This is a genomic window from Paenibacillus sp. MMS18-CY102 (genome assembly GCF_009789195.1).
Taxonomy (GTDB): Bacteria; Bacillota; Bacilli; order Paenibacillales; family Paenibacillaceae; genus Paenibacillus_T.
Genome location: NZ_WSTC01000016.1, coordinates 1 through 57,671, shown reverse-complemented (window position 1 = coordinate 57,671; position 57,671 = coordinate 1). Strand labels below are relative to the sequence as shown.

Sequence of the window (57,671 nt, the reverse complement as noted above, 5' to 3'; positions counted from 1 at the left end):
AATTTAAATCCAAACGAACACCGATTATAAAAAGCCTTTCTCGGCTTTGTGGCACTCCGAAATCTGCCGAGTTTAGAACTTTAACTGGCGTTATAATCGAATAATATTCCGACATTCTATCAATAAAAGATTGTAAAACTTCTCCTGATTTATACGAAATCAAGCCTCTTACATTCTCCATAACAAAAAATTTAGGCATAATTTCCAATACAATACGCGAATATTGATTTAACAACTCGTTTCTCTCATCGTCTAATGACCTCCTGCCTGCCAATGAAAATCCTTGACACGGGGGACCACCGATTACTACATCTACTTCACCTTTACTAACTTTTATTATTTTTAGTAGCTCATCGCCACTTACTTGATTGATATCTTTGGCAACAACTTGACAATTCGGAAAGTTTTTTAAATGCGCCCTTGTGGCAAATTCGTCCATTTCAACTGCGACCCCTACTAAGAAACCTGCCATTTCAAAACCTAAAGTCAAACCACCTGCTCCAGAAAAAAGATCAATCGCAATTGGTTTTTTTAATTTATTAATTATAACGCACCTCATCAACAAATTATGTTTTTAATTCATATTTTGTACATTCGACAACTTTATTATCTTTCCTTTTATTCATGATTTGTATCTATTATCCATTCACCCCCGTCACTTATGATAAGGCTCCCCCCGATTAATCTTCACCGCCCGATAAACCTGCTCAATCAACACCAGCCGCATCAGCTGATGCGGCAAGGTCATCCGCCCGAAGCTCAGCTTCTGCTGGGCGCGGCGCAGCACGGCCGGGGACAGGCCGGTGCTGCCGCCTATAACAAAAGCCACGTGGCTCTTGCCGTACGTGGCTAACTTGTCCATCTGCATCGCGAGGTCCTCACTGGACCACAGCTCGCCATCCAACGCCAACGCGATGACATGCGCATCGGGCTTAATCTGTGTGAGCAAGCGCTCGCCCTCGCGGTCGCGCACCTGTGCTTCCTCTGCCGGGCTCATCGTCTCCGGCGCTTTCTCGTCGGGCACCTCGGTGAGCACGAGCTTCACATAAGGGCCCAGGCGCTTCGCGTATTCGGCGATGCCCATAACGAGGTACTTTTCCTTTAGCTTCCCTATCGTTGCAATCTGTATAAGCATCGCTTTATACGACCAAGAACTCGGCTGGCGCTTCGCATAGATCACATTTGCGCGGCGGGTCCCAATCCGAGAATTCCGTGTCTTTCAAATTCACCATATCCGGTGCATCTTCATATTCATCTACGAATTTATCAAGTGCGAGTTCGACATGCTGTTTGCATACACAATACATAAGGTCCATTACTCCGTTCTCTGCTGTAATTTCTACGTACTATTATACCAAAACTTCGCGGTCCGCAACCGCTTTTCCCCTGCGAAAATCGTCATTCCCGGCACAAAAAAGGAACGAAACGCCCCCACAATGGGAAGCATCTCGCTCCTTTATCACGCAATTGCACCGAACCAGCCGATTATTCGTCATCCGGCTCCTTCTCCGCAAGCTCCAGCTTCGCTGTCCGCTTCTCGCCATCGCGATAGAACGTAACCTCGATGCTGTCGCCAATTTCTTTTTTCCCATAAAGGTACTTCCGCAGCTCCATCGTGCTACGGACCGGCGTATCATCAAGCTTCACGATCAAGTCGTTGAACTGCAGGCCCGCTTCCTTCGACGGCCCTACCGCCTCAAGCACGATAACCCCGTCTTTGAGTTCCTCCGGCACGATCAGGCCCGTATCTCCAGCCGCGATCCCATCCATCGGATTGCCTTCTTCCGAGCCCTCCGTTGCATCATCGCTGCTGTCATCCTTGCCGCCCTTATCGTCCGTGCCCGGGTCCAAATTATCCTGCGGCGCTTGATTGCTAAGCGCTTGCTGTGCCAAATACTGATCCAGATCCAGCGTATACACGCCCAGATACGGACGTTTCACTTTGCCATATTCAATCAAGGTATCAACAATCGGCTTAGCAACATCAATCGGAATCGCAAAACCAATGCCTTCAACACCTACATCAGCAATTTTCATGCTGTTAATGCCGACAACTTTGCCATTAAGATCGATCAGCGGCCCGCCGCTATTGCCTTGGTTGATCGCTGCATTAACCTGAATGACTTCCTCTTCCCAATCATAGTTGCCGTCTTGGTTAAGCGAGACCGGAATGATCCGCTTCGTCTTGCTGACAATGCCCATCGCGAGCGAGTCGTCGAGGCCAAGCGGGCTGCCGATGGCCATGACCCACTCGCCGTTGCGCAGCTTGCTCGAATCGCCAAGCTCTGCTACAGCATCGATGCCTTTATCATCAATAGCGAGCACCGCAAGATCCGTAATCTGGTCGCTGCCGACAATCGTTGCGTCACGCAACGTGCCGTCCACCATCCCGACCTTGACCTCCACAGCTCCCGCAATCACATGATAGTTCGTGATGATGAGCGCTTTGCCATCCTTTTTGTCGAAAATAACGCCCGAACCAACGCCCGCCTCCTGCAGCTTCGGCTCTTCCTTGCCCTCTGCATCATCGCCACCCGCGGCAGATACAGCATACTGCTCATTCAGAACGCTCACGACCGTAGGGCGCACAGCGGCCGCTGCATGAATCGTCTTCTCATAAGGGTCTGACGTACTCGTAGGCGTTACGGCCACCGTTTTCACGCCAGCACTCTCATTGCGGTCAAATTGGAATACAGCGCCGAACAACAGCACTGCAGCAGCTACGCTGACTGTTGAGGACAGCAGCGCAATGCGCATTTTGGACCAATTGGAACGGCTCCGCAGCACGAGTGGCTTCTTGCTGTCTTCCTGTACCCAGCGGCTCTTGCGCCGGGAAATCCGACTCGAGTAGAAATCGTCGTCGAATAAGCTCATATCTATCTCTCCTCTCAATGCCCCCACCGAACATCAAGATTAATTTCGTTTATAGGAATGTTTTCGGCAATCACGTCTACAATAATAATAGATTACAAGACCAAATGATAGAAAAAGAAGGAGCGATTACCGACATGAGCAAAAAAACGTCAACTTCCTGGGATATGGTTCAACTAGCCGGTGCCGTAGCCGATCTAAAACGGGATCATTATCGCATTTTGCTTACGATGAGCGTCCTCGTCGACCTGCTCGTAGACCGCGGCTTCGTCACCCGTGAAGAGCTTGAACGCAAGACTGCATCCGTTGATGACGAGCTAGAAACGCTTATCGACGCTTCACTTCGTCCCATGGGGTAGCGCGATCGTAATACGTCTCCCGCAGCGGGTCCTCATCCCTTTTAAAGAATATGCCGTTGTTCTCCAAAATACCATTAATCGTTAGCTTGGCCAGCTCCATCACATTATGGTCCAGACTAAGATGCGCCAGATAGACGCGTTTCGTCCGGTCCGTCATTAGCTCGCATAACGCCTCGCCCGCCGCAACGTTGGACAAGTGCCCAACATCGCTTAGAATGCGGCGCTTAATGTTCCACGGATAACGCCCCATGCGAAGCATCTCCGTATCGTGGTTCGACTCCAACACAAGCACGTCCGAATCGATAATATGCTGCCTTACCTTATCGCTCACATAGCCGAGGTCGGTCGCCAAGCTCAGCTTGTACCCGTCCTCGGTGAAGCAGTAACCAACCGGCTCCTCCGCATCATGCGAGATCGGATACGACTGTACCTTCATCGAGCCGAACTCGAACGTTTCGCCGGTCTGCATAATGTTCCGCTTCTCCGGCGCGATCGTGCCGACATGCTTCTCCATCGCCCCCCATGTCGCCTCATTGGCGAACACGGGAATATTGAATTTGCGGGCAATGGCGCCCAGCCCTTTGATATGGTCGGAATGCTCGTGCGTAACGAACAGGGCATCAATATCGTGGCCGGATACCCCGCGTTCTGTGAGCAACTGGTCGATGCGCTTCGCGCTCAGGCCCGCGTCCACGAGCACCGTGTGCTCGTCATTCGTCACAACCGTCGCATTCCCCGTCGACCCGCTAGACAACACTGTAAATCGAAATCCCATACCGCCTTACGTCCCTTCTCTTCTCCCTACTGCTCCTCTTGCTTCGCAAACCACCGCACAACGCCGCTACACACTAATCTCTTGCTGCCTATCTATCTGCGAACCCTATCATTTCCCCATTAATTGCTTCTAGCCTAGCAAAACGCACGCGCCACATTCATCCTTACATTCATTGCATAATCTATGGCTTAGTAGGCTTCTCCGCCTCATCAGCCTTATCCTGCACGATTTCCCCGCTGATCGCATGCACATAATACGTCTTGCCATTCTCCAGCAGCACACGCCATGACGGCGCAGCGTACTGCGTCTCCGAGTTAAATAATTGCCCGTGATAGCCAAGCGCAATCTCTTTAATGACGGAGCCGTCCTCAAGGTACTTGTCCACGAGCGGCGTTACCGCCTTGGAAGCCGGCAGCACCGTCCGCGCTTCCGTATCGTCTGTCTCAACCAACTCAACGCGCGTCTGCCGATAAGCCGTGATCTTCTGGTTCTGGTTGCTGTAGAACAGCTCCAGCTTCACGTCATACATCGGCTTGCCGCCCGTCATCCGGTACAAGACGAACTCACCCTCCGGGCTCGCTAGCTGATCATATTGATACAATGAAAGCTCTGGAATAACGTTTCCTAACTGAGCCAATAGCTCTTTCTGGTCGAAAACGATCCGGCTATCGACCGGCTTATCCAGCGCCACTCGTTTCATAGAGGCGGATGCGTCCTTGAATCGGTAGGTTAAGTCGCGCAGGTCCGGCGTGTCCGACGGAATGCTTGCTGTTGTAGCCAGGCCGATGCCACGTTCCTTCATAATCCGCAGCGTGTCTGCGCCGAGATCGCCGAAGTTCTGGTTCTGGTTCAGCCGCTCGCTGACATTTTGCCACAGCTGGTAACCCAGCACGACGTTCAGCATGAGAAAAGCCAATATGAGCACGCTCTTCGCGCGGCTCCAATCCATGCGTACCCACCCCCGTGCGAGCACATCCGCCCGCTTCGTTACGTTGCGTTACTGTGCGTTTACGTTCACGTCCGCGACATTGGCGGCATGGCCGATCGCTTGCGACAATGTATGAATTGGCGAATCCGAGCTTACGCTCTCAATCGCTCCGCCATGATTGTTCGTTGCCGTATTGCCCGTTCCATTGCTTCCATTGTTAGCACTGGTTCCATTCTGCTTCGTCTGCGCAGCCTGGTAATCGCGACGCTCTGCCGCCCCATCATAGCCGACAGGCAGCGCAGCTGTTACCGCCTGCTGCGTCCCATCCGCATAACGGACAGCCCAGACTGGTTCCAGCGTGAGCACGTTCGCGCCAACTTTCGGCGAGACTTGCATTGCTGGGAACAGTGCCACGATTTCATTGCGCCGGTCAAGGCGCTCCAGCTCCTTACGGAGCGTTTCCCCGCCAGGCAGCCAACGCGTCGTCTTCGAATCTGCAATCTCATTCAATGTCATCATAGACCGTTCATACTCCGTAACGAGGCCTTGCTGGAGTGACAACCGCATGTAGCCGAACTTGAACAGCGGGTCCGACAGCAGCGGATACGAGCCGTAGTACTGCTGGAATTGTACTGTGCGGCCGAGATCGCTTGGCGATTCGCTGCCTTGCAGCTTCACCGGCACATACCGATGCAGCCCGTTCCAGCCGCCGTGCTCATTCACGAATTGAACGGAAGCCAGCACATTTTCAGTCGTATCATTATCCGTTGTCTGTGGCGCCGCAGGGTTTGTATAGCTGATCCACTTGCCATTTTGCTCAAACTGCAGCCCACGCTTGCCATCCGTATAGATGAGCGCGCCATTCAAATTCTCTAGCGTACGCGTCGTTCCCGTATCCGAGAACAAGCTGCTTCGCATCTGCTCGGGCGTAAACGTCTCATAGCTAACTTGCGCTTGCACCGCTTCAATCGAGACAGCCGGCGCATACACGCGGCCGACTTGCTTGTACGGAGTCCCGTACTCGCCGAAATTCACATACTCCTGTACATCCTTTGCTGTCAGGTCGGTACGGGCGGCTTCATAGACCGATCTGCCATCCGCACTAAACAAGAACGCATGAACCATCTCCGTATCCTCATCCATGTAAATCCAGATCCGTTCGATCCGGTCCGCCAAGAAGAGGAGATCGCCTTCGAGCTTCATCATCTTGCTGAGCAAGCTGATCGGAATGCCGCCGCCGAACCGCAGCTCGACGCCTTGCTTCTTCTCGCTTATCTGATCCCAGTCATAGCTAATGGCCGGGTTTCGCGTGAATCCTTTGAACCCTACCGCCTCAATCTTGCGGAATACAAGATCATAGAAGTTGGTTGGCGGGAACAGCACACTATGCGCCCCTTGGCCGAGATGCAGCACGATTGAATCAGGAAAAATCACGCTGTCAATCTGCTGTGTCGGCCCCATCTTCTCTGCGTTCATATAATCCAGCTCAGTCCGCACCGTCTGCGTAAATCCTGGCATGCTATATGCTAGCCAATAGCTTTGCAACAGGCTAAGGACAACCAACAAAACAAGGATAGCCGACTTAAACCGTTCGATCATGCCGGCTCGCCCCCTTCCCGAATGTCGGGTGCCGGCAACGTGAACATCACCGTCGTGCCTTCATTCAGCTCGGATTCTAGCGTAATTGTCCCACTATGCGCACGGACAATTTCCCGGGCAATGGACAAGCCAAGGCCGGTTCCTCCCATGTTGCGGGACCGTGCTTTATCAACACGATAGAAGCGATCAAAGATCCGTCCCAGATCCTTCTTCGGAATGCCAATGCCGCTATCCCTCACGCTTATCGCGATTGCATTCATCTCCGGCTTGCGCGCCGTCAACACAATGGTGCCGCCATCCAGCGTGTATTTAATCGCATTAGAAATCAGATTGTCCAGCACCTGGTCGATGCCATCACGGTCCAGCCACACCGTACCTACGCCCTCCGCAATATGGACCTCTGTACGAATGCCTTTCTGGCTCGTTTGGAAAGCAAACCGGTCGGCCGCCTCCTCCAGCAGCTCCGGCACGCTCGTCGCACGGCGCCGCAGCGGCACCTGATTGGAATCGAACCGGGACAGATGCAGCAAATCCGTTACAAGCCGGATCATCCGCTCTGTCTCGTTGCGAATAACGCTGACGAACCGGTCCGCAAGCTGCCGCTCATCCAGCGCCCCATCATCCAACGCCTCCGCATAGCTTCGAATCGTCGTTAGCGGCGTACGCAATTCATGGGACACATTCGCGACAAACTCACGCCGCGATTGCTCCAATTTCTCTTGCTCCGTTACATCCTCGAGCACGGCAATCGTGCCAGTCGTGCCCTTGTCCCGCCGATGAACCGGCGTGAACGTAACGCGAAGCAGCCATTCGCCGTCGTCATTGGTCTTGCGAAGCAGCCTCGAGCCTCCGCTCTGCAGCAGTTCCACTGCTTCATCGCCTTCCATGCCGAGCAGCATCGCCAGCTCGCAGCCTTCACAAGCGTTAACGTCGAGCAGCTCCAGCGCGCGCCGGTTAGAGACGATGACCATGCCGCTCTCGTCCGAGGCAACCACGCCGTCACTCATATTCGCGAGGACGGAAGCGAGCTTCTCCCGCTCCTCCTCATTTACTGATAGCGCTTCCCGAAGCCGTTTCGTCATATCGTTGAACGCCTCGCTCAGCCGGCCAATTTCATCATCGCCGAGCACCTTCACCTGCTGGTCGAAGCGCCCTTCCGCGACAGCCGCTGCCGAACGCGTCAGCACCTTAATCGGATTCGTAATCGTATGGGCAAGCAAGATGCCTAGCACACCCGTTAGCCCAAGTGCGATTAGCGTACCCGACACGAAGATCCGGTTTACCCGGTCCATCGTATCGTACAGGTCGTTCATCGAAGCGACGATATATACCGCCCCGACGACGCGGCCGCCCTCGTAGGTAACGGGCTGCGCGATTATTTTCTTCTTCACATTGTCCTCGTCGACGATCTCTTCCTCATTGTCCCGAATCGACTGGAGCGCCCGCGTCACCGCAAGCGATGTATTCTTCTTGCCGATATAGGACTGATGCGACGCATCAGAGGTTGCCAATACTTTGCCGCTGCTGTCGAGCACCTGAATCTCAGCTTCGCTGATGCTAAACAGGTTGCGGACGACATAGCTCAGCCCTTCAGCCGAATCCGGCTGTTGGCTGTCTGGGTCAACCGTCTTGCCCGCCAGCGTCGGCGCCGCCATCTCGGACAGCAGGTTCGCCTGATCCTTCAGATTGCTCGTGAAGCTCTCCGTCAGCGAATTCTTAACCGTGCTAATAAAATATACGCCAATAAGCTGCATAGCGATTAGAATCAGCAGCACATAAATAATAATCAGCTTAACCTGAACGGTCCGGAACAGCCGAATGCCGCTCATCAGAAGCCGAAGCCGCCAGATTTGGGATTGCGCATCAGATAACCAAGGCCACGCCTGGTCATAATATACTCGGGACGGCTCGGGTCATCCTCGATCTTCTCCCGCAACCGCCGCACCGTTACATCAACGGTCCGCACGTCACCGAAATATTCGAAGCCCCATACCGCCTGCAGCAAATGCTCCCGCGTCATTACCTTGCCGCTGTTGCGCGCGAGATAATAAACCAGCTCGTACTCCCGATGGGTCAGGTCGAGCGGCTCGTTGTTCTTATAGACGACATACATGTCGGTATCGATGAATAAGTTAAAAATCGTCAATCCGTTCTTCTCTGGCTCAGCCGCCGTAGAACCTGAAGCTCCTCCTGCAATTGCATCGGCAGCTGCAGATTGCGCCTCTTGGACCGCTTCGCTTACTTTCTTCTGCCGCCGCAATTGCGCCTTCACCCGCGCCAGCAGCTCACGCGTGCTGAACGGCTTTGTCACGTAATCATCAGCGCCAAGCTCGAGGCCCAGCACCTTGTCCAGCTCCGTATCTTTTGCTGTAAGCATAATAATCGGCAGCTGCAAGCCAGCGCGCACCTCGCGGCACACGTCCGTACCGTCTTTCACCGGAAGCATGAGATCAAGTAGCATCAAATCCGGCCGCTCTTCATATGCTAATCGCACTGCCTCGCCGCCATCGAACGCACAGATAACCTCGTATCCCTCTTTTTCCAAGTTAAACTTGAGAATATCCGCAATTGGTTGTTCGTCGTCAACGACTAATATTTTGCCGTGCATGGCTCCACCGCCCGCCCGTTATAATTTTTCGTATCGATCATCACTAGTTTAACATATGGAAGTTGCCTGTCCCAATGAAAGTTCCTTCATGTTGTGAGAAACATTGTCCATTGCGCGCTAATCTAATTTTAACATTCCATTCATACTCTGTTTAACTTTGGCCGCTATAATGAACCTATTAGAATTCGAGGTGAAACCATTGAGCAAAAAGACTCGCCGCAAAATGAACCGATTAACCCAAACCGCAAGCACAGCCCTGTTCTTAGCCTTAGCTTTAAGCCAGAGCAACGTTGCTGTAGCCTCCGTAACGGCATCCCCTGTACATCAGCCGCTGCCCCTTCCTGCTGCCCAATAACATCGGCGTCCGCCTCCCCCACATTTCGCCGCCCGCCTTATCCGATCATAATAAAAAAGCACCGTATGCCGTCGGGTCCGACCGGCCATACGATGCTTTCTGCGATAAGAGCTGCCTTACAAGCCATTTCGTTTACAAATATTTCAGCGGATTTTGAACAACGCCGTTCTTCTCAATCTCAAAATGCAAGTGCGTTCCGGTCGAATGCCCCGTGTTGCCCATTACGCCAACCTTATCGCCCTTCTCGACGACTTGGCCTTCTGTCACTGCAATCGAGCTCATATGCCCGTACAACGTCTTATATCCGTTTTTATGATTAATAATGACGCAATTGCCGTAACCGTTCTTAACGCCAGCAAATTCGACTACACCATCATCTGCCGCCATAATCGTGCTTTTGCCGACGAGGTCGATGCCTTCATGCATTTTGCCCCAGCGCCTGCCGAAGCTGCTCGTCATCGAGTGGCCGGATACCGGCCATGCGAACATGCCAGACCCTTCGCCAAGAATAACTTTCGTCCCCTTCACGACGATCTTCGGCGTGCCCTTCTTCATAATCTCGTAGCCGATCAATTCCTCGCTGGTGAGGTAGCCGTTATCTTTCGTCAGGCGATAAGTCAGCTTCTTCATGCCGCCGCTGCCCTCTTGCAGCACCTTCGATTCGCCCTTCTTCATGTTGGCGCTCGCCTGAATGACCACCTGCGGGTCCGTCATGACGATCTCAGCTACGCTCTCCACCGTACGCACCGTTACTTCCGGCTTCAACACAGTAAGGTCAAGCACATCGCCCACTTTAATCAAATCGTCATTAATCCAAGGATTGTTCTGATAAATAATTTGCTTTGGAATATCAAACTTGTCCGCAATACAGCCGACGCAATCGCCGTCTTTAACGGTATACTTCGTGTTGCTCGTGCTGCCTACAACAAGCTTTTTGTAAAGTGCCGTCTCGTCTAAAACTTTCGAAGGGTCAACTTTAACCGCTGCTGTGTCAACCTTCTCAACGATGTTGATCTGCTTCAGCTTTGGTTTCGTATCGGTAGCGCTGTTATCCGCTGCATCGGCATTGAAAGCAAGCGCCGTTACTTCCTTCGCCTTTGCCGCATCCGGCGTATACTTGTCCTTCACGCGCTGCATGATCCGGTCTGCCGTTTCACGGTCCTTCACGACGCCGACAACTTTGCCATCCACCTTCACTTCAACGCCTGTCGCATAGGCAGTCAGCATGCCTTCCAGCTTCGTAAGCGTCGCGGCCGTCTCCGGCTCCGCCTTATAACCGCTGTCTGCGGTGTAGGATACTTTGCCCGTATCGAGCACCATGTTAATGTTCGGATGATCCTTCTTCACTTGATCTGCCTTTTGCAACAGCATCGCCTCTACGGTCTCGGGCTTGTCCACTGTGCCAACCGGCTTGCCGTTCATCAACACATTATAATAATCAACTGTATTTGCTTTAATATACTGTTTGCCGCTGATTGCTCCGATTACGCCAACGACGACGATAGCTGCAATTAGAATCGCGATTTTTCGAAATCGATTTACGGCCGTTACGCCTTGCGGCTGAGACTTAGGGTCCTTGCTCACGGTCATGACAATCTCCTTCTTGTTCCTTCTTGCTCGGTTATAGAGTAGAAACGGATTTTTATGATATTTATAACTATAAACACATACAAAAAAAGCGTAACACTCATTCTGAATGTTTCCGCTCTATACTTTAACATAGTAAAAAAGTTTCAAGCAAACAAATCGATTCGACAATCGGATTAATATTTTTTCAGAATGCTCATAAAGGTTTTATATTCCTCTTCACTCAAGTGCTGCGCCACGATTTGTTGAATATTCGTCAGTTCTTCTTCCGTTAATCCATCTTCTGCATAGGCTGAGATTGTCTGCCAAGCATTCTGCGGAAGCTTCGTCGCCAGCATCGTGAACAGTTGGTTCTTATCCGCATCTGTAAGCTGCTGTTTCGCCGCGTTGATTTCCTCCGCCGTCATGGCAGTCGCTCCCGCTTCCACCTTCGGTCCCGTGCCGCCGCCCATCCCCGTGATCGGTCCCTCTTCCTCATCGCCAAATGCATCGACCGCTACCGGGTCCTTGTCCGTTCCGTCCTTGCCGTCAGCGCCGCTCGCCCCCGTCTTATTCGATCCGTTCGCATCAGTCGGGCCGTCCCCGCTGTTCGTGCCTGTCGCTCCCGTTCCTTGGCCGCCGCTTTCCGCCGCGCCTGTCTCCGCTTCGCCTGTGCCCGTGCCATTGTTGCTGCCGCCATCGCTCCCATCGCCGATCTCACTGCCGCCTTCTCCTGCATCGCTAGGGGTGTTCGCCCCCGCCGACGCATCCCCATCCGTCCCCGTAGCGGACTGACCGCCGTTATCGCTATCTGCTAGCGCTTTGCCGTCTCCACTTGGTGTATCCGCCCCCCACAGCTTGCCCCACACGCCAGACAGTGCAAAAGGCTCCACTTCCAGCGGCAGCTTATACTGCTTCAGCAGCGATTCCACATAACTATTCACGATATAGCCCGTCGTCCAAATCGACAGAAAGCTGGCAATCAGCCCTACCGCAATAGCGCGGCCAACCCAGCTGAACATTTTCCACATATGATTGTCCCTCCGTTCCCGCACAGCCCTACACAATGCGGAATCTCCTTTTCTCGTCTATGACCAGTATGGGCAGCGCGAACAGAAGGTATAACCACTTTGCATAAAATAAGCGACGCCAGGGCACGCTCCACATATGCCTTGCACCGTCACATTACAGTTCGCACATACTTCACACTATTCGTCCCGCACTATTGCAACTCGGGCACGCTTCGTATCTCGCCTCACACCATTACCATTCGTGCACACTTCGCACTAAACTCTCCCCACCATCATCCTCTGCCCATTGCATTGTGTACAATGGCACGCGATCCAATCAGCTCTACATTGCCCATCATTGCATTCCGTGCAACGGCAATCAGCCATATTCGCCGACTTCCTCCTTTTCATCGCAAAAGAAGCGCCTCCCATTGTACAAACTGCAATGGGAGGCGCGAAATTGGACATGGTTATGCTATTCCATTGCAGAGAATGCAATGAGGTGACCCTTTCAGGCATTGGGTACTTTAAACAACAAAAAGCAGCCAGAGACCGCGTCTCTGGCTGCTTCTAAGCCCTGCCGGGTTCCGTTCCCGACTGAGTTCTATACGTAGATTGGTTGAACGATGTTCGTTTGCTCGCGGTTACGGCCGACCGAGAAGATCGCAATCGGGATGCCCGTCAGCTCGGATACGCGCTCTACATACTTGCGCGTGTTTTCTGGCAGGTCAGCCAGCGACTTCGCGTTCGTGATGTCTTCGCTCCAGCCTGGCATTTCCTCGTACACTGCTTCGCATTCCGAGATCATTTTCAAGCTAGCTGGATAAGTCTCAATCACTGTACCACGGTATTTGTAAGCTACGCAAATTTTAACCGTCTCAAGACCGGACAATACGTCCAGCGAGTTAAGAGACAGGCCAGTAATGCCGCTAACGCGGCGAGCGTGGCGAACGACAACCGTATCGAACCAGCCAACACGGCGTGGGCGGCCTGTTACCGTACCATACTCGTGGCCACGGTCGCGAATCCATGCACCTGTTTCGTTATCTTGCTCCGTTGGGAACGGGCCATCGCCTACACGCGTCGTGTATGCTTTGGCAACGCCGATAACTTGTTGAATTTTCGATGGGCCTACGCCCGAGCCGATGCAGACGCCGCCAGCCGACGGGTTCGACGACGTTACGTATGGATACGTACCTTGGTCGATGTCGAGCATAACGCCTTGCGCGCCCTCGAACAGCACCTTTTGGTTGCCATCGATTGCATCGTTAAGAACAACCGAAGTGTCCGTTACATATGGGCGAAGAATCTCAGCATGCGCGAGATATTCCGTAATAATCGACTCAGCATCCAGCGGCTCGCCGCCATATACTTGCTCGATCACTTGGTTCTTCTCGACAACGAGACGGCGAACCTTCTGCGTGAACTCTTCCGCGTCCATCAGGTCCGCGATCCGAATGCCGTTACGAGCGGCTTTGTCCATGTATGCAGGACCAATACCTTTGCGCGTCGTGCCGATTTTGTTATCGCCTTTGCGCTCTTCTTCAAGCCCGTCGAGCACGAGGTGATACGGCATGATGACATGTGCGCGGTCACTGATTTTTAGATTATCCGTTTTGAAGCCATTCTCATGGATATAGTTAATCTCATCGATTAATGCGGATGGGTTAATAACCATGCCGTTACCGATGACACAAATTTTATTCTCATTGAAGATACCCGAAGGAACCATCGTCAGCTTATACTTCTTGTTGCCGATCATGATCGTGTGGCCCGCATTGTTACCGCCTTGGTAACGAGCGACGACATCGGCACCTTCCGCCAAGTAATCGGTAATCTTGCCTTTCCCTTCGTCTCCCCACTGCGTTCCGACAACAACAACCGTAGACATGATCATACCCCCGCCCGATGCTTATATGCATCGAAATGATAGCTGTTTCTGACAATTGCCGCCAAGTTCCCCCTAGCCATAGCGTCTACATTCGACCTCTACAGACAGGACAAACCGACCACCATCGCAAAGAAGGCAGCATGAATAGTGTATCAGTCCCCTATATCAAAGTCAATTAAAACGCGAACAATTGCACAGTCACCCATGCAATTGTTCGGAATTTAGACTTATGAAGCCGACTCTTGATGCTGGCGGTCAAGACCGACGAATTTGTTAAATTGCTTCAAGAATGCAAGCTCGACCGTACCTACCGGGCCATTCCGCTGCTTGGCAATAATAATCTCGATAATGTTCTTCTTCTCCGATTCCTTATCGTAGTAATCATCCCGATAAAGGAACGCAACGATATCAGCATCCTGCTCGATTGAACCGGATTCCCGAAGGTCAGACATCATTGGGCGCTTGTCCTGCCGCTGCTCTACGCCCCGGGAAAGCTGGGATAGTGCAATTACTGGCACTTCAAGCTCCCTTGCGATTTGCTTCAGCGTACGGGAAATCTCGGATACTTCCTGCTGGCGGTTCTCGCCGGCTTTGCCCCGCCCTTGGATGAGCTGGAGGTAGTCGATGAGAATCATGCCGAGATTGCGTTCTTTTTTGAGTCGTCTACATTTTGCCCGAATATCCGCTACCGTTATACCTGGCGTATCGTCAATGTAAATTTCCGCTTCCGACAATGCACCGATCGCCATCGTCAGCTTCTCCCAATCGTCCCCTTCGAGGAAACCCGTACGCATCCGGTTCGCATCAACATTAGACTCTGCGCACACCATCCGCTGAACGAGCTGGGCCGCGCTCATCTCAAGACTAAAGATCGCGACCGTTTCCTTCGCACGCACGCCAACATTCTGCGCGATGTTCAGCGCGAATGCCGTTTTGCCTACAGATGGACGGGCCGCTACGATAATAAGGTCGCTTCGTTGAAAGCCCGATGTCATTTTGTCGAGATCGGAGAACCCAGACGGAATGCCCGTCGAGCCTCCCTTTTGCGAGTACAGCATCTCTACCCGCTCGAAGACTTCCATAAGCACGTCCCGGATCGAGACAAAGCCGCTACTGGAGCGGCGGTTAGAAATTTCGAGAATCTTTTGCTCCGCCTCGCCGAGCAGAGCTCCTACATCCTCTTCTGCGGCATAGCCGTTCGAGACGATCTGCGTGGCCGTTCGAATGAGGCGGCGAAGCATCGATTTCTCTTCGACGATCTGAGCGTAGTACTCCACGTTCGCAGCCGTCGGTACGGAGTTAGCGAGCTTCGCCAAATACGTAATGCCGCCCGCTTCCTCCAGCAGCTGGCGGTCCTGCAGGTAAGCAGTCAAAGTAACGAGGTCGATCGGCTGGTTACTTTCGCCAAGTTCCACCATCGCCTCGTAAATCCGTTGATGGGCAGAGCTGTAGAAGTCGTCGCTCTTCACCCGCTCCATCGCCGTAATTAACGCTTCCGCCTGAAGCAGCACCGCGCCGAGAATCGCCTGCTCTGCCTCTAGATTTTGCGGCGGCACGCGATCAAACGTCAGCTGATCCGGGTTCATGCTCATCGATAGCCCTCCTTCTGTGGTGAATATTGCCTGTAATTGCCCTGTAACGAACAGCCGCCCGCGGGAAGGAGCACCATCGTCTCCTGCCTCCGCGAGCGGATTGTCTTCTCTATTCTTCCTTCGCTTGTACCTTAAGCGTCGCTTTCACTTCAGGATGAAGCTTCACCTGTACCTGCGTCACGCCGAGTGTCCGAATCGGATCGTTTAGCTCGATTTTGCGCTTATCCAGCTTCACGCCAACTTGTGCCTCGAGCGCTTCTGCAATTTGCTTGCTCGTAATCGCGCCGAACAACCGGCCGTCTTGGCCTGACTTCGCATTAATGACGACCGTCAGTTCGCTGAGCTTCACGCCAAGCGCTTGTGCATCTTCCTTCTCTTTATCTTTACGCTTCTGCTCCGACGCCTGCTGCGCCTTAAGCGTATTAACATTGCCTGTGTTTGCTTCCTTTACAAGGCCCTTAGGCATCAGGAAGTTGCGTACGTAGCCTTCCGATACTTCCTTTACTTCACCTTTCTTGCCTTGCCCTTTGACATCCTGCAGAAAGATCACTTTCATTCGAATAACCCCTCTTCCTTCTCGATCTCATCCAAAATATGTTTTAGCCGCGTCGCGGCATCCTGCACCTTACATTCCATCTGCGCTGCGGCATTCGTTAGATGGCCGCCGCCGCCAAGACGCTCCATGACAACCTGTACATTCATCGCGCCAAGCGAACGGGCGCTAACTCCAATCAAGCCGTCAGGCCGCTCACTAATGACGAATGAAGCATAGATGCCCGTCATGTTGAGCAATGTGTCCGCTGATTGCGCGATATGCAGCTGCGAATATTTGCGTCCTGGATCGGTAACTGCAATCGCAATATGATCGTACAACACTTCGGCGTGTTTGATAATATCCGCTTTGAGAATATACTCTTCCAGATCCTCCTTCAGCATCCGCTGAATAAGGGTGGAATCTGCACCGTTCCGCCGCAGGAACGAAGCCGCCTCGAACGTCCTGGCGCCTGTACGAAGAGAGAAGCTCTTCGTATCAACCGTTATGCCTGCCAGCAACGCCGTTGCCTCCCGCACATCCAATACTACGCGTTCATGAATGTACTGCAGCAATTCAGTTACAAGCTCACATGCGGAGGAAGCGTAGGGCTCCATATAGACAAGCACCGATTTGCTAATAAATTCTTCACTCCGCCGATGATGGTCGACCACGACGATACGGTCAGTCTGTTGCAGCAGCCTAGGCTCCTTGACCATCGAAGCTTTATGCGTATCAACGACAACTGCCAGGGTCTTCGAATCCACAAGATGAAGCGCCTGCTCAGGCGTAACAAAACGTTTAATAATCCGTTCGTCCTCCCGCAGCATCTCCATCATGCGTTGAATCGCTGGATTCACACCCTCAAGCACGATATAAGCTTCTTTATTAAACAGCTGCGCTGCTTTCAACACGCCAAGCGCTGCTCCAATGGCGTCCATATCGGGCATCCGATGCCCCATAATGACGACATTGTCGCTCTCCCGAATCATATCCCGTAGCGCGTGCGCGACGACGCGCGCGCGTACCCGTGTCCGCTTCTCCACGGCATTCGACTTGCCGCCATAGAACGATTGCCGCTCGCCCACTTTCACTGCTGCTTGGTCGCCGCCGCGCCCAAGTGCAATATCTAGGCTCGTCTGCGCCCATTGGCCGAGCTCCGTCACCGTTTCTGCACCGGCTGCGAAGCCTATGCTGAGCGTCACTGGAATTTTGTGTTCGGCGGTCATCTCACGCACTTCGTCAAGCAGCTCGAACCGGCTGTGCTCCAGCTGCTTGAGTGTTTTTTGGTCCGTAATAATAAGAAAACGGTCCGAGTTGAGCCGCTTTAAATACGTATGGTATTTTTGCGCCCAGTCGGTAATTTCCGTCGTCACCTTAGATAGCATAGTCGTACGCTGTTGGTCATCCATCCCCTGTGTTACCTCTTCGAGGTTATCCATCAGGACGATGCCGATCGCCAGCTTCTCATCTTCATACTTGCGCCCGAGCTGCCACATCGTCGTAATGTCATGGATGTAGACCAGGCGCTCCTTGCTCTTGAAGTTAAGCTCAAAGATGCGCGAGCCTAGCGCGGCCTCATAGATGCCTTCGCTATTCTTGCTTTCCTTCAGCGAAGGGAATAGTTCATGAATGGGCGTGCCGACCACTGAATCTTGGCCAAACATCCGTGCCACATAAGCATTATTCCATTCTACCGTCCGCTCATCATTATAGATAATGATGCCAAAAGGCAATTCCCCAATAACTTCGCTGCCCGCCTTCTTAACCCGATACGATAACGTACCAAGATAAGATTTGAGATCCCTCCGAAAGGCGCGCTCCGCATAAACCGAATACGCCCCGGCTGATATCGTCAGAAGCAGCCCTGCCAGACCGATCGCCCAATTGTACCAGGCGAGTGCCGCCGACAAGAATAGCAGCAGCACGAATGCCCATAGCTGGTGCATGCCGTGCCATCGCTTGACAAGAAACTTAGGCATTTCTTCTCCGCTCCCGTGTTATCGTTTCTCGAATGCCTTCCGAATCGGAAAGGCGGTGTCCAGCACACCAATCAAGCTAATCGGTGGGATAAGGAGGACGAAAACCGCAATGATAAGCGGCACCGCCTTCGGCCAACCGCGCTGATGCGCAAGATAAAAGAAAAATCCAATCGTTTGTAGCATAAACGCCATTCGAAGCAATGGCACTAGATTGAGCAACGCGATAGACATGAACGAATCATCCGATACGATGACCATGCTCAGCACTAGCGATACTAAATAATAAAGCACCATGATGCGCGGAAGCTTCCATTCGTGAGCCTTCGGCATAGCCGGAATCAATAATCCACTCTTCTTTAATGCAATTCGGCTGAAATATTGCGTAATCGCTGCATATACGAACGAAATCGTCATGAGGGCGACCGGCACCGACTGCGTCATCAGCGTAACCATCGAATCCGTTAAATCCGCAGACCAAGTCTCTGGCAGCAAGCCTTCCTTCATTAAGGAATCAGTCGTCTCCCGCACCGTGGTGCCAAGCTCGTTAATAAGCGAGACATCAAATATAAGGTTGAACAGCAATAACTCAAGCAGCATAATGCCTAGCAACGACAAGATGCCTGATACGAGTACCCGTCCCGGCGGCGATTGCTTGCTAATCATATGGGCCATAATAATCGATGGAACTAAGAAGAACAGGCCTAAAATTGGGGCTATTGGTCCCACTAATAAGTACGCGACGACCCACACTAGTACGACGTGAAGCGCGAATGCCTTCCGCGACCTAGTTGCGTAAAGCACAACGTAAGGAACCATCATAAAAACAACCGTAATCATGTTAATCCCTGGTACAGCCATGGAGAGCATCAGAACAAGCAGAACTGCACTCCAAATAATCGATTGTTTACCGGTCTTCAAACCGTTCACCTCTTGCGAATATGTTCTTCCAGCGTCGATAAATCGTGATAAGCATCTTCTAACGTATGCCCTTCTTGCGACAGCTTGCGCAGCTTAGCGATAATCGCCTCGTCGAGCTCCCGATAAGGAATGCCCAGCCTTCGCCCCAAAATATATCCACTCGAAATGAGACTGGCAAGACTGTCCGTCAGCCTTGAAACGCTGCCATCCCATAGCGCCTTGAATAAGCGGGATACCTGGTCGACGAGTTCCATCTTCAGCCATTCGATTGCCTGCGCGCGCTTGGCTACATCCATCTCGCGTTCCGTTCCGCGCATACCGCTCCTCCTTTGGCCTGTAAGGCTGGCTCTAAGGCGAAGCAAGTTCTCATGGTGCAGGCTCTTCGTAAGTACGCTTCGTCAGAGCTTTTCACTAAAGCTTTACAGCTCATTATAGCATAAATCCGAAATCGTACACACAAGAGGAGTCTTCCATGCTCGACTGCTAAACTGATAATTGCAGTTGGTTGATCCCTATCGTTCTAAACAAATATTGGAACCACTCTCCCTTATGCAATAATTCGGATAAGACACCAAAGTATCCTTCTCCCCTTCCATTACGTAAACAAGCGAGGTGCGTTGTAACAATGTCAAGGAAACATAATAAACAAGGGGTGCCCCAGCCACAGTGGCTTTTGGGACACCCCTTAATTGTGTTAAACCGATGCATAATGGCAAGCCGCATAATGGCCTTTCTTCACTTCAGCAAGCGCTGGCGTATCCTTGGCGCACTTCTCCGTTGCCAGCGGGCAACGGGTGCGGAACGGACAGCCGCTCGGCGGATTGATCGGGCTTGGCAGCTCACCCTTAAGCGTAATGCGCTCCCGCTCTGCTTCTACGTCGGGATCCGGAATCGGAATCGCCGACAGCAGCGCTTGCGTGTACGGATGAGCCGGGTTTGCGTACAGCTCACTGCTCTCCGCCAGCTCTACGACGCGACCGAGATACATAACGGCAACACGGTCGCTAATATGCTTAACCATCGACAAGTCATGCGCGATGAACATATACGTCAAGCCCATGCGGCGCTGCAGATCCTGCATCAGGTTAACGACCTGTGCCTGAATCGATACATCGAGCGCCGAGATCGGCTCATCGGCAATGATGAACTTCGGCTCTACCGCCAATGCCCGAGCAATGCCGATCCGTTGGCGCTGGCCGCCGGAAAACTCATGCGGATAACGCGTTGCATGATCGGGATTAAGGCCAACCGTATCGAGCAGCGATTCGACCTTCTTCCGCCGTTCTGCGCGGCTTCCTGCTAAATTATGAATATCAAGCGCCTCGCCAATGACGTCTGTAATCGTCATCCTCGGGTTCAAGGAAGCGTACGGGTCTTGGAAAATCATCTGCATATCGCGGCGAACCGCCTTCATCGCAGAGCCCTTCAAATCATATAGCGGTTTGCCATCGAAAATGACTTCTCCGCCCGTTGGCTCGTACAGTCGCATAACCGTCCGGCCTAGCGTTGATTTGCCGCAGCCCGATTCCCCTACGATGCCAAGCGTCTCGCCGCGGCCGATCGTCAGGTTCACGTCATTCACGGCTTTCAAGATTTGTCCGCCGCCGAGATTAAAATGCTTGTTCAAATCGCGAATCTCGATGAGCGGTTCCCCAATCGTCTTGCTCATGCGCTCTCCCCTCCTTCGCCAGCCAGCGGATGATTCAGCCAGCAAGCCGCCGTATGCCCTTCGCCTTCAACTGGCACGAGGGCAGGATCGTTAGGCAAGCAGACGCGCATCGCCTCATCGCAACGTGCGCAGAAGGCGCAGCCCGCAGGCGGCTTAATCAGGTCCGGCGGAGTGCCGAAGATCGGAATAAGCGGCTCGTCCTTCTTCTGGTCCAGACGCGGGACCGAACGCAGCAATCCACGTGTATACGGATGCTTCGGATTTTTGAAAATATCGCGCGTTTTGCCCGATTCGACTACTTTCCCTGCATACATGACTATGACACGGTCAGCCGCATCGGCTACGACGCCAAGGTCATGCGTAATCAGAATAATCGACGTGCCGAGCTTTGTTTGCAAATCCTTCAAGACGCCCATAATCTGCGCCTGTACCGTTACGTCCAGTGCCGTCGTCGGCTCATCCGCGATTAGCAACGAAGGGTTGCACGCCAACGCAATCGCGATCATCGCCCGCTGGCGCATGCCGCCCGAGAACTCATGCGGATACTGGTTCACGCGGGATTCCGGGTTCGGAATGCCGACCAGCTTCAGCATCTCAACAGCGCGCGCTTTAGCAGCGGACTCGCTCATGTTCTGATGCTTCACAAGCCCTTCCGTAATTTGTTTGCCAATCGTCAGCGTCGGGTTAAGCGAGGTCATCGGATCTTGGAAGATCATGCCCATTTCCTTGCCTCGAATATTTTCCATCTCGCGCTTCGGCTTGCTTAGTATTTCTTCGCCCTTGAACCGGATCGAGCCGGTCGTAACGGCTGGAGGGGAAGGAACTAGACGCATGAGCGACTGTGCGGTTACGCTTTTGCCGCAGCCGGACTCGCCAACGATTGCAACGGTCTCCCCTTTGTTCACGTGGAAGTTAACCCCGCGAACCGCCTGTACGATACCGCCACGAACTTTAAAGTTGACGCGCAAGTCATTCACTTCGAGTATTCGTTCCATCGCCGCCACCTCCTACCTTTATTTTTTCATCTTCGGATCAAGCGCATCGCGCAGTCCGTCGCCAAAAATGTTAAAGCACAACATCGTCAAACTAATGAGAACTGCCGGGAACAGCAAGCGCCAAGGATATACCGTCATCGCTTTGAGCGCATCGTTAATCATCGTGCCGAGCGAAGCCGCCGGCGACTGAACGCCAAGGCCGAGGAAGCTTAAGAACGCTTCGGCGAAAATCGCATTCGGCACCGTCATCGTCAACGTAACGATAATCGGTCCCATCGCATTCGGAATCAAGTGGCGGAACAGAATCCGTCCCGCACCCGCGCCGAGCGAACGGGAAGCCAGCACATACTCTTGGTTTTTGAGCTGCATGATTTGGCCGCGAACGATCCACGCCATGTTAATCCAGCCCGTAATGCTCAGTGCTAATACAATCGTGAACATGCTCGGTTCGAGCACGACAATAAGAAGAATGACAATCAACATGCTTGGGATCGAATAGAGAATTTCGCAAAACCGGTTAAGAATCTCATCGACCCGTCCGCCGAAGTAACCCATAATGCCGCCGATAATGACCCCAAGAACAAGGTCAACTAACGCGGCGTACAAGCCGACCTGAAGCGATATGCCCGCTCCCATCCAGGTTCTAGCGAACATGTCCCGACCGAGATCATCAGTACCGAACCAATGCGTACCATTCGGCTTCTCATTGGTCGCCATCAGGTCATTAGAACGGTAATCGAACCCTGCGATGGATTGGCCGATAATCGCCATTATGACAATGACAAGCAAGACAACAAGCGCGACCATTGCGTATTTATTTGATTTCAGCCGCAGCCAAGCGTCCTTCCACGCCGAGATGCTCTCGCGGACGACGAGCTCGCCTTTTTTCTCTGACTTATCCAGCTTGGCAAAATCAGCCTTCGTTAAGCGCTGCTCGGTGGATGAGGCGTGCTTGGATGTATCGATATCCGCTATCGTCATCGGCTCATCCCTCCTTCCTGTTACTCAGCTTAATGCGCGGATCAACGAAAGCATAAGCCACGTCCGTTAAGAACCGTGCCGCCATCAGAACAACCGCGTAGAACAGCGTCAACCCCATGATGAGGGTGTAATCGCGGTTCGTAATGCTGTTGACGAAAAACTTGCCCAACCCGCCGATGCCAAAAATTTGCTCGACAACGACAGAGCCTGTAATGATGTTTGCCGTCATCGGGCCAATGTACGTGACGACAGGCAGAATAGCATTGCGAAGCGCATGCCGGATCAAAATAACGCGACCGCTCAACCCTTTTGCACGAGCTGTCTTAATATAATCTGCGGTCAACACCTCAAGCATGCTTGAACGTGTCAGGCGCGCAATGAAAGCTGCCGGCAGAACGGCAAGCGCAATAGTCGGAAGCACATAGTCGAGCGGGTCATTGAGACCTGCAACGTCAAACCAATTCAGCTTAACGCCCAGGAAGTACTGCAATGCTGCCGCGACGACAAAGTTAGGAACGGATACGCCAAGCACGGCAATGAAGATCGTGAACGTATCGAGAAACTTGCGATGATAGATCGCCGCGACGATGCCGAGCACGACACCAGCAACGACCGAGAGAATTATGGCAAAGATGCCAAGCTGCAGGGAATACAAGAAACCGGTTCCAATAATGCTCGCAACGGTTGTATATTGCTGTTTCATTGACATCCCTAGATCAAGATGAATCAGGTTATTGATGTACGTGAGGTACTGCTTCCACAGCGGCTCGTTCAAACCGTATTTGGCTTCGAGCATTGCACGTATTGCCTTCGGGATTTCCTTCTCCGACATGAACGGATTACCAGGAATCGCCTTCATTAAGAAGAACGTCGCCGAGGCTAGTACGAACAGAGACACGAGTATGAAGATAAGCTTTTTCAATACGAAACGTATCATGTTGGTAATGCCTCCCATAAATGATGGCTCAAACAGCCATGGGATATATGCTAGATGCATATATCCCATGTCGTTTTCGTTAATCAGTATTGATTGTTTGTGTAGTGACTAACTTTTAGCCTTCGTAGTAGCCGCGCGTATAGTCGATGTCGCCTTTGTAGTCGATGAAGATGCCTTTGAAGCCCGGCTTCTGCATGTACACATCGCTGTAGTAGTACAACGGCATGATTGGAAGATCATCCATGAACAGCTTCTCTGCTTGCTGGATTAGCGCCATACGCTCTTTGGCATCGGAGGATGCATAAGCTTTAGCGACCAATTCGTCATACTCTTTGCTTGCGAAGCCTGTATTGTTATTGCCGCTCTTCGATGTGAAGAGATCGATATACGTCATTGGATCGTTGTAGTCAGCACCCCAGCCTGCGCGTGCGACTTGATAGTTCAGCTTGTTCCGGTTTTCGAGGAACACGCCCCACTCTTGGTTTTGAATCTCGACATCGAGGCCGAGGTTTTTGTGCCACATTTCAGCTACTGCTTGCGCAACACGCTTATGGTTATCGCTCGTATTGAATGTCAGCTTGATTGCTGGCACTTTCGTTATGCCCAGCTCTTTCATGCCTTCCGCCAGCAGTTTCTTCGCCTCTTCAATATCTTCCTTGAAGTAGTCGTCTTTCACTTCTGTGCGGTATTCATCTGTCTCGCCTTTAATGCCCGGAGGCACGAGACCGTAAGCAGGAATTTCACCTGCTTTCGTTACCTTCTCGGTAATTTGCTTGCGGTCAACTGCCATCGCCAGCGCGCGGCGGATGTTTTCGTTTTTGAACGTTTTATCCGTCGTGTTGAACAGGTAGTAGTACATGCTCGCGATCGCTTTTTGTTGGAACTCGCCTTCTTTGGCGCTCGCTTTTACTGTATCGATTTGATCCGCTGGAATCTCGCCTGTCGGCTTGCCTGCCCAGTCCAGCTCACCCGTTTTGTACATGTTCAGCTCCGTTAAGGAGTCTGGCACCATCACGAACTCAACGCCTGCAAGCTTCACGTCGTTTTTCGCATAGTAGTTCTCGTTCGGCACGATCTTGATCGACGTGCTCTTCTGCCAGCTGGACATTTTGAATGGCCCGTTGGAGATGATCGTCGATGCATCAGCCGCCCATGCTTCGTTGTCCTTTACCGATTGGTGAACCGGGAAGAACGTTTGGAACGACATGAGGCTCAGGAAGTACGGTGTTGGCGAGTTCAGCTTAACTTCGAGCGTATGCTCGTCCGTAGCTTTGACGCCCACGTCTTCTGCTTTCGCGCCTTTGCCTGTGTTATAAGACTCCGCATTCACGATGTAATAAAGCTGATAAGCGTATGCGGACGGCTCAGGCTTCAGGTTTGGATCAAGCGCACGTTTCCAAGAGAACTCGAAATCATTAGCCGTTACAGGATCACCGTTGCTCCATTTTGCATCCGTGCGAAGATGGAACGTGTACGTTTTGCCGTCTTCGCTAATATCCCATTTCTCTGCGATGCCCGGAATGTTGTCGCCTTTCTCGTCTTTCCGTGTCAGGCCTTCGAATAATCCGTTCAGTACAGTGAACGATACTTGGTCTTGCGATTGTGCTGGATCAAGCGATGGCGGCTCTGTCGACAAGTTCATGCGGAACACTTTGCTCGTCGCTGCCCCTTTCTCGCCTGTCTCCGTCCCTTTATTCGTTTCATCCTTCGGCGTACAGCCGACTACAACCAACACGAGTGCCATGATGGTTGCGATAATGGACATTCTAGATTTGAAACCTAACTTCATTCGCTTCACCCTCCACAATTGTTCTTAGATGCGTTCGACGTGCAGATAGCGGCTTGCAGAATTGCGGTGAATAATCTTACGGATTATGCAATGCTTGTTTGCTAAACACCGCCGATTAAAAGCAATATTTAACAATCGTTATTTCGTTGCTTGCGACAATATTCTTTTGAAATATTGCACGCAAAGTAAACTATAACTGCTTAATTCATCTAAAATCAACGTTTATTAATAGGTAATTATTTACTGACGGAATAGGTTGTTGCTCACTCGATTAGAATGTGTACCTAGCGGGGAATTCAACCAAAAAAACCGGCAATAACGATCAGGAAGTTTTTTCCTAATTCGCCATTGCCGGTTTATTAACGGAGGTGTTTACGAAGGTTCTATCGTCCAATTTTTGTTGATATTACTGAGTTTAAATCCAATGTCACCTAGCCATTCAATTGGAAAAAAATTTCGTTCTTCGATGGACAGCAGCGACGTTTTGAAGCGACCCATTGCTACTTGATAGTCGCGTTCAAGCATTAAAGCACCAACTTCCGGCCTTTGCTTCGTCTCGCTTCGCCCATTTTGGTTAATATCTACTTGTCCATTCTTTTCCATTAAAAAATAATGTTTATTCTGGTTCCATTTCAGCGAATAACCATGTAATTGGACAACATTTAGGTCAATATAAGGCTGTCCATTATAATATATTGCAGGATATTGTTCGCCGTCCCACAACAATGTACTTCCATCTTGGCTTTTTACACGCTGAAACTCGCTCTTAATCGGCTCTCCAGCACGAACGCTCTTATTTAGCTTGCCATTGTCGAGCGCTAGCTTGCCATTAATCAGAACGTACTGGATTCCGCCGGAATAACGGTCAGGATGCTCTACAGTCGACTTATCGATAATTGTGTTGTAATCGAACAGGACTAAATCTGCATCCATCCCCTTCGCCACGCGGCCCTTATTCTTCAAAGCCGGAGCCTGCTTCTCAAGCCGCTGCGCGGGCAGCAAGCTTGTCTTCTCTACTGCCTCCATAAGCGTAATAACGCCCTTCTCTCTCGCGTATAGGCCAATCGTTCTTGCGAACGTACCAGAAGCACGCGGATGATTGTTCAGCCCTGGCTCCAATATTGCGTCGCTTCCGATCATCACATATTGCGGCTTAATCGATTCATCGATATCCTCAGGCGGGATTGCGTAGGCTACAGCCAGTTTGCCTTCCTTCTTGTATTGGGCGAAGGTCTGTTCTGTAAGCCTGTGTGTCGTCCCTGCAATCTGCAGGTCATGATAAGAGATTCGGAATCTGGATTGCCAACCCTCATCGAATCGTGCGGAGTTTAGGTACGTTCCCCAATAGTCGTAAGGATAGATGCATGCGGTAATATCGAGCCCTTCAGCACGTGCGGCATTCACCATATCCAGTGATTGCTTCATCGAGAACGTTCCGCCTGTACTGTTAATATGGTCAATATGTACGGCGGCTCCGGTCTCGCGTGCATAGCCGATCAGCTCCTTTAGCGCATCAATATTCGTTCCCGGTTGTTCCATATCCGAATACCGGGCATGGAAGTAGACCGGAACATTATATTCATGTGCAAGCTTCATCAACGGCACGATCTCCGGCGCTTCAATTCCAGGAACATATTCAAGGCTGAAGGAGATGCCCAGTGCGCCATTGTTAAGCGCCTTCTCCGCCTGTGCCTTTAGCTTGGAAATTTCCGAGTCCGTTGCCCCCGCATACCGGCTAAGCTTGAACTGATTACGGGCCTGTGAATAGAAGAAGCTTGCGCCAAAATGAACAGGCGTCTCATTACGCTCATAATAGGCATACCACTTGTCCGGCGCCGACGTTCCCCCATGCATCGCAATATTGCTCGTAACGCCATCCGCTATTTTGTTCCACACGCCTAACGGGTTCGGATCGTAAGACAGATTATCAATAAACCCTGGCGCTACCACTAAACCATTAGCTTGAATGACGCGCTTGCCCTTCAAGGGCTTGGCCGTTACAGCGCCTATCTGGCCGCCCGCAATGCCAACATTCATCACGGCATCTAGCTTCGTCTCCGGATTAATGACCCTGCCGCCTTTTATGACGATGTCATACACGCGTGATAAATCTTGATCGCTTACCTGCTTCTCGGCAGCTGCTACTCCACTGAGCCCACTGCTCTGATTTGGCTCTGCTGCCTCATTAATTGCTTCTGTCGGCCCCGGTCCTGTGTTTGTCCTGGAATTAACTTGCTTCGGGTGCAGCTCATTGCTGCTTATAGGACCTGTATGTTTATCGCTGCTCCTGTTGCCGCCGTTGCCGCCCCATGAGATCCAGACCATTACAACAACAAAAACCGCCGCTAATCCCGCAGCGAACATCGTCAGTCCGCGGAATCGGCGGCGGCGTCTGCTTCTTCGCTCCATACTTTTTTTGCCTCCTGTGCAAATCAATAGATCAGCATCCAATTTATGCTATATCTATCGTACTATGCTTACTGCCCGAGTGCAAATTTCGCATGTTGTTTTGAAGCTTCTTCAGCCAACATATTTTTTTCACAATAATCAATAATATCGCTACGCCTTACAATGCCAATGAATCGGTTCATATCATCTACGACAGGGACAAAGTTTTGTGTCTTCACCAGCGAGATAAGATCCCGGATATTCGCATCCACATGAACCGCTCGATTGCTTACGCGCAGCGGCACATCTGTGAGCTTAACCTTATGAACCTGATCGAACGACAGATCATTATTTTTCATATGCCATAACAGATCGCCCTCTGTCACCGTACCTACATACAGGCCCTCCCGATCCAAGATCGGAACAGCTGTATACCGATGATGCTCCATTCGCTCGAGCGTCTGCCGCAGAGTCGCACTCTTGGGAACACATACGACCTCTTGCTTCGGCAGTAGGAAAAAAGCAATGTTCATCGTGTGAAGCCACCTCATTTTCTATCACTGATTCGTACTTATTCCAGCAGCCGCATTTCTCTTCGTGCTTGCGCTCGCCGACAACGACTGAACTGGCTTATTCTTCGATGCATACTCAGAAGGGAGCGGCAGGCTGCCCTTCGCAATCGATGGGTCCAACCAGCTCGTAATTAATTGTTTGGTCGTCTCAACATCCTCTTCGTCGGCGAAGAAGTACCATGTGCCACCTGCTTCTTTACGATGCCCGTCGCCCTTAAGCGTATGGCTATAAATGGTGCGCCCATCTGCCTGCAGCATCGTCTTCGCCAAATCAATCATCATATCTGGCGTCATATCCGTACTAAAGTTATCACCCATAATGCCAATGTAATTCGGAATGCTTGACCACTGGCTAACCTGCGACGCCTTATCCATCATAGCGTTCAAGAACACCTGGTGCCGCCCTGCACGGCTCACATCGCCGCCAGCGTCTTCCCGGTAGCGGACGAAGTTCAATGCGTCAGTACCATTATAGACCGGTTGATTCGCTTTAATCGTAAACTTCTCATGATCCTTTTCCTTATTCACGATATCTTGCTCGATTGGCAGCGAAATCCCGCCCATTGCATCAATGACTTCGCGGAAACCAGTAAAGTTAATCGATGCATAGTGATTAATGGACGTCGCAAACAGCTTCTCTACCGTCTCGATGGACATTTTGGCGCCGCCATATGCGTAAGCATGCGTTATTTTATCCATCTTATCCTTGCCGACGATTTCTGTGTACGTATCCCTTGGAATCGAAACCATGAGAATTGCTCCGTCCGCTGGACGAACGACGGAAACAATCATCGTGTCCGACCGGCCGACCTCCTTATCCCTTTGGTCTACGCCAAGCAATAGCACGGAGAAAGGCTCCTTGTTCTCGTAGCTCACTTTCTGCGGCTCGCGCCCTTCCAGCGGCTTATACGAATCTTCAAGCTTGTTCTTCACCTGGCCCGACAAAAACACGTCAAAGCTCCACATGGCAAGCGTCGTACGATTGTAATATCCGAATAAACCTAATGCAATAATGACAGCCATGATGCCGGATATCCACTTGGTTTTGCGGTAACGTTTCGTTTTCATTTCTCTGCTCCTGTTCTGTACTTACTCTAATTAAACGCACTTTAAGCAGTCTAAACGATGCTGCAGTAAATGATGGTTACAATTCAGTTACGGCATATCGCGAAGCGATAGCACATATATTGGGCATAGCAAAGCCGCACAGACTTGCTAACTGCCCTACTCAACCTATCGAAGCTATGAAAGGGGATTTTCAAAAATGCAGCCACCCTCGCTAGGTCCAGACCGTTCCTCGATAGGACTGGATGCTAAGGTAGCAGGTATGTTGTGTTATTTAGGCAGCTTCGTTACGGGATTCTTATTCCTTGTTCTAGAGAAGCATAGCCGTTTCGTCAAATTTCACGCTATGCAGTCCATTATCGTCTCTGCATCACTTGTTGTCATTCATATTATACTGGGCATGATCCCTTTTATCGGCTGGTTCATCGCTGGATTGCTCGCGCCATTTTCATTCATTTTATGGCTTGTCCTCATGCTGCTCGCTCTTCAAGGCAAGTGGGTGAAGCTCCCTATCATTGGCGATATCGCAGAACAACAAGCGTACAAATACTAGACGGATCGATTTGCCCAATAGTTTCATTTGCCATGAATAGGCCATTACAGCACAAAAAAGGCAGCCAGTAATGCCGGCTGCCTGTCGTACGATATGCTATTCCGTCGTGTACGGCAGAAGAGCGATTTGACGTGAGCGTTTGATCGCTACCGTCAGAAGACGCTGATACTTCGCGCTCGTACCCGTCACACGGCGTGGCAAAATTTTGCCGCGCTCGCTGATGAATTTACGGAGCAAATCGGTGTCTTTGTAATCAATGTGCTTGATTTTGTTTACCGTGAAAAAGCAAACTTTACGGCGCTTGTTACGGCCTTTACGACCGCCGAATTTACGTTCTGGACGATCTTGTCCTTCTTCGCGTGGCTTGAAGCTCATTCAGGAACCCATCCTTTCAATTAAAATGGCAAATCATCTTCCGATATATCAATTGGTCTCCCGTCATCCGAGAACGGATCGCGATTATCATTCCGCTGGTTTTGACCGGACCGGCTTGCGCCGCCTCCGCTGTTACCGCCATATGATCCGCCGCCGGCATTATTGCCGCCACCGAAACCGCCACCGCTGTTATTCCCACCGCTGTAACTTCCCTCTTCACGGGGCGCTCCGCTCTCGCGATTCGACTCCAAGAAACGAACGTTATCCGCAATCACTTCGGTTACATAGACACGTTTGCCTTCGTTATTCTCGTAGTTACGCACTTGCAAACGGCCTTCGACCGCAGCTAACCGTCCCTTACGAAGATAATTGGCGCACGTCTCAGCAAGTTGCCTCCATGTTACGACCGGTATGAAATCAGCTTCGCGTTCGCCGCCGCCACTTGTGAACGGGCGATCAACCGCTAGCGTAAATTGCGTAACTGCGACACCTGCTGGCGTATAACGCAATTCAGGATCGCGCGTAAGTCTGCCAATCAAAATCACACGGTTCAACATCGTGATACCCTCCCAATCGATCAATCCATGCGTACATCAATTAAGCAACATCTTTAACGATAAGAGTACGGATTACTTCGTCCGCAATCTTCATGACACGATCCAGTTCAACGATAACTTCAGCCGGAGCTGCGAAGTGTACGAGAACAAAGATGCCATCACGTTGCTTGTTGATCTCATACGCAAGACGGCGCTTGCCGATGATGTCGGTTTTAGAAACCTCACCGCCGCCGTTCGTGATGATGCCATTGAATTTTTCAACGATGGCTTGAACAGCTTCTTGTTCTACATCAGAACGAAGGATGTACATCACTTCGTATTTGCGCATTTGATTCACCTCCTCTTGGACTTAGCGGCCCCCACTTAAGGGAGCAAGGAGCGAGCGCTAACTCGCATACCATATTACTATACATGAAACCCCCTGCTGCTGCAAGCACGGAAAACCCTCCGAATTCTGCCTGTCATGCGTTCGCCTCTCTCAGCACACACTATTGCAGAAGCGTGTTCATCGCGTTTCTAATGACTTTGTACAGGAGGCAAGGCTAATGGGTGAATGGACTTTATTCTCGCCGGGCGACAAAGCCCCCAATAGCGGCACTTATATTGAGGATGGCGTAAACTCGTTCCATATGGGCATTAACAACCCTCAAATCGTCAAGCTGCACAAGGGTGAACGCTTCCCGAATACAAGCAACCATGAACGCAAGTGGAAACGGATGCCTAAATAACAAGTACAGGCCAATTAACGTCCGGCTCTTCCCTGCCCACAGGGAGGAGCTAACGAATATTCAGCAATTGCTGCATAATTCATTCGGACGCTGCGCATCATACTCTCGACGGCGAAATGAGAGGTGTGGTTCCATTGAACCAAATGGTGCAAGGAATAACGAAGAAGAAATAAGACACGGATGCATAGAAGCGAGGGGTTGTGCCAAAGACGATTGTCTGTAACACCATCGTAGTGTCAAATTAACGCCGCAAGGCGTCGGATGTAGACGACGAATTCTGCCGCGAATTCGTAACGATGATCCACGATTTCTGTTCCCTGAAGTAGTCTATTTCATTACAACTTCAAAGCGCCGTCAACTGGGACCCGTAAGGGTCCCTTTTTTAGTGCGCCAATATTTCTACAAAATAAAAAACGGCCCTCGATTTGAAATCGAGAACCGTTAGTCGCATATGTATGGCGGAGAAGGTGGGATTCGAACCCACGCACGGCTATGAACCGCCTAGCTGATTTCGAGTCAGCCCCCTTGGGCCTCTTGGGTACCTCTCCGTGGTGAAGACAAGACTTATTGTAGCATACGACAAATCTCGATGCAAGCCCTTTGCAAATTGTCAGAATTGTTATTATTCCGTCGCTTAATTATCCTTCCAATTGCCCCATGCTATCGGCTGCTTCGCTCCCGCTTTCTTTCGATCGGAGCACTTTCTTCAGATTCTTCTCGAACTTGGCACGCGGCACAAGCACGCTATGTTTACAGCCTACACACTTGATCCGGATATCCATCCCCATTCGGATGACCTCCATCTCATTCGTCCCGCAAGGATGCGGTTTTTTCATTTGTACGACATCGCCTAATTCAAACGCCTTACGCTCCATCCTGGGCTCCCCCTCTCTCCAACCGTTGGTAAGTCACCATTCTAGGGTACGGTATATCGATTTGATTAGCGTCAAATGCTTTTTTGATTGCAGCATTCAGCTCACGCGCTACGCCGATTTGCGTATTAGGCAAGCACTCAACGATTACGCGCAGCGTTACTTGTGATGGCCCTAACAGTTGGATGCCCAGTACCTCCGGCGTACTTACTGTATTCTCCAAATGTTTCGCTTCGCCTTCCACCGTACGCTTCATAATTTCAAGTGCACGCTCCACATCTTCCTCATAAGCGATCGCCACATCGACAACCGCCAACGAATTGTTCATGGAGAAATTAGTTACTTCGTTGATCATGCCGTTGGGAATGATGTGAAGCTCGCCTGTCCAGCTCTTAATGCGTGTCGTACGCAGCCCGATCATCTCGACCGTCCCTTTGAACTGTCCGGTTTGTACAACGTCCCCTACGGCGAACTGGTCCTCTAGAATAATGAAGAAGCCGGTAATGATGTCTTTCACTAAACTTTGTGCACCGAATCCGATTGCCAAGCTCAGGACGCCCGCCCCAGCGAGCAACGGCGCCAGATTAACATGGAACTCAGCTAGAATGAGCAGCGCGCCTACAAAGTAGATGAGATACGATGAAACGTTCTTCAGCAGTTTCCCCACCGTCAGCACTCGCCGCGTATGTTGGACTTGCTTCATTTCCCGTTCAATCATCATCCGGTCAATTGCTTTGAAGATAACCAGTTCAACTACTCTGCCAATGAGCAAAATTAATGCAATTCTCACGACCGACATGCCGAAGGTTGCCCACATTCGCCCGCTCGTCACCCAATCCAATAAATCGTTCCATATTGCTGTTATGTCCATCTGGCCTAACCGCCTTTCCGTCACGCCGCTTCTTATAGGAAGCTTGTGCCTATCTAAGATGCTCTTTCTATTTATCCTTCTAACCCTTTAACCGCTCTAGAAAACTCGCAATCGCATGAAGTCTCGTTATGGAGCTGCTAATTCTTCGAATACTTCCCCTATTTCCCGGAACATTCCCCGAATTTCAACGTTCTCCAATCGTATGACTTCCCATACGCGAAGCTCATCCTCGTCTGGAAACCGAATCGATAACGCGCATCCAGCCGTCACTTGCTTAGGCGTCGGGCATAAATCAATCTCAATTTCTACATACTCTAGCAGCATCTCCATACGAAGCGCCTGCTGCGTTGAATCGAATGCGATAAGCATAAGCACACTCCCAAACATTTTGCACGGTAGGTTACGTATAAAATGGTTGTCCCAACCATATACTAGTATTACATTACGAGAGGCGGAGGGGATACTATGAAGCTGTCGTCGTTGTATGAATCACCGTTGAAAGTGCCATATCAAGAGCCGAACGTGTCTGGCATATTGACCAATCGGCTAACGGTTCTGCTGAACGGCCTATCCGGCAACCAACGTATTATCGTCGTTTGTGTCGGTACCGATCGTTCTACGGGTGATTCACTCGGTCCGCTAATCGGCACCGCGTTAGGCAAGTTCCGCAGCCCCCATTTTGAACTGTATGGCACGCTTGAGGAGCCTGTTCATGCTATGAATCTAGAAGAAACATTAGAACTGCTGCACCGGCAAAACCATAACCCCTTCGTCATCGGCATTGATGCCTGCCTCGGACAAGTTACGAGTGTTGGCAACATTCAAGTCGGCCTTGGGCCTGTGCGCCCTGGTGCTGGAGTAAACAAACAACTTCCGCCAGTCGGCGATATGCATATTACCGGCATCGTAAATGTCGGAGGCTTTATGGAATATTTCGTTCTGCAGAATACCCGCCTTCATCTCGTAATGCGAATGGCTGACGTAATCGCGCATAGCTTATTCTCCGCTATCATGAATTGCCGCACAACAACTAGGCCTGTTGCAATGCCAGATTAACCGCCTTCTTCTCTTCAGGCGTTAACGGATAAGGGGAATCCCCTTTATCAAGCGGCTTCGCATAAACGTATGTATCTTCACGGCTATGCAAGCCACTCAATACGATGCCATCTTGCGAATCGTTAACGATTGCTAACGAGAAGCTCAAGTCGCTGCCTTGCTCTGCGAACGCATTGTAGCGATGAACGGCAACCTTCCCTCTCGATTCGCTCAATGCTTTTTTCAATTGCTCATGCGCTTGATGCTGTTGTACGATCTGTTGCTCCTGTTCACTTAACTGCCGTTTCATTTCACCCAGTATGTCCTCTAAATTCGTTACGCCCATACCATCCATCGCAGCTACGTACTGCTTCCGCAATTTTTTCAATCGTCCGCCGATAACCGCCATCCAAATTATAAGCACAATAATGACCGCACCTAATGCGACTACAGCAATTTGTAATGGTGACAATGCATTGTTCATTGAATACTCGCTCCCCCGTTACTCCAATTCCATTTTCAATACAACTCAGCCATCACACATTTTTAATGGTTATCCGTCTGAATAGTGCTTTTGAATTTCTTTCATTGCATCGACGATCGCCATCGCTTCTGCATCAGTTGTAAAGCATCCTACACTTGCACGTACCGCTCCTGTTTCCATTGTGCCCGCTGCTGCATGTGCTAATGGCGTGCAATGGTATCCTGCACGTACCGCAATGCCATAATGCTGGTCGAGTATGAACGAAAGCTCTGACGCGTCAGCTCCAGCCAAATTGAATGACACAATACCGGTACGCGGCTGTCCAACATCCGGGCCAAGAACTTGAATCCCCGGAATGCCAAGCAGCCCTTCCATCATCATTTGCGTTTGGCGCCATTCCTTAGTATGGATCGTTTGAACGGTCTCATGCAGAACATGGCTGACTCCTGCTGCAAGGCCAGCAAGCCCAGGCGTATTAGGCGTCCCCGCCTCATATCGATCCGGTCTCACGCTAGGCTGCTCAGGAGCCTCAGATTGGCTTCCGGTCCCTCCGTGTAGCATTGGGACTAGATCAAGGCTAGGATGGATGTAGAGCCCTCCTGTGCCCTGTGGGCCCAGTAACCCTTTATGACCCGGAAACGCCATCATGTCGATCCCCATCGCTTCCACGTCAATCGGCAGTATGCCAGCACTCTGTGCAGCATCGACCAGCAGCTTTACGCCATTGCGCCTGCATACTTCTCCAATATCAGCAATTGGCGCAATCGTACCGAGCAAGTTAGAGCTGTGATTCACGATAACAAGGCGCGTAGAATGCGTAATCGCCTGTTCGACCTGCTGTGGGGTAATGAACCCTTTCTCATCAGCCTCTATGTAAGTCACACGAATGCCTATTGCTTGCTTTAAGTACTCCAGTGGACGCCTTACCGAGTTATGTTCCACAGCAGTTGAGATCACGTGATCACCAGGTTGAACGAAACCTTTAATCGCTTGATTGAGCGCTGTAGTCGTATTCAACGAAAAAGCAATGTCATTCGGATTGCTTATCCGAAATAACTTTGCCAGCTGTTTGCGCGCTTGGAAAATATGGCGGCTGGATCGGACAGCCATCGCATGGCTCCCCCTGCCCGGGTTAGCTGTGTCATTCACCATCGCATCATATACAGCTTTTACAACAGCTTCCGGCTTAGGCCATGACGTTGCTGCGTGGTCCAGATAAATCACTTTATGCTGTTCCAATCGTCTTCCTTCCCTTCCGTCCCCCATCTCTTGGCATACTTACGCCCATTAACGCCAACAATAGCATACCTCAGTGTATACGTTCCTTAGGAACATAACAACTCCGGCATGCTATCGCGATTATCGTGCGCTATATAGATGATATGATGGGTTTCTTGAAATTAAGCCATTTGTTGCTGCAAAATTTCCAACAGGCGCTCTAAATCCTGTTTATTGTAATACATTAATTCAATCCGGCCCTTGTCCTTCTGTTGCTTAACGCGAACCGTCGTTTTAAATTGTTCCCGCAGCGTCTCTTCTATGCTTTCCAAATAAGGGTCGCGCTTCTTCGCCTTCACTTTGGCCTTCTCCGGCTGCTTCTCCTCCGATTGCTTCTGAATGGCTGCCTCTAGTTCCCGAACACTCCACTCTTGTTCAATCGTCAACCGCGCCAGTTCCTGTTGTTCCTTCGCTTCCTTAATGCCGACTAACGCTCTAGCATGGCCCATCGACAATGTTCCACGTGAAACATTATCCTTGATATCTGCAGGGAGAGTCAGCAAGCGCAGGAAGTTTGCAATATGGGATCGCGATTTGCCCACCTTCATGGAAAGCTCTTCTTGCGTTAATTGAAACTTATCGACGAGCGCCTGATAAGCAATTGCTGTTTCAATCGCATTCAGATCCTCACGTTGAAGATTTTCAATTAATGCAATCTCCATAACCTGTTGGTCTGTGAACGTCCGTACAACCGCTGGAATCGTTGTGTTTCCACATAATTGCGATGCCCGGTAACGCCGTTCCCCCGCGATAATTTCATAGCCTTTCAGCACTGTCCGCACGATAATCGGCTGGATGACGCCATGCTGTTTGATGGATTCCGCTAACTCTTTGATCGAATCCTCATCGAATGTTTTACGTGGCTGATACGGATTGGGACGAAGCTGTCCCAACGCGATTTCAACAACCTTATCATCATCCTTAACCGATAATGATGGGATTAGGGCGTCTAACCCTCTACCTAGCCGCTTGCTCATACATGATCACTTCCTTGGCCAGCTCCAGATACACTTCTGCACCTTTCGAGCGTGGATCATATGTGATAATTGCCTGTCCGTGGGAAGGGGCTTCACTTAGACGAACATTACGCGGAATAATCGTCTGGTATACCTTCTGTTGGAAGTACTTCTTCACTTCTTCAATAACTTGAATGCCGAGATTCGTACGTGCGTCGAACATCGTCAACAGCACGCCTTCAATTTGCAACGTTGTATTCAAATGCTTCTGGACGAGCCGAACTGTATTGAGCAATTGGCTTAATCCTTCTAGCGCATAATATTCACATTGAATTGGAATGAGGACCGAATCAGCTGCCGTAAGGGAATTGATTGTCAGAAGCCCTAATGATGGTGGGCAATCAATGAGGATATAATCATAATCCTGTTTCACTTGGTGTAAAGCTTTCTTGAGACGGACTTCCCGTGAAATTGTTGAAACCATTTCGATTTCCGCACCTGCTAATTGGATCGTTGCAGGTATGACATTGAGTCCAGGTATGTTTGTTGGGGCAATCGCATCTCGTGGATGAACATCATTAATAAGAATGTCATAGATACAATTCTCAACATCCGCTTTATTAATGCCAATACCGCTAGTCGTATTGCCCTGCGGATCGATATCAACCAACAGCACCCGTTTGCCTAAGGAGGCAAGGCAAGCGCCAAGATTCACGGACGTTGTCGTTTTTCCGACACCGCCCTTCTGATTTGTGATGGCAATAATCTTAGCCAATCCGGTTCACCTCTTGTGTGTATACAAACTTTTAGTCCAGAAACCAGAAAAAGCGGCTAGACGGCCGCTTTCGCCAGGCATTACGTCATTAAAACATACATAATTACTCATTCTTAACCGCTTATGGCTATAGTCCAATCAAGCAGTTTAACGTTTAGGTATATGGATGACGATTTCATAATGATCATCATGATCATTTTCTTTCGTATCAATCTTCAGTCCTGATGTGGAAACCATCTCAATGGAATGGCGAATTGTGTTCAACGCAAGACGAACATCTTTCGTGAACGAAACTCTTCTTGCTTTCTTTGCCTTTGTTGCTTCCTTATAGAATGCAACGCGAGCCTCGGTTTGTTTCACGTTTAACTCTTTGGAAACGATATCCCCGAGCACCTTTTCTTGAAGCTCTTCCGTGTCTAACGACAACAAAGCTCTTGCATGGCGCTCCGTAATTTTACGTTCCATAAGCGCGCCCTTAACCGGATCACTTAGCCCAAGCAGACGAATCTTATTCGCAATGGTGGATTGGCTTTTGCCTAAGCGTTGTGCCAAGCTCTCTTGCGTTAATTGATGAAGGTCAATCAGCTTCTGGTAAGCCACCGCTTCTTCTAAAGCAGTTAAGCCTTCCCGCTGAAGGTTCTCAATTAGTGCGATCGATGCTGCCTGAGAATCATTGAACTCACGCACGATTGCAGGGATTCGCTCGAGCCCGAGCTTCGTTACCGCTCGCCAACGGCGTTCTCCCGCAATAATCTCATACCGCCCATTGCGCAGGCGAACAACGATAGGCTGAATAACCCCATGCGTCTTAATCGTCTGGCATAGTTCATCGATTCGTTCATCGTCGAACACTGTACGTGGCTGATATGGACTCGTATCAATCTCACCAATCGGAATTTGCTTCACTTCATCCGATTCTGCATTGTTTCGTTGATCGGTTAGACCGAACAACCGTGAAAACTGTTCTTTCATAACGTCAACTACCACCCGATTCTAATATGCCGATGTCCGTTCAAATGAGATGAAACAGCACTCGCCATCCTTTTGGCGGTGCAGCGCGTTTCATTCCGGAAATATATAAGCTGAGTGTAAATTGATCTACACTTGCTTATATTTTAAACAATCGTACCGAGTATCCATCCGAATACAAGCTTGCTTTAAGTAAATTCGCTACGGCTGTCCATATTTCCTGCTTGAATTGACTATCGGTACAAATAAGTTTGCCGTGAATGTTTCACGTGAAACATTCACGGCATTGAAGGCTAGCTAAATAATAGGCTGTTTCAACGGAATTCCCGCTTTTCGCGGATATTTCTTAGGGGTTGAATCGATCTTCGTAATGAGGATAATATGCCGTTCTGACTGTTCAAAAGGCAATTTCATCGCTTCCGTGCTCGCTGATTTCCCTTTGAGCTCACGCAGGCTCGTACTAGCTTCACGAATTTCATCTGCAGGGTCCGCCCCCTTCATCGCTGCGAACGTTCCTCCCTTACGTGCGAACGGGAGGCAAAATTCATTCAACACATTGAGTTTAGCAACAGCACGAGCCGTCACCAAGTCATAATGGTCACGATGTTCTGGCAATCTGGCAATATCTTCTGCACGTCCATGGACACAGGATACATCAGATAAGCCCAACTCGGCAGCAATATGCTGCAAGAACGAAATCCGTTTATTTAACGAATCAACGATCGTCACATGCAAGTGAGGGAAACAGATTTTAATCGGCAAGCTCGGAAAACCTGCTCCTGATCCAATATCGGCAATATGCCGTACATTTTTCATATCAACATAAAAGGATAACGCAATCGAATCATAAAAATGTTTCTCGTATACCGCTTCCCGCTCCGTAATGCCGGTCAAATTCATTTTCTCATTCCATTCGACCAGCAATTGAAAGTAGGTTTCAAATTGCTCCATTTGTGCCGAGGTTAGATTAATTCCCTTTTCTGCTAAAGCACTACTAAACCAAGCATGTGTCTTATCCATTGCTGCCGGTTACCCCCTCGCCGCATGGCGGGCGGCTGTCACTCGATTATAATGCTCGAGGTATACGAGAAGAATGGAGATGTCAGCTGGCGTGACGCCTGCAATTCGGGAAGCTTGCCCAATCGAAAGCGGGCGAATTTGAGACAGATTCGTTTTCGCTTCGTTTGCAAGTCCGTGGACATCCATATAATCGATATCGTCTGGAATCAGCTTTTTCTCCATTTTGCCCATCCGCTCGACCTGCAGCAGTTGTTTCTCGATATATCCGCTATACTTTATTTGAATTTCGACTTGCTCCTTCATTTCTTCCGTAAGTTCATAAGGCGCAGGAGCCAATCGCTCGATATGTGAATACGTAACCTCTGGGCGCAGCAGCAGCGAAAGTGCCGAACATCCCCCAGTCAACGGAGCAGAACCAATCTCAACTAACAGCGCTTGAACCGTCTCCTCCATCCGGATTTTCGACGTTTTCAGGCGTTCGATCTCTTGTTCTACCAGCGCTTTCTTATTCAAATAACAATCATACCGCTCCTGTGGAATTAGCCCGATTTCGTAACCAAGCGGCGTAAGGCGCAGATCAGCGTTGTCATGGCGGAGCAACAAACGGTACTCTGCACGCGAAGTCAGCAATCGGTATGGCTCACTCGTCCCTTTGGTTACGAGATCATCAATCATAACGCCAATGTACCCTTGCGAGCGATCAATCACAACAGGATCTTTTCCTTGCGCTTTGCGTGCAGCATTAATCCCAGCAACGATGCCCTGGCCACCTGCTTCTTCGTAACCCGATGTGCCGTTAATTTGCCCTGCGGTGAACAAACCTTCAATCAGCTTCGTTTCCAAAGACGGCCACAATTGTGTAGGAACGACCGCATCGTACTCGATTGCATAACCAGTCCGCATCATTTCAACTTTCTCAAGCCCTGGAATCGAGCGCAAAATGCCAAGCTGTACATCCTCCGGCATGCTTGTCGAAAGCCCCTGAACGTAATACTCTGACGTGTTTTTTCCTTCTGGCTCGAGGAAAATTTGATGCTTCGGCTTATCAGCGAATCGAACAATTTTATCTTCAATAGAAGGGCAATAGCGCGGTCCTGTCCCTTCAATTGCTCCTGAGAACATCGGCGCACGATGCAAGTTATCGTTAATAATTTGATGCGTCGTTTCTGAAGTATAAGTCAGCCAGCAAGGCAATTGCTCATTATCTGAGCCCTTCGTTTCGTAAGAGAAAAACTTCGGTTTCTCATCTCCCGGCTGGATCTCTGTTTTGCTGAAATCAATCGTATCCCCGTGTACACGAGGCGGCGTCCCCGTCTTGAAGCGTGCCAATTGAAAACCGAGATCCTTCAAGCATTGCGACAGCTTTACGGAAGGCTGCTGATTGTTCGGGCCGCTCTCATACATCAGCTCACCCATAATCACTTTGCCGCGCAAATAGGTGCCTGTTGTAATGACGACGGCTTTCGCACGATATTCCGCACCTGTCTTCGTAATTACGCCAACACAATGCCCATCCTCTACGATCAGCTCATCGACCATCCCTTGCCGAAGCGTAAGATGATCTGTTTCCTCAATCGTTTTCTTCATCATATGCTGATAATCAAATTTATCCGCTTGTGCACGAAGTGCATGAACAGCAGGGCCTTTGCCCGTATTCAGCATCCTCATTTGAATAAACGTTTTATCAATGTTACGGCCCATTTCCCCGCCAAGCGCATCAATCTCCCGCACCACATGCCCTTTTGCAGGACCGCCAATCGACGGGTTGCACGGCATGAATGCGACCATATCCAAGTTAATCGTCAACAGTAATGTTTCACACCCCATACGTGCTGCCGCCAATGCCGCTTCACTTCCTGCATGTCCCGCCCCTACGACGATAACATCATAGCTTCCACCGACATATCCCATTGTTGAAACCCTCCCTTATAAACCTAAGCTAATTTAAAATCTGCTAACACCGTACATCTATCTATCATGAACTGTAATTCTAATGTAAGCTCATAACCCTATTTCCCTAAACAAAACTGCGAGAATATCTGATCCAACAGCGACTCGCCTGCAGAATCGCCAATTACTTCGCCAAGCAGCTCCCAAGCTTGCTGAATATCAATCTGAACGATATCAATCGGCACGCCCATTTCTGTTGCATCAATGGCATCAAGTAGTGACTGCTTCGCCCGCTCCAACAGCGAAATATGGCGAACATTCGTTACATAGGTCAGATCATTCGATTCGATTCGACCCTCAAAGAATAGATCGCTGATTACCTGCTCCAGCCGATCGATCCCTTCCTCCCCCAGTACCGACATCGGAACAATGCGCTCTGCGGGGAATACTTGCTCGACCTCAGCCGAATTAAGCTGTTGTGGAAGATCCGTTTTATTAAAAATAACGATTACCTGCCGTCCGGCAAGCCTCTCCATCAACTGGCGGTCATCGTCATGCAGTTTCTCATTTCGGTTTAACACATATAAAATCAAATCCGCTTCTTCCAAAGCCGAATTAGAACGTTCTACGCCAATGCGTTCGACGACATCAGCAGTTTCACGAATGCCCGCCGTATCAAGCAGCCGAAGGGGAATGCCATTTACCGTTACGAATTCCTCGATAACGTCACGAGTTGTACCCGGTATATCCGTAACAATTGCTTTATTCGACTGGGTAAGTGCATTAAGCAATGAAGACTTGCCCACATTCGGCCTTCCTACGATTGCAGTTACGATGCCCTCACGCAATATTTTGCCCTCGGACGCTGTCTTCAGCAAGCGGTTAACGCCCTCTAAAGCCACGCCGCAGTGCTCACGAATGAATGCGCTGGTTAGCTCTTCTACATCATGCTCGGGATAATCGATATTAACCTCTACATGCGCGATTACTTCAATAATCGTTTGTCTTAAATCTGCGATTCGTTTCGATAAAGACCCTTCAGATTGCTTCATTGCCACTTGGAACGCACGATCAGATTTAGAACGAATGAGATCCATGACCGCTTCCGCCTGCGTCAAATCAATCCGCCCATTAAGAAAGGCGCGCTTTGTAAACTCGCCCGGTTCTGCCACTCTTATGCCGGGCTGCCTCAGCACGAGCTGCAGCACGTTTTTGGCCGCAATAACCCCGCCATGCGTGCCAATTTCAACAACGTCTTCCCCCGTGAACGAACGGGGACCTCTCATTACGGTAACGAGTACTTCCTCCACACGTTGCCCCGTCTGTGGGTCAACAACATGCCCGTAATGTACAGTATGGGTATCGGCTAAGCGGAAATCGCCTTTCGTCCGAAAAATGTCTGCAGCCCGCTCGATTGCATCCGGTCCGCTTATGCGAATAATCGCTATACTTCCTTCTCCGACCGCCGTGGCAATAGCCGCTATCGTATCGTGAGTCATATTCATGAATGAAACGCTCCTCATAAAAAACAGCAATGACCGCTATGAGCCATTGCTGCGAATAGTGCGCTACGTTAATTGCACGCCCGATATCCTCATTATTCGCCGAATCATCCCTTCACATTCCTATCCTGGATTGCGATGACAACACGGCGATTCGGTTCATCCCCTTGGCTGAACGTTCGGACATCAGGGTGGTGCTGCAGCTGCGAATGAATAATTTTGCGTTCTTGCGGCGACATTGGCTCGAGCACGACTTCCTTCCGTGTTTTCACAACACGTCCAGCCAGCCGGTCTGAAAGTTCCTCCAACGTCTTCCGCCTGCGTTCTCGAAAATCTTCTGCATCAAGTACGATTCGAATTGGCTTATCGCTATAACGGTTGGCCACAATTGTGGTCAAATATTGCAGGGCATCGAGCGTCTGCCCGCGCCGCCCAATCATCTGACCAAGCTCTCCCTCTCCTTGAACAACAAGCAGAAGGCCTTCCTTCGTCTGTGACCGAGACACTGTAACTTGCAGTCCCATCGCACTCGCAACTTCGCGGACAAACCGCTCTGCTTGATCCGAAGCGTCTGGCAGCTCTTCTAGCTCAACCTTAGCTTCCTTCACACCAATCAAGCCGAAAAGTCCCTTGGAGGGCTGCTCCAGCACAACCGTTCGGACGCGATCTTCAGTCGTTTGCAATTGTAGTAATCCGTTGCGAACCGCCTCTTCTACCGTTTTTCCCGATGCGATGATTTTTCTCATTTCGCAGGAACACTCTCCTTACGCTTGGATGGGCGTACGTACAGGAAGTAGTTCTGAACAATCGTATACAAGTTACTGAAAATCCAGTACAACGGCAACGCAGCTGGGAAGCTGAGTGCCATGACAAAGATCATAACCGGGAAGATCAGCAGCATCGCTTGCATGCCAGGCATGGTCGTCTTCTGCTGCGACTGCATCATTTTCGTTTGGACAAACGTCGTGATTGCAGCAATAATCGGCAAAATGTGATACGGATCCTTTTGCCCAAGCTCCAGCCATAAGAATTGATGCTCGCGAATCGCGCTATTCATATAGATGGCATTGTACAATGCGATGAACACTGGCATTTGCACAATCATTGGCAAGCAGCCCGCCATCGGATTCACTTGGTTTTGTTGGAACAGCTTCATCGTTTCTTGTTGCAGCAATTGAGGGTTTTCTTTATGCTTCTTCCGCAATTTCTCAAGCTCAGGCTGAATCGCCTGCATTGCCTTCGAGCTGCGGTATTGCTTCAACGTCAATGGCAGGATAAGCGTTCTAACAATAATCGTTAGAAGCAGAATCGATAATCCATATTCGCCGCCGAACCAATCAGCAAAAGTATCGAGCATTAAAGCGAACCAGTAGACAACGTTCTTCTGCCAGAAGTTACCCTGCAGCAAATCATCGGTTGTCATCGTCTGGTTATGCGAGGTACACCCTGTTAGCGTGGCCATAAGCAGCACCAGCCCTAATACAAGCAGCCATCTCTGTTTCAAAATCCGGGACAACATCACAAACTCCTCTCTGTCAGAGCCATTGCTTTTCCACACTAAACTATACCATATTCTTATTGCCAAATAAACAACTCGTCCCACTGGCTGAAAGCAGATTAAGCGCGCTGCTTCAGCAGCCCCGCTTTTTTCAATACATGAAGCACGCTCCGCTCCAATTCCTTCGTCTTCATATCGACGGCAGGCTTGCGAACGATGAGAATAAGGTCGACCCGAGGCGCGATCCGCTCTGCATTCAGCCGAACAATTTCTTTAATGACTCGGCGCATGCGGTTGCGGACAACAGCATTGCCAATCTTTTTGCTGGCTGATATGCCGAGCCGGAACGGGTCAGCCACAGGCTGCTTGGACCAATACACAACGAACTGTCCATTAGCAAACGACTTCCCGCCTCGATAAATCCGGCTGAAATCCGCACGATTCCTCAATCTCAGCTTGCGATGCATGCTCCTCTACCCCACTTCCTTCAATAAAGAGGCTGTTTTTTAAAAATAGATAAAAAAAAAGACCACCGCACAGTGGTCTTCAATTTATGCGCTCAGCACTTTTCTTCCTCTTTGACGGCGAGCGGCCAATACTTTACGACCGTTCTTCGAGCTCATGCGAGCACGGAAGCCGTGTACTTTTTTGCGTTTGCTTACGTTCGGTTTAAACGTTGGTCTCATTTCGTTGCACCTCCTTGAAAAGTGTCGTGATCTGTCTCCTTCTCCGAAGAGAGTATTCATCCGCTTAACATGCGGCGTTCTTTCATTAAAGAAGCATTTCACCAATTACAAGTTTCAAACAGGGTCATCCATTGACCCAATAGTCCTCAAAAAGACCTTTTTTTATTTAACCATGTTGGTTGTTAAAAGTCAACCGCCAGGCAGCAGCCAGAAATGGGCACACTACGAAAGTTGTACACAGCCTAATAGCCCTTTTGCGATTTTTGTGGATATGCACAGGCTGCGTTGTGAATTTTGACGAAAATTAATAACATGTGCATAGTTTTTGAGCCGTTTCGGCGAAAAGTGTCGAATTTTAACATGTTATAAACAATATCTTGTGCTGTAGATAACATTTATACACAACCTGTAGGATTTGTGGATAAAACGGACGGTTTCGTTGTAATATAGGGCTCTTTTTGCTATGATAGATATGTTTTCTGTGTGGATACAAGCTTGTGAATAACTAGTTTATTAACAGGCTGTGGATAACATTGTGAACAAATCAATTCCCCTCTTGATAAATTTAGGGTTTACCTTCGTTTATACTGTGGATGGCTGACCAAGCCATTGCGTATATTTGTCACGAACCCCGCATTACAGAGCCAGTTTGGCCATTCAGATTAAGGAGTGACACGCTGTGGACAGCCATACCCCGGATATGTGGCAGCAAGTGCTGTCGGTCATCCAGACGAAGCTAAGTAAGCCGAGCTTCGATACGTGGTTCAAAGCGACGAAAGCCGAGCTTGACGGTGAAATTCTCGTCGTAACCGCGCCAACGACGTTTGCGGCCGAATGGCTGGAAAGCCGATACACCAAGCTTGTCCGAACAACTATGTTCGAATTTCTGGGACGGCAAGTCGACGTGAAATTCATAATTGAAGAAAACCGCGCTCCAGAGCCGGCACAGCAATTGCCAGTCGCCGTACAAGTGCCTGTAGCTTCGGATGAGCCCTTCACCCATTTGCTTAATCCCAAATATACGTTTGATACATTCGTTATAGGTGCCAACAACCGTTTTGCCCATGCCGCATCGCTCGCAGTCGCGGAAGCGCCGGCCAAAGCATACAATCCGCTGTTCCTATATGGCGGCGTTGGACTAGGTAAAACCCATCTTATGCACGCGATCGGGCATTATATTTTGGATCATAATCCGAGCACTAAAGTCATGTATATTTCGTCTGAGAAGTTTACGAACGAGTTCATCAACGCCATCCGCGACAACCGCGGCGAGAGCTTCCGGAATAAATACCGCAACATTGATGTGCTGCTTATTGACGATATTCAATTTCTAGCCGGCAAAGACGGGACGCAGGAAGAGTTTTTCCATACGTTCAATGCGCTGCACGAAGAAAGAAAGCAAATCATCATTTCAAGCGACCGCACGCCTAAAGAGATTCCGACGCTTGAAGAACGGCTTCGTTCCCGCTTCGAATGGGGATTAATAACCGATATTCAGGCTCCAGATTTGGAAACACGGATCGCCATTCTGCGCAAGAAGGCCAAGGCCGAGAACTTAGAAATTCCGAATGAAGCAATGGTCTATATCGCGAACCAGATCGATACAAACATCCGTGAGCTAGAAGGCGCACTCATTCGTGTCGTCGCCTACTCTTCGCTCATTAACGAAGACATTTCGTCGCATCTTGCGGCGGAGGCACTGAAAGATATTATTCCTTCAAGCCGTCCGAAGATGATAACGATCCAGGATATTCAACAAAAGGTTGGCGAGTTTTACGGATTGCGGCTAGAAGAATTCAAAGCGAGGAAACGAACAAAGGCCGTAGCTTATCCAAGGCAAATTGCGATGTATTTATCCCGTGAGCTAACCGACTACTCCCTGCCTAAGATCGGCGAGGCATTCGGCGGGCGTGACCATACGACCGTCATTCATGCGCATGAGAAAATTACGACGCAGCTGAAGACAGATCCTGACCTTTACAAGATTCTACAAAACCTGAGCGAAAAAATTAAAAATCATACGTGAATAACGTGGAACAACGAAGCAAGCCTATGCACAAGCTATGCACATGTGGATAGGCTTGCTTTATCAACGTTCTTGCGGCTTATCCACATATTCAGGTCGCCTACTGCTACTACTACTGTTTTAAATTATTAAAATAACGTCAATAAACGACATTCGTCGCCTTCTCGCGAAAGCTGAATGCCGCTCAATATCGGACTCTCGCCATAGGAGTGAAACCATGAAACTGTCCATTGCAAAAAATGAATTAAACGATGCCATTCAACAAGTAGCGAAAGCTGCTTCGACAAGGCCTGCCATCCCAATTCTCGGGGGCATCAAATTTGATGTTACCCATCAAGGCGTAACGCTAACGGCAAGCGATACCGATATTTCGATTCAGAGCTTCATTCCTGTTGAATCAGGAAGCTCAATCATTGCTAAGGTAGACAAACCAGGTAGCGTCGTATTGCCTTCCAAGTTCATCGTAGAAATCGTTAAAAAGCTTCCATCTGACGATGTTGAAATTGAAGTTGGGGATCAATTCATTACGATGATTCGTTCCGGTTCAACCGATATCCAGATGGTTGGCCTGGATCCAGAGGAATTCCCTGTGCTGCCTTCCATCGAACAAAACGATGTTTTGCAGATCCCTGGCGATCTGCTTAAATCATTGATTCGCCAAACCGTGTTTGCAGCTTCTACAAGTGAACAAACGCCAATTTTGACAGGTGCGCTCGTTAATCTGTTTGAAGGCGAATTGCGATTCGTAGCAACGGACCGCCATCGGCTGGCGAACCGTTGTGCACATGTGGATACAACGCAAGACCTGCGTTTCTCCAATGTTGTCATTTCGGCTAAGACCTTAAACGAGCTTTCTCGCCTTATCCCAGATGCTACTACGATTGTTGAGATGGTTGTCACGGATAACCAGGCGTTGTTCAAAATCGGCAGCGTTCTGTTCTACTCGCGCTTGTTGGACGGGACCTATCCCGACACTTCTAAGATTATTCCGCAGTCGTACAAAACAGAACTCGTAGTGGACACAAAAAAATTAACCGATGCAATCGACCGTGCCTATCTGATGAGCCGCGAAGAAAAAACGAACATCGTTCGGCTCATTACATTGGAACAAGGCGGAATTGAGATTTCGTCCAGCTCCTCCGAATTGGGCAAGGTAACGGAACAGCTTGAAGCTTTCAAAATGGAAGGCGAAGCGCTGCGCATCGCATTTAACTCTAAATATATGCTCGACGTGTTGAAGGTAATCGATAGTGACCAACTAAACATCCAGTTCACAGGTGCGATGAGCCCAATCATTATTCGCCCATCGGACCACCCGCATAGCACCTATATTATTTTGCCGTATCGAACGACGGGCTAGGAACGGAGCGACAACCAATGAAAGAAGTTGCAATCGGAACGGAATATATCGCGCTTGGGCAGTTCTTAAAGCTATCGGATTGTATTGATTCCGGCGGACAAGCGAAGTTTTTTTTGCAAGAGAATGAGATCTTGATTAACGGCGAGGCTGACAACCGTCGAGGGCGCAAGCTCTACGCAGGTGATGTAGTGAACGTTCAAGGATTTGGTTCATTCACCGTCACCCGCCGTTAAATGCAAATGAAAGAATATGCAGCAACGGGGGCTGAAGACATTTGTTTCTGAAACGAATCGCCCTGCGCAATTATCGGAACTACTCCGAGCTCGAACTGGATACGAACAGTAACGTGAACTTGTTTATCGGGCCAAATGCGCAAGGAAAGACTAACCTTCTTGAATCAATCTTCGCCCTCGCTCTTACGAAGTCCCACCGGACAGCTAAGGACAAGGAACTTATAGGTTGGAACGGGACAGATGCACATATTCATGGAGAAGCAGACAAGCAATATGGTGCAGTTAAGCTGGATTTAATGTTGTCCGCACAAGGGAAGAAAGCAAAGATTAACGGATTGGAGCAACGGCGCTTAAGCGATTTTGTCGGCTCGCTGAATGTCGTCATGTTTGCACCAGAGGATCTGGAGATTGTGAAGGGAACGCCGGGCGTACGCCGTCGGTTTCTAGACATGGAAATCGGGCAGGTACAGCCCGGTTATTTGCATACGCTGCAGCAATATAGCAAGGTGCTCGTCCAGCGCAACAACTACTTGAAGACGCTTTGGTCCTCTGGCGGCGATAAGCAGGGGCTGCTTGAGGTTTGGAATGCGCAGCTGGCGGATTTTGGTGTTAAAATTATAAAAAAAAGGAAATACTTTATTCATAAGCTGCAACAGTGGGCAGAGCAAATTCATGCTGGAATTACAGCCGGATCCGAACAATTAATGGTAACATACAAGCCATCGTTCGACTTTGAAGATGAATCTGTTTTATTTGAGCATTTTATGTTAAAGTTAACACAGGTTAAAGACCAAGAAATACGCAGAGGAACGACACTTGTCGGGCCCCATCGGGACGATTTAATGTTCTTTATTAACGGCAAAGAGGCTCAGACGTTCGGTTCCCAAGGGCAACAACGGACGACCGCGCTCTCTCTTAAGTTGGCGGAGATCGAGTTGATTCGCGAAGAGATTGGAGAGTATCCGCTATTGCTGCTTGATGATGTGCTATCCGAGTTGGATCGCAATCGGCAGACGCAATTAATCGAGACATTCCAATCCAAAGTTCAAACGTTCATTACGGCAACCGGTCTTGAGAGTGTCGATCTCGGCAAACTCCAAGATGCCGGCATTTATCATGTTCAAGATGGCCGTGTCACACGGTGATGCGTTAAAGAATAATAGCGTTTCAGCGAAAGGGAGGACTGCGAATGTATATTCATTTGGGCGGAGAGAAAATCATTCGGGCAGCGGAATTGGTCGCCATTTTCGATATATCGATTGAGCAATCGTCCAAGCTTTCCAAACAATTCGTAGCGGGCGCACGCAAACGCAAGGACGTTGAGACGATAGGGGAAGAAGAACCCAAGTCGATCGTGCTAACTAAGCATAAAATATATTATTCGCCGATTTCATCCTCCACGCTGAAGAAGCGGGCCCATCATTTTGCGGCTTATTAGTCGGCGGGCCGTACCGCAATCAGGAGAAGCAGTCGAGAGGAGTAGTGGGTAGGCATGTCTTTGAACCAGAATACGTATGATGAGAGTCAGATACAGGTTCTCGAAGGGCTAGAGGCAGTACGAAAACGTCCGGGGATGTATATCGGCTCTACAAGCAGCAAAGGTCTTCATCATCTCGTCTGGGAAGTTGTCGATAACTCAATCGATGAAGCACTCGCTGGATTTTGTACGAATATCGATGTGATCGTTCATGAAGATAACAGTGTTACCGTGGTAGATAACGGTCGGGGGATCCCGGTCGGCGAGAATACGAAACTGAAAAAATCTACGGTTGAAGTCGTTATGACGGTGCTCCATGCGGGCGGCAAGTTTGGCGGCGAAGGCTATAAAGTATCCGGTGGCCTTCATGGCGTCGGTGTTTCGGTCGTGAACGCATTGTCTGAGCATGTGACCGTCACGGTTAAACGCGATGGGCATGTGTATCAGCAAGAGTACCGTCGCGGCGCGCCACAATACGACATTAAAGTGATTGGCGAGTCGGAGGAGACCGGAACGATCGTCAAATTCAAGCCAGATGCGGAGATTTTTACAGAGACAACGGTTTATGAATATGAGATTTTGCAATCGCGTATTCGTGAGCTGGCATTCTTGAATAAAGGGATCTCGATTTCGCTGTCCGACGAGCGTAGCAGCCAAAGCAACACGTACAAATACGATGGCGGCATTATTGAGTTCGTCAAATACTTGAATCGGAATCGCGAAGCGCTTCACGAAACCCCGATCTACGTGGAAGGCGAAAAGGATCATATCCAGGTAGAGGTTGCGCTGCAGTACAATGACAGCTATACCGACAATATTTACTCTTTCGCTAACAATATCAATACGCATGAGGGCGGAACGCACGAATCCGGCTTCAAGAGTGCATTGACCCGTATTATTAACGATTATGCACGCCGCACTAACTCGATCAAGGATAACGATTCGAATTTGTCGGGCGATGATGTCCGCGAAGGCTTGACGGCAATTATCTCCGTTAAGATTCCAGAGCCTCAATTCGAGGGCCAGACGAAGACGAAGCTTGGTAACAGCGAAGTGCGCGGTATCGTGGAATCGTTCTTTGCCGAGAAGCTGCAAGAGTTCCTTGACGAGAACCCTTCCGTATCGAAGCGTATCGTGGAGAAGGGCTTGCAAGCATCCCGTGCTCGGGAAGCAGCTCGTAAAGCGCGTGAACTGACACGTCGCAAGAGCGCACTGGAAGTAAGCTCACTGCCAGGCAAGCTAGCGGACTGCTCGTCCAAAGATGCTTCCATCAGCGAGCTGTACATCGTCGAAGGTGACTCGGCAGGCGGATCGGCGAAGCAAGGGCGCGATCGCCACTTCCAAGCGATTTTGCCGCTGCGTGGAAAAATCCTTAACGTTGAGAAAGCTAGATTGGACCGGATCCTCGGCAATGCCGAAATCCGCGCGATCATTACGGCACTTGGTACCGGAATTGGTGATGATTTTGATATTGCGAAAGCGCGTTATCACAAAATCATTATCATGACCGATGCTGACGTCGACGGCGCTCATATCCGTACGCTTCTGCTCACGTTCTTCTACCGTTACATGCGCAAAATCATTGATGCTGGCTATATCTATATCGCGCAGCCGCCTTTGTTCAAAGTCGAACGCAATAAAGTTGTTCGCTATGCCCAGAGCGAGAAGGAACGCGATCAGATTATCGCTGAGTTCGGTGAAGGCGTCAAAGTAAACGTACAGCGTTACAAAGGCCTCGGCGAGATGAACGCTAGCCAGCTGTGGGAAACGACGATGGATCCGGAGAGCCGTACAATGCTTCAAGTTACAATCGAAGATGCGATGGAAGCAGATGTCGTATTCGATACGCTAATGGGTGACAACGTAGAACCGCGCAGGGACTTTATTCACCAGTATGCGAAAGATGTAAAAAACTTGGATTACTAAGCGAATCAATTTTTTGGAACATAACAAAGCCGCACAACCTATCGGGTTGGCGGCTTTTTTGCGCGGTTGTGAGCTGTCTTGTTTTTAAACCGTCCATACCCAACTGCATACTTGTAAATTCGCTTGAATACATGACGGTCTTTTAACTTACGGAAAAGAAAAGGGTCTGGCAATGTATTGACCTCAAGAATCCATGGATGTAGATCTGTACCGAGCGCGACATCGATTCCGATTTCTTTTAAGCCTGGGTAATGGACCTGTAACTGCTGGGCAGTAATGACCCCAAGACCTGACAGCCGGTTAAGCAAACTCGATTGGTCAAACTCAGATAGATGGGTAGACATGAGCGTTTGAAACGGCAGCGGGGTGCCGCCGCTATGGTAGTTAGTCACGATTTTGGCAGGATGGCCAAGCCGACCGATAATGCCTGTCGTTTCCCACGCTCCTTGCATATTATGCTGAACCATGATGCGAAGATCGAATCGGCGGTTCTGATGTTTTAAGAGATGAATGCCTTTTTGTATAAGGTAACGCTTGCCCGATTGAATAGCAGCCAATTGCAAATACATGCTGTCAAAAGTAGAAAAACGTCGAATCCGCTTTCCGATCTGGAATTGGTAGGTCCACGATTGATGTTGTAATTTGTCGACTCTTATAACGCCGTGTCCAAACGTGCCCAGGTCGGGTTTAACGTACACCATCTGGTGCTGGTCAAGCATGGCACGGACCGTTTCGCGTCGAAACGGTGAGGTTTCGGGGATATACTGGCGCATTTGCTCGGAACACAGCAGGGCTGTCGTCTTTGCCCACTTACTCTGAACACGCTGAATAGCCAATCGTCAACTCCGCCTTTCGCCATAAAAACTATCCCGATCATTCGACAGCCGAACGAGACAGAGGTGGAAATCGATGTTATAATAAAGAGGTATGCCTATTGAGGCCTCTCTACTTGTATTCCTCATTATCATATGGCGGAATTCAGTTGAAAGCGAAGGGCGAGTAACACATTTTATGTATCGGAATCGCCCTAATTTAGCAGGAATTCATATTGCTGCATCAAGCAGGTTTAAGCAATGCAGCTTTGTGAAAGGAATAGACTAACAATTTTAATGCGGTTAAGTCGGCTTGCAACGTATAAGCCGCAGGCCGGCGATGATGTCATCAGACGGATTCGATTGTAAAGTCAGCCTTATATGGGCTGATTCATTCATAGCGATACCGCGACGCACAACGTGAGCTGTATCGTTTGCAGAATACGTCAGGAGGATAACAATGGCGGAAGAACAAAATTCTCAGATTAAAGACCGCGATATTGGCATTGAGATGCGCGATTCGTTCATGGACTATGCTATGAGCATTATCGTAAGCCGTGCTTTGCCAGATGTGCGGGATGGGTTAAAGCCGGTTCACCGGCGCATTCTGTATGCCATGTCGGAGCTGGGCATGTCACCGGACAAGCCTTATAAGAAGTCGGCACGTATCGTAGGCGAAGTTATCGGCAAGTACCATCCGCACGGGGATTCAGCTGTTTATGAATCCATGGTACGTATGGCGCAGGACTTCTCGATGCGCAACATGCTAGTCGATGGCCATGGCAACTTCGGTTCCATCGATGGCGATATGGCAGCAGCAATGCGATATACAGAAGCAAGGCTTTCCAAGATTGCAATGGAGCTGCTTCGCGACCTGAACAAAGAAACCGTTGATTTTGCTCCCAACTATGATGGTGAGGAACATGAGCCAGTTGTACTCCCTTCACGTTACCCGAACCTTCTCGTTAACGGAGTAACGGGCATTGCGGTAGGCATGGCTACGAACATCCCGCCTCATAACTTGCGCGAAGTTATCGACGGCGTACAGGCGTTGATTGTTAACCCTGATATTACGTCACTCGAATTAATGGAATATATTAAGGGTCCGGATTTCCCGACTTATGGTTACGTAATGGGCCACTCGGGCATTCGGCAAGCGTATACGACGGGCCGCGGATCCGTCACGATGCGTGCACGCGCAATCATCGAAGACAATGGCGGCAAAGCCCGTATTATTGTCCATGAGCTGCCGTATCAAGTAATCAAAGCGAGATTGGTGGAGAAGATCGCCGAGCTCGTTCGTGAGAAGAAAATCGAAGGCATTACAGACCTTCGTGATGAATCGGACCGTAACGGCATGCGCGTAGTTATCGAGCTGCGCCGGGATGTTAACCCGAATGTCGTGCTGAACAATTTGTATAAGCAGACACAGATGCAATCTACCTTCGGCATTAACATGCTAGCGTTGGTTAACCGTGAGCCGAAAGTTCTCAATTTGCGCGATATGCTGTATCACTACCTGCAGCACCAGATTGAAATCATTCGCCGCCGTACGGAGTATGACCTCAAGAAAGCGGAAGCAAGAGCTCACATTCTCGAGGGCTTGCGCATCGCGCTTGACCACCTGGATGAAGTTATTGCACTCATTCGCGGATCGCGTACAGCAGATGTAGCGCGTGAAGGGTTAATTACACGGTTCTCATTATCGCTGGAGCAAGCGCAAGCGATTCTCGATATGCGCCTGCAACGCCTCACTGGCTTGGAGCGGGATAAAATTGAGGCTGAATATACTGAGTTGCTCGCGAAGATCGCGGAGTACAAAGCGATTTTGGCAGACGAGCAGCTTGTTCTCGATATTATCAGCACAGAGCTTAACGAAATCAAAGAGCGTTTCGGCGATGACCGCCGTACCGAGATTACGATTGGCGAAGACGAAATTCTCGATGAGGATCTAATCCCGCGTGAAGATGTCATTATCTCGATTACGCATTCCGGTTACGTGAAACGTCTCCCAGTAACGACCTACCGCAGCCAACGTCGCGGCGGTCGAGGCGTTATTGGTATGGACACGAAAGATGATGATTTTGTAGAGCATCTATTTGTATCCAATACGCACCATTACTTGCTCTTCTTTACGGACAAGGGCAAAGTATACCGGCTTAAAGCGTATGAGATTCCGGACTTAAGCCGTACCGCACGCGGAACACCGATTATTAACCTTCTCCAGATCGAGCAGGGGGAAGTGGTTAATGCGGTTATTCCAGTCGAAGCATTCGACAATGATAAGTATCTATTCTTCGCTACACGCCAAGGGGTTGTGAAGAAGACGCCTCTTGATGATTATGCCAATATTCGTAAGGTTGGGCTTATTGCCATTTCGTTGCGCGAGGACGACGACCTTATCTCGGTTAAGCTTACCGATGGCAACCAAGAGATTATTATGGGCACAAGCCAAGGCATGTCCATTCGCTTCCCAGAGCAAGACGTTCGTTCGATGGGACGTTCGGCAACGGGCGTTAAAGGCATTCAACTGGACGAAGAAGATAAAGTTATCGGCATGGAGATCGTGCAGGTTGAGAATGACGTCTTGATCGTAACTTCTAAAGGTTATGGCAAGCGTACGCCAGTGAATGAATACCGGATTCAAAGCCGTGGCGGCAAAGGAATTAAGACGCTCAATGTCACGGACAAGAACGGCACAATAGTAGGCCTGAAGGTCGTTGAGAATGATGAGGACCTGATGATTATGACAGCATCCGGCACGATGATTCGGACGAGCATGGAAGGCATTTCGACCATGGGGCGGAACACGCAAGGCGTTAAGCTCATTAACATTCGTGAAGACGATGCGGTATCGACAGTTACTCGTGTAGCGAGAAACGAAGAAGAAGAGCAAGATATAGAAGAGCAGGATGGAGAGAACGGGGCAGAGCAATAAGGGCTGCTTCCCTTCTCCATTAGCCACGACGAACCGGCAAGGGACAGGAGGCGCAAGAAGTGGGATCCGTTTTAGTATCCAAAGTTAAACCCGGCGACAAGCTGCTTCAAGACGTACAGACACCGCTTGGCAATCTCCTGTTCAATAAAGGAGTCGTCGTCACAGCACGTGAATTGGAAATCTTGCATGCGTTTTTGGTTAAAAAGGTAGTTGTTGAAACGGCAGCAGATCGGCTGTCTGAGAAGCAGGGTGCATCTGCTGCTCGTTCCCATGCCGAGGAAGCCAATAAAGACAAGGAAAGCGAACAAGCACAAAACTTGTCGCCATTCCAGCGAGAGTATGATGCAACGCTACAACTGGTAAAGAAGGTGTTCAATAACGCTTTATCAGGAGAAGCGTTGCCCGTACTCGATCTTCGCCACCAACTGGAGAAGCTGATCAGCAACATTGGGGAGTATAACGTACTTACCTATATTCCTAGCGGAGTTAAGGAAAATGAGTACTTGTACCATAACAGCCTGCTTTCTGCACTGACTTCTTATTTGCTAGCTAAATGGAATGGCTTCCAAGCTAAGGATTGGATGCAAATAACGCTAGCTGGATTGCTTCATGATATCGGCAATGTGAAAGTTAGCCGTGCGATCTTGGCCAAACCGACTAAACTCACTTCGGAGGAAACCGAAGAAGTGCGCCGCCACACGGTATATGGTTATCAACTGTTAAAATCGAACGCTGCCCTTAATGAAGGGGCTAAGCTAGTTTCCTTGCAGCACCACGAGCGGGAAGATGGAAGCGGGTATCCGCTTGGCATCGGTTCGGATAAGATACATCCTTATGCCAAGATCGTAGCGATCGCTGATATCTATCAGGCTATGACCCTCGATAAGGTATATCGCAAGGCGACATCTCCATATTTGGTATTAGAACAGATTCAGAAGGATGCGTTCGGTAAACTGGAGCCTACCTATGTACGTACCTTTATCGAGAAAGCTACTCAGTTCCATAACGGCACCATTGTACGCATTAGTGATGGGCGAGTAGGGGAAATTGTATTCTCTGACCGTGACCATCCGACTAGACCATGGATTTCGTCAGAGGGCACAATCATTAACCTCACGACAGAACGCCAGTTGTATATTGAAGAAGTACTAGCTACGTAATGAATAAGAGCTGTTTATCCTAGTGGGTAAGCAGCTCTTTTCTTATGTTAAAAACAAACTTTAAACTTATATAAAAAAATGGTTGCAATCGTATGTGCGCCTATGATATATTATTCAAGTCGCCGCTGAACGAAACGGCAACACAAAACAAAAGCTTGACCAACTAAACATCATCTGATATGATGTAAAAGTTGTCGAAATTGTTCTTTGAAAACTGAACAACGAGCGAAACTGTCAGAATAAATGTTTCAAAATGAGCTACAAATGCTCTAAAGTTGAAGATTTTCAACTCGCGTTGAAAACTTCTT

At 49.7% G+C, this 57,671-nt stretch carries 57 protein-coding genes and 1 tRNA gene (1 of these 58 running past the window's edge); 13 read left to right on the top strand and 45 right to left on the bottom strand.

Translation table 11 applies throughout. The annotated features are described in order from the left end of the window. The 4 genes from GON22_RS13565 to GON22_RS13550 all read right to left on the bottom strand — a co-directional run. Positions 1-490 carry the 5' portion of a DNA cytosine methyltransferase gene (locus GON22_RS13565; RefSeq protein WP_160396634.1) on the bottom strand. 668 nt of this gene lie to the left of the window's left edge, so only the first 490 of its 1,158 coding nucleotides appear in the window; it begins with the start codon at positions 488-490; its stop codon lies beyond the left edge, outside the window. A gap of 165 nt (positions 491-655) precedes the next feature. Next, positions 656-1,135, bottom strand: a complete 480-nt coding sequence (gene rlmH / locus GON22_RS13560; protein ID WP_160396633.1) for a 23S rRNA (pseudouridine(1915)-N(3))-methyltransferase RlmH — start codon at positions 1,133-1,135, stop codon at positions 656-658. 4 nt (positions 1,136-1,139) lie between these two features. Continuing rightward, entirely contained in the window at positions 1,140-1,307 is a 168-nt protein-coding gene (locus GON22_RS13555) for a CxxH/CxxC protein (RefSeq protein WP_160396727.1), read from the bottom strand. Between the two features lie 178 nt (positions 1,308-1,485). Beyond that, a complete protein-coding gene (locus GON22_RS13550) occupies positions 1,486-2,874 on the bottom strand; it encodes a S1C family serine protease (RefSeq protein ID WP_160396632.1) in 1,389 nt (462 codons plus the stop codon). A gap of 134 nt (positions 2,875-3,008) precedes the next feature. On the opposite strand from GON22_RS13550, the gene GON22_RS13545 reads away from it, so the two are divergent. Next, positions 3,009-3,230: a hypothetical protein gene (locus tag GON22_RS13545; RefSeq protein ID WP_160396631.1), complete on the top strand. Its 222-nt coding sequence runs from the start codon at positions 3,009-3,011 to the stop codon at positions 3,228-3,230. Here the strand turns inward: GON22_RS13545 and GON22_RS13540 are convergent. The 5 genes from GON22_RS13540 to yycF form a co-directional block, all read right to left on the bottom strand. After that, complete coding sequence (locus GON22_RS13540) at positions 3,199-4,005, bottom strand: MBL fold metallo-hydrolase (RefSeq protein WP_160396630.1); 807 nt, start codon at positions 4,003-4,005, stop codon at positions 3,199-3,201. The two genes, GON22_RS13545 and GON22_RS13540, sit on opposite strands and share 32 nt — an antisense overlap. Before the next feature lie 181 nt (positions 4,006-4,186). Next, positions 4,187-4,954 (bottom strand): two-component system regulatory protein YycI, encoded by a 768-nt coding sequence (gene yycI, locus GON22_RS13535; RefSeq protein WP_160396629.1) that lies wholly within the window; start codon positions 4,952-4,954, stop codon positions 4,187-4,189. Positions 4,955-5,002: 48 nt separating this feature from the next. Next, entirely contained in the window at positions 5,003-6,532 is a 1,530-nt protein-coding gene (locus GON22_RS13530; RefSeq protein ID WP_160396628.1) for a YycH family regulatory protein, read from the bottom strand. After that, on the bottom strand, positions 6,529-8,361 hold the full coding sequence (gene walK, locus GON22_RS13525; protein ID WP_160396627.1) for a cell wall metabolism sensor histidine kinase WalK: 1,833 nt from the start codon (positions 8,359-8,361) through the stop codon (positions 6,529-6,531). Before walK ends, GON22_RS13530 begins: the two co-directional genes overlap by 4 nt. Beyond that, positions 8,361-9,140, bottom strand: a complete 780-nt coding sequence (gene yycF / locus GON22_RS13520) for a response regulator YycF (RefSeq protein WP_160396626.1) — start codon at positions 9,138-9,140, stop codon at positions 8,361-8,363. Before yycF ends, walK begins: the two co-directional genes overlap by 1 nt. A gap of 199 nt (positions 9,141-9,339) precedes the next feature. On the opposite strand from yycF, the gene GON22_RS13515 reads away from it, so the two are divergent. After that, positions 9,340-9,495, top strand: coding sequence for a hypothetical protein (locus tag GON22_RS13515; protein WP_160396625.1), 156 nt, complete (start codon positions 9,340-9,342; stop codon positions 9,493-9,495). A gap of 132 nt (positions 9,496-9,627) precedes the next feature. On the opposite strand, the gene GON22_RS13510 is transcribed toward GON22_RS13515, so the two are convergent. From GON22_RS13510 to GON22_RS13435, 16 genes are all read right to left on the bottom strand, one after another. Further along, complete coding sequence (locus GON22_RS13510) at positions 9,628-11,085, bottom strand: M23 family metallopeptidase (RefSeq protein WP_160396624.1); 1,458 nt, start codon at positions 11,083-11,085, stop codon at positions 9,628-9,630. A 173-nt stretch (positions 11,086-11,258) separates the two neighbouring features. Beyond that, positions 11,259-12,092 (bottom strand): hypothetical protein, encoded by an 834-nt coding sequence (locus GON22_RS13505; RefSeq protein WP_160396623.1) that lies wholly within the window; start codon positions 12,090-12,092, stop codon positions 11,259-11,261. Positions 12,093-12,675: 583 nt separating this feature from the next. After that, a complete protein-coding gene (locus GON22_RS13500) occupies positions 12,676-13,962 on the bottom strand; it encodes an adenylosuccinate synthase (RefSeq protein ID WP_160396622.1) in 1,287 nt (428 codons plus the stop codon). A 227-nt stretch (positions 13,963-14,189) separates the two neighbouring features. Further along, positions 14,190-15,554 (bottom strand): replicative DNA helicase, encoded by a 1,365-nt coding sequence (gene dnaB / locus GON22_RS13495; RefSeq protein ID WP_442954377.1) that lies wholly within the window; start codon positions 15,552-15,554, stop codon positions 14,190-14,192. Between the two features lie 109 nt (positions 15,555-15,663). After that, a complete protein-coding gene (rplI, locus tag GON22_RS13490; protein WP_160396621.1) occupies positions 15,664-16,110 on the bottom strand; it encodes a 50S ribosomal protein L9 in 447 nt (148 codons plus the stop codon). Next, positions 16,107-18,068 (bottom strand): DHH family phosphoesterase, encoded by a 1,962-nt coding sequence (locus GON22_RS13485; RefSeq protein WP_160396620.1) that lies wholly within the window; start codon positions 18,066-18,068, stop codon positions 16,107-16,109. The genes rplI and GON22_RS13485 overlap by 4 nt, the downstream gene beginning before the upstream one ends. A gap of 18 nt (positions 18,069-18,086) precedes the next feature. After that, positions 18,087-18,995, bottom strand: a complete 909-nt coding sequence (locus GON22_RS13480; RefSeq protein ID WP_336604307.1) for a DUF2232 domain-containing protein — start codon at positions 18,993-18,995, stop codon at positions 18,087-18,089. After that, positions 18,992-19,303 (bottom strand): MazG-like family protein, encoded by a 312-nt coding sequence (locus tag GON22_RS13475; protein ID WP_006038249.1) that lies wholly within the window; start codon positions 19,301-19,303, stop codon positions 18,992-18,994. The genes GON22_RS13480 and GON22_RS13475 overlap by 4 nt, the downstream gene beginning before the upstream one ends. 377 nt (positions 19,304-19,680) lie before the next feature. Further along, entirely contained in the window at positions 19,681-20,655 is a 975-nt protein-coding gene (locus tag GON22_RS13470; RefSeq protein ID WP_160396618.1) for an ABC transporter ATP-binding protein, read from the bottom strand. Continuing rightward, complete coding sequence (locus tag GON22_RS13465) at positions 20,652-21,650, bottom strand: ABC transporter ATP-binding protein (protein ID WP_160396617.1); 999 nt, start codon at positions 21,648-21,650, stop codon at positions 20,652-20,654. Before GON22_RS13465 ends, GON22_RS13470 begins: the two co-directional genes overlap by 4 nt. An 18-nt stretch (positions 21,651-21,668) precedes the next feature. Beyond that, positions 21,669-22,631 (bottom strand): ABC transporter permease, encoded by a 963-nt coding sequence (locus tag GON22_RS13460; protein ID WP_237179153.1) that lies wholly within the window; start codon positions 22,629-22,631, stop codon positions 21,669-21,671. Positions 22,632-22,635: 4 nt separating this feature from the next. Then, on the bottom strand, positions 22,636-23,568 hold the full coding sequence (locus GON22_RS13455; RefSeq protein ID WP_160396616.1) for an ABC transporter permease: 933 nt from the start codon (positions 23,566-23,568) through the stop codon (positions 22,636-22,638). Positions 23,569-23,683: 115 nt separating this feature from the next. Further along, positions 23,684-25,357, bottom strand: a complete 1,674-nt coding sequence (locus GON22_RS13450; protein ID WP_160396615.1) for a peptide ABC transporter substrate-binding protein — start codon at positions 25,355-25,357, stop codon at positions 23,684-23,686. Between the two features lie 372 nt (positions 25,358-25,729). Further along, on the bottom strand, positions 25,730-27,766 hold the full coding sequence (locus tag GON22_RS13445) for an amidohydrolase family protein (protein ID WP_160396614.1): 2,037 nt from the start codon (positions 27,764-27,766) through the stop codon (positions 25,730-25,732). A gap of 68 nt (positions 27,767-27,834) precedes the next feature. Further along, positions 27,835-28,278 carry a CBS domain-containing protein gene (locus GON22_RS13440; protein WP_160396613.1) on the bottom strand — a complete coding sequence of 148 codons (444 nt, stop codon included), beginning with the start codon at positions 28,276-28,278 and terminating at the stop codon, positions 27,835-27,837. 24 nt (positions 28,279-28,302) lie between these two features. Beyond that, positions 28,303-29,385 (bottom strand): LCP family protein, encoded by a 1,083-nt coding sequence (locus GON22_RS13435; RefSeq protein ID WP_160396612.1) that lies wholly within the window; start codon positions 29,383-29,385, stop codon positions 28,303-28,305. Between the two features lie 196 nt (positions 29,386-29,581). On the opposite strand from GON22_RS13435, the gene GON22_RS13430 reads away from it, so the two are divergent. Further along, positions 29,582-29,935 carry a DUF4870 domain-containing protein gene (locus GON22_RS13430; RefSeq protein WP_160396611.1) on the top strand — a complete coding sequence of 118 codons (354 nt, stop codon included), beginning with the start codon at positions 29,582-29,584 and terminating at the stop codon, positions 29,933-29,935. 96 nt (positions 29,936-30,031) lie between these two features. Here the strand turns inward: GON22_RS13430 and rpsR are convergent, their stop codons facing one another. Genes rpsR through rpsF form a run of 3 tightly spaced genes read right to left on the bottom strand, consistent with a single transcriptional unit; the run spans position 30,032 to position 31,195 of the window. Continuing rightward, positions 30,032-30,310 carry a 30S ribosomal protein S18 gene (gene rpsR, locus GON22_RS13425; protein WP_006038237.1) on the bottom strand — a complete coding sequence of 93 codons (279 nt, stop codon included), beginning with the start codon at positions 30,308-30,310 and terminating at the stop codon, positions 30,032-30,034. A 20-nt stretch (positions 30,311-30,330) separates the two neighbouring features. After that, positions 30,331-30,867 (bottom strand): single-stranded DNA-binding protein, encoded by a 537-nt coding sequence (ssb, locus tag GON22_RS13420; protein WP_160396610.1) that lies wholly within the window; start codon positions 30,865-30,867, stop codon positions 30,331-30,333. A 40-nt stretch (positions 30,868-30,907) separates the two neighbouring features. Further along, positions 30,908-31,195, bottom strand: a complete 288-nt coding sequence (rpsF, locus tag GON22_RS13415; protein WP_160396609.1) for a 30S ribosomal protein S6 — start codon at positions 31,193-31,195, stop codon at positions 30,908-30,910. Positions 31,196-31,412: 217 nt separating this feature from the next. On the opposite strand from rpsF, the gene GON22_RS13410 reads away from it, so the two are divergent. After that, positions 31,413-31,595: a YjzC family protein gene (locus tag GON22_RS13410; RefSeq protein WP_006038234.1), complete on the top strand. Its 183-nt coding sequence runs from the start codon at positions 31,413-31,415 to the stop codon at positions 31,593-31,595. A gap of 456 nt (positions 31,596-32,051) precedes the next feature. Here the strand turns inward: GON22_RS13410 and GON22_RS13405 are convergent. The 4 genes from GON22_RS13405 to GON22_RS13390 form a co-directional block, all read right to left on the bottom strand. Beyond that, positions 32,052-32,143, bottom strand: a tRNA-Ser gene (locus GON22_RS13405). A gap of 90 nt (positions 32,144-32,233) precedes the next feature. Further along, positions 32,234-32,470: a DUF951 domain-containing protein gene (locus GON22_RS13400; protein ID WP_160396608.1), complete on the bottom strand. Its 237-nt coding sequence runs from the start codon at positions 32,468-32,470 to the stop codon at positions 32,234-32,236. Next, complete coding sequence (locus GON22_RS13395; RefSeq protein ID WP_160396607.1) at positions 32,460-33,338, bottom strand: mechanosensitive ion channel family protein; 879 nt, start codon at positions 33,336-33,338, stop codon at positions 32,460-32,462. The genes GON22_RS13400 and GON22_RS13395 overlap by 11 nt, the downstream gene beginning before the upstream one ends. 126 nt (positions 33,339-33,464) lie before the next feature. Then, positions 33,465-33,707 carry a DUF3343 domain-containing protein gene (locus GON22_RS13390; RefSeq protein ID WP_202113227.1) on the bottom strand — a complete coding sequence of 81 codons (243 nt, stop codon included), beginning with the start codon at positions 33,705-33,707 and terminating at the stop codon, positions 33,465-33,467. A 96-nt stretch (positions 33,708-33,803) separates the two neighbouring features. Here GON22_RS13390 and yyaC point away from each other — a divergent pair, with 96 nt between their 5' ends. Next, positions 33,804-34,394, top strand: coding sequence for a spore protease YyaC (gene yyaC, locus GON22_RS13385; protein WP_160396605.1), 591 nt, complete (start codon positions 33,804-33,806; stop codon positions 34,392-34,394). Here the strand turns inward: yyaC and GON22_RS13380 are convergent. The 12 genes from GON22_RS13380 to rpmH form a co-directional block, all read right to left on the bottom strand. Further along, a complete protein-coding gene (locus GON22_RS13380; protein WP_160396604.1) occupies positions 34,369-34,857 on the bottom strand; it encodes a DUF4446 family protein in 489 nt (162 codons plus the stop codon). The genes yyaC and GON22_RS13380 overlap by 26 nt on opposite strands. Positions 34,858-34,926: 69 nt before the next feature. Beyond that, a complete protein-coding gene (locus GON22_RS13375) occupies positions 34,927-36,096 on the bottom strand; it encodes an aminotransferase class V-fold PLP-dependent enzyme (protein WP_237179152.1) in 1,170 nt (389 codons plus the stop codon). Between the two features lie 161 nt (positions 36,097-36,257). Next, complete coding sequence (locus GON22_RS13370) at positions 36,258-37,112, bottom strand: ParB/RepB/Spo0J family partition protein (RefSeq protein WP_160396602.1); 855 nt, start codon at positions 37,110-37,112, stop codon at positions 36,258-36,260. After that, complete coding sequence (locus GON22_RS13365) at positions 37,093-37,866, bottom strand: ParA family protein (protein WP_160396601.1); 774 nt, start codon at positions 37,864-37,866, stop codon at positions 37,093-37,095. Before GON22_RS13365 ends, GON22_RS13370 begins: the two co-directional genes overlap by 20 nt. A gap of 147 nt (positions 37,867-38,013) precedes the next feature. Continuing rightward, positions 38,014-38,838, bottom strand: coding sequence for a nucleoid occlusion protein (gene noc, locus GON22_RS13360; protein ID WP_160396600.1), 825 nt, complete (start codon positions 38,836-38,838; stop codon positions 38,014-38,016). 294 nt (positions 38,839-39,132) lie between these two features. Beyond that, complete coding sequence (gene rsmG, locus GON22_RS13355; protein WP_160396599.1) at positions 39,133-39,855, bottom strand: 16S rRNA (guanine(527)-N(7))-methyltransferase RsmG; 723 nt, start codon at positions 39,853-39,855, stop codon at positions 39,133-39,135. 9 nt (positions 39,856-39,864) lie between these two features. Further along, complete coding sequence (gene mnmG / locus GON22_RS13350; RefSeq protein ID WP_160396598.1) at positions 39,865-41,766, bottom strand: tRNA uridine-5-carboxymethylaminomethyl(34) synthesis enzyme MnmG; 1,902 nt, start codon at positions 41,764-41,766, stop codon at positions 39,865-39,867. A 98-nt stretch (positions 41,767-41,864) separates the two neighbouring features. Next, entirely contained in the window at positions 41,865-43,244 is a 1,380-nt protein-coding gene (mnmE, locus tag GON22_RS13345) for a tRNA uridine-5-carboxymethylaminomethyl(34) synthesis GTPase MnmE (RefSeq protein ID WP_160396724.1), read from the bottom strand. A gap of 110 nt (positions 43,245-43,354) precedes the next feature. Next, a complete protein-coding gene (gene jag / locus GON22_RS13340; RefSeq protein WP_160396597.1) occupies positions 43,355-43,993 on the bottom strand; it encodes an RNA-binding cell elongation regulator Jag/EloR in 639 nt (212 codons plus the stop codon). Then, positions 43,990-44,766 (bottom strand): YidC/Oxa1 family membrane protein insertase, encoded by a 777-nt coding sequence (locus GON22_RS13335; protein ID WP_160396596.1) that lies wholly within the window; start codon positions 44,764-44,766, stop codon positions 43,990-43,992. Before GON22_RS13335 ends, jag begins: the two co-directional genes overlap by 4 nt. A gap of 98 nt (positions 44,767-44,864) precedes the next feature. Further along, on the bottom strand, positions 44,865-45,212 hold the full coding sequence (gene rnpA, locus GON22_RS13330) for a ribonuclease P protein component (protein ID WP_160396595.1): 348 nt from the start codon (positions 45,210-45,212) through the stop codon (positions 44,865-44,867). Between the two features lie 84 nt (positions 45,213-45,296). After that, positions 45,297-45,431, bottom strand: a complete 135-nt coding sequence (gene rpmH / locus GON22_RS13325) for a 50S ribosomal protein L34 (protein WP_160396594.1) — start codon at positions 45,429-45,431, stop codon at positions 45,297-45,299. 700 nt (positions 45,432-46,131) lie between these two features. Here rpmH and dnaA point away from each other — a divergent pair. The 6 genes from dnaA to gyrB all read left to right on the top strand — a co-directional run bounded on the left by dnaA (position 46,132) and on the right by gyrB (position 52,453). After that, positions 46,132-47,457: a chromosomal replication initiator protein DnaA gene (gene dnaA, locus GON22_RS13320; RefSeq protein WP_202113234.1), complete on the top strand. Its 1,326-nt coding sequence runs from the start codon at positions 46,132-46,134 to the stop codon at positions 47,455-47,457. Between the two features lie 217 nt (positions 47,458-47,674). Next, positions 47,675-48,817 (top strand): DNA polymerase III subunit beta, encoded by a 1,143-nt coding sequence (dnaN, locus tag GON22_RS13315; protein WP_160396592.1) that lies wholly within the window; start codon positions 47,675-47,677, stop codon positions 48,815-48,817. A gap of 17 nt (positions 48,818-48,834) precedes the next feature. After that, positions 48,835-49,050, top strand: coding sequence for a S4 domain-containing protein YaaA (gene yaaA, locus GON22_RS13310; protein WP_160396591.1), 216 nt, complete (start codon positions 48,835-48,837; stop codon positions 49,048-49,050). Positions 49,051-49,091: 41 nt separating this feature from the next. Beyond that, positions 49,092-50,195, top strand: coding sequence for a DNA replication/repair protein RecF (gene recF, locus GON22_RS13305; RefSeq protein ID WP_160396590.1), 1,104 nt, complete (start codon positions 49,092-49,094; stop codon positions 50,193-50,195). A gap of 44 nt (positions 50,196-50,239) precedes the next feature. Then, on the top strand, positions 50,240-50,488 hold the full coding sequence (remB, locus tag GON22_RS13300; RefSeq protein ID WP_006038213.1) for an extracellular matrix regulator RemB: 249 nt from the start codon (positions 50,240-50,242) through the stop codon (positions 50,486-50,488). 54 nt (positions 50,489-50,542) lie between these two features. Continuing rightward, positions 50,543-52,453, top strand: coding sequence for a DNA topoisomerase (ATP-hydrolyzing) subunit B (gene gyrB / locus GON22_RS13295; RefSeq protein WP_160396589.1), 1,911 nt, complete (start codon positions 50,543-50,545; stop codon positions 52,451-52,453). A gap of 38 nt (positions 52,454-52,491) precedes the next feature. Here the strand turns inward: gyrB and GON22_RS13290 are convergent, their stop codons facing one another. Next, entirely contained in the window at positions 52,492-53,289 is a 798-nt protein-coding gene (locus GON22_RS13290) for a YheC/YheD family protein (RefSeq protein ID WP_160396588.1), read from the bottom strand. A gap of 436 nt (positions 53,290-53,725) precedes the next feature. Here GON22_RS13290 and gyrA point away from each other — a divergent pair, with 436 nt between their 5' ends. Together gyrA and GON22_RS13280 are read left to right on the top strand one after the other, a co-directional pair. Then, positions 53,726-56,203, top strand: a complete 2,478-nt coding sequence (gene gyrA, locus GON22_RS13285; RefSeq protein ID WP_160396587.1) for a DNA gyrase subunit A — start codon at positions 53,726-53,728, stop codon at positions 56,201-56,203. Positions 56,204-56,262: 59 nt separating this feature from the next. After that, the gene (locus GON22_RS13280) at positions 56,263-57,363 is read left to right on the top strand and encodes an HD domain-containing phosphohydrolase (protein ID WP_160396586.1); all 1,101 of its coding nucleotides are present in this window, start codon (positions 56,263-56,265) and stop codon (positions 57,361-57,363) included. Positions 57,364-57,671 lie beyond the last annotated feature (308 nt).

Bases quoted from the DNA above. Each gene is read 5' to 3' on its own strand.
- mnmE (WP_160396724.1), bottom strand. From the start codon at position 43,244: ATGACTCACGATACGATAGCGGCTATTGCCACGGCGGTCGGAGAAGGA.
- GON22_RS13555 (WP_160396727.1), bottom strand. From the start codon at position 1,307: ATGTATTGTGTATGCAAACAGCATGTCGAACTCGCACTTGATAAATTC.
- rpsF (WP_160396609.1), bottom strand. From the start codon at position 31,195: ATGCGCAAATACGAAGTGATGTACATCCTTCGTTCTGATGTAGAACAA.
- dnaB (WP_442954377.1), bottom strand. From the start codon at position 15,554: ATGAGCATGAACCCGGATCAGCTGACGTTTGATCGCGTGCCGCCGCAA.
- GON22_RS13450 (WP_160396615.1), bottom strand. From the start codon at position 25,357: ATGAAGTTAGGTTTCAAATCTAGAATGTCCATTATCGCAACCATCATG.
- GON22_RS13390 (WP_202113227.1), bottom strand. From the start codon at position 33,707: ATGCTTATCGCATTCGATTCAACGCAGCAGGCGCTTCGTATGGAGATG.
- GON22_RS13395 (WP_160396607.1), bottom strand. From the start codon at position 33,338: ATGGACATAACAGCAATATGGAACGATTTATTGGATTGGGTGACGAGC.
- GON22_RS13510 (WP_160396624.1), bottom strand. From the start codon at position 11,085: ATGACCGTGAGCAAGGACCCTAAGTCTCAGCCGCAAGGCGTAACGGCC.
- GON22_RS13465 (WP_160396617.1), bottom strand. From the start codon at position 21,650: ATGGAACGAATACTCGAAGTGAATGACTTGCGCGTCAACTTTAAAGTT.
- GON22_RS13335 (WP_160396596.1), bottom strand. From the start codon at position 44,766: ATGTTGTCCCGGATTTTGAAACAGAGATGGCTGCTTGTATTAGGGCTG.
- yyaC (WP_160396605.1), top strand. From the start codon at position 33,804: ATGAAGCTGTCGTCGTTGTATGAATCACCGTTGAAAGTGCCATATCAA.
- gyrB (WP_160396589.1), top strand. From the start codon at position 50,543: ATGTCTTTGAACCAGAATACGTATGATGAGAGTCAGATACAGGTTCTC.
- rpmH (WP_160396594.1), bottom strand. From the start codon at position 45,431: ATGAGACCAACGTTTAAACCGAACGTAAGCAAACGCAAAAAAGTACAC.
- GON22_RS13475 (WP_006038249.1), bottom strand. From the start codon at position 19,303: ATGCGCGGAACGGAACGCGAGATGGATGTAGCCAAGCGCGCGCAGGCA.
- gyrA (WP_160396587.1), top strand. From the start codon at position 53,726: ATGGCGGAAGAACAAAATTCTCAGATTAAAGACCGCGATATTGGCATT.
- GON22_RS13400 (WP_160396608.1), bottom strand. From the start codon at position 32,470: ATGGAGCGTAAGGCGTTTGAATTAGGCGATGTCGTACAAATGAAAAAA.
- GON22_RS13540 (WP_160396630.1), bottom strand. From the start codon at position 4,005: ATGGGATTTCGATTTACAGTGTTGTCTAGCGGGTCGACGGGGAATGCG.
- rsmG (WP_160396599.1), bottom strand. From the start codon at position 39,855: ATGGATAAGACACATGCTTGGTTTAGTAGTGCTTTAGCAGAAAAGGGA.
- GON22_RS13370 (WP_160396602.1), bottom strand. From the start codon at position 37,112: ATGAGCAAGCGGCTAGGTAGAGGGTTAGACGCCCTAATCCCATCATTA.
- yycI (WP_160396629.1), bottom strand. From the start codon at position 4,954: ATGGATTGGAGCCGCGCGAAGAGCGTGCTCATATTGGCTTTTCTCATG.
- rnpA (WP_160396595.1), bottom strand. From the start codon at position 45,212: ATGCATCGCAAGCTGAGATTGAGGAATCGTGCGGATTTCAGCCGGATT.
- GON22_RS13485 (WP_160396620.1), bottom strand. From the start codon at position 18,068: ATGCCTAAGTTTCTTGTCAAGCGATGGCACGGCATGCACCAGCTATGG.
- dnaA (WP_202113234.1), top strand. From the start codon at position 46,132: ATGTGGCAGCAAGTGCTGTCGGTCATCCAGACGAAGCTAAGTAAGCCG.
- mnmG (WP_160396598.1), bottom strand. From the start codon at position 41,766: ATGGGATATGTCGGTGGAAGCTATGATGTTATCGTCGTAGGGGCGGGA.
- yaaA (WP_160396591.1), top strand. From the start codon at position 48,835: ATGAAAGAAGTTGCAATCGGAACGGAATATATCGCGCTTGGGCAGTTC.
- GON22_RS13460 (WP_237179153.1), bottom strand. From the start codon at position 22,631: ATGACGATAGCGGATATCGATACATCCAAGCACGCCTCATCCACCGAG.
- GON22_RS13500 (WP_160396622.1), bottom strand. From the start codon at position 13,962: ATGTCTACGGTTGTTGTTGTCGGAACGCAGTGGGGAGACGAAGGGAAA.
- remB (WP_006038213.1), top strand. From the start codon at position 50,240: ATGTATATTCATTTGGGCGGAGAGAAAATCATTCGGGCAGCGGAATTG.
- GON22_RS13505 (WP_160396623.1), bottom strand. From the start codon at position 12,092: ATGTGGAAAATGTTCAGCTGGGTTGGCCGCGCTATTGCGGTAGGGCTG.
- noc (WP_160396600.1), bottom strand. From the start codon at position 38,838: ATGAAAGAACAGTTTTCACGGTTGTTCGGTCTAACCGATCAACGAAAC.
- GON22_RS13530 (WP_160396628.1), bottom strand. From the start codon at position 6,532: ATGATCGAACGGTTTAAGTCGGCTATCCTTGTTTTGTTGGTTGTCCTT.
- GON22_RS13455 (WP_160396616.1), bottom strand. From the start codon at position 23,568: ATGATACGTTTCGTATTGAAAAAGCTTATCTTCATACTCGTGTCTCTG.
- GON22_RS13430 (WP_160396611.1), top strand. From the start codon at position 29,582: ATGCAGCCACCCTCGCTAGGTCCAGACCGTTCCTCGATAGGACTGGAT.
- ssb (WP_160396610.1), bottom strand. From the start codon at position 30,867: ATGTTGAACCGTGTGATTTTGATTGGCAGACTTACGCGCGATCCTGAA.
- walK (WP_160396627.1), bottom strand. From the start codon at position 8,361: ATGAGCGGCATTCGGCTGTTCCGGACCGTTCAGGTTAAGCTGATTATT.
- GON22_RS13550 (WP_160396632.1), bottom strand. From the start codon at position 2,874: ATGAGCTTATTCGACGACGATTTCTACTCGAGTCGGATTTCCCGGCGC.
- GON22_RS13435 (WP_160396612.1), bottom strand. From the start codon at position 29,385: ATGAAAACGAAACGTTACCGCAAAACCAAGTGGATATCCGGCATCATG.
- dnaN (WP_160396592.1), top strand. From the start codon at position 47,675: ATGAAACTGTCCATTGCAAAAAATGAATTAAACGATGCCATTCAACAA.
- jag (WP_160396597.1), bottom strand. From the start codon at position 43,993: ATGAGAAAAATCATCGCATCGGGAAAAACGGTAGAAGAGGCGGTTCGC.
- GON22_RS13380 (WP_160396604.1), bottom strand. From the start codon at position 34,857: ATGAACAATGCATTGTCACCATTACAAATTGCTGTAGTCGCATTAGGT.
- GON22_RS13410 (WP_006038234.1), top strand. From the start codon at position 31,413: ATGGGTGAATGGACTTTATTCTCGCCGGGCGACAAAGCCCCCAATAGC.
- rplI (WP_160396621.1), bottom strand. From the start codon at position 16,110: ATGAAAGTGATCTTTCTGCAGGATGTCAAAGGGCAAGGCAAGAAAGGT.
- yycF (WP_160396626.1), bottom strand. From the start codon at position 9,140: ATGCACGGCAAAATATTAGTCGTTGACGACGAACAACCAATTGCGGAT.
- GON22_RS13470 (WP_160396618.1), bottom strand. From the start codon at position 20,655: ATGAGCAAGACGATTGGGGAACCGCTCATCGAGATTCGCGATTTGAAC.
- GON22_RS13440 (WP_160396613.1), bottom strand. From the start codon at position 28,278: ATGAACATTGCTTTTTTCCTACTGCCGAAGCAAGAGGTCGTATGTGTT.
- GON22_RS13545 (WP_160396631.1), top strand. From the start codon at position 3,009: ATGAGCAAAAAAACGTCAACTTCCTGGGATATGGTTCAACTAGCCGGT.
- GON22_RS13445 (WP_160396614.1), bottom strand. From the start codon at position 27,766: ATGGAGCGAAGAAGCAGACGCCGCCGCCGATTCCGCGGACTGACGATG.
- rpsR (WP_006038237.1), bottom strand. From the start codon at position 30,310: ATGAGCTTCAAGCCACGCGAAGAAGGACAAGATCGTCCAGAACGTAAA.
- rlmH (WP_160396633.1), bottom strand. From the start codon at position 1,135: ATGCTTATACAGATTGCAACGATAGGGAAGCTAAAGGAAAAGTACCTC.